Here is a 56,090-nt window from a genome sequence, read left to right on the forward strand (position 1 = left end):
AATCGGTGACGCTGACCGTCAAGGTGGCCGCGAACAGCAATAGCAGCAACCACAGTGCGCGGTAGCGGGCCAGCTGGAACACCTTGGCCGCCATGTAGTGGCCCTCCCACGGCGCCGAACCCGCCTGCTTGGCGACGTCCTCACTGTCGGCGGCCTCGATAACCTCTACGGCGTCATCGATGGTGAGCAGTCCGACCAGCCGGTCCTCGCTGTCGACGACCGGCAGGTTGATGACATTGGTTTCGCGCATCAGCCGCGCCGCCTTCTCGGCGGAGTCGGTCGCGCGCACGAATGTCGGCTCGGTGACGACCAGATCCGACACCATGGTCTCGGGACGGCTCAGCACCAGCTCACGCAGTTCGACAATCCCGGTGAGTCGGCGACCGGCGTCGACCACGGGCAGCGTGTAGACCGTTTCGGCATTGATGCCCTTGATCCGAACCGTCTGCAGTGCGTCGGGCACGCTCAGATTGCGCGGCAGCGCAACGACTTCCGGCGTCATATACAGCCCGACCGAACCCTCCGGATAGCCGAGCAACGAAGCGGTCATCCGGCGTTCGCGCGCGCTCAGTCCGGCCAGCACCTTCTTGGCGACCTTGGCCGGCGCCTCGCGCAGCATCCTGGCGCGGTCGTCGGGATCCATCGCCTCGACCAGATCGCGGAAGCTCTGATCGCGCAGCCCCTCCAGAATCTGTTGCTGGTCAACGGGTTCGAGCTCCTCGAAGACGGCGAGCGCCAAATCCTTGTCGAGGAGACGGAAGGCGACGCCCGCCTGGATGGCGTCCATGCGCGCGAGTTCGTCCGCTATGACATGCGGCTGCTGGTTGTCGAGCCAGTCGAGTGCGGCGTCGACACGATGGGTGTCCACGATGTCCTGCAGGGATGCGGACAGCGTCGGACGTGCTTCGATGAGATCGGTCTGCGACATGGGAGGTCCTCAGCACACGGCGAGTAGGCGAGTGAATCGAAAAACGAAGTCACACCGCGGGCACCAACCCCGGGACCGACAACTACCGGACGGTTTTACGAAGGGGCGGCGCCGCGCGGCCTTCGACTGGGAGGTTCGCTGCGCATTGCAACCCCACCTCCTCAACGCCGCCACAGGCCGTCACCACTGCGGATTTCTCGAATGCGCCGCCCGGATCGGGCGACCGCACAGCTTCCGGTTGAAGGATACATGCGGTGACCCGGGTGTTCACACTCGAATCGCGTGAAGACCGACGATATCTGGCTCGAATATGACCGGACCCACATCCGGTGTCAGGATGTCAAGGTGGCGCCGACGGCGATCTCGACATCGGGCCAGGTCGGCGTGTGCTCCACCCATTCTGGTACCGGCCCCTCCTGCACACCGAACAGATACAGATGCGGTACGAGATCGCGCAGGGCCTGATGCACCTCCAGGCGGTCGTCGATCATGTGCGTGATCCGCAATTCTGCGCAGTGCTTCGCCTTATCCGCCCTTGCCCGGCAGAACCGCACATTGCCCTTCGGCACGCCCGTCCGGTCGTAGAACTCGTGGTGGTCGAGCCACTGCAGGGTGCGCTCCTGAACCCGGGGCCCGCATTTCGAGATGACCCATGCCTGGCCGTCGAACCGACGCACCAACCGCGCCAATACCTCGAACGCGTCGGCACTCGGCGGTGATGCCAGCGCCTGCTCGATTCCCCCCGATAGAAATACGGTGTCCGCAGCGCCCGTCGCGAAGGCCGCACCCTGAATGACCCGGCCGAAGTCGATGCCGAGTCGCTGTTGTTTTCCTTTGTTCATCGACTTTCAGCATGACCCGGACCGCACCGCGCCGCCAGCGCAGCTTCCGGCCAGCAGGAGATTCGACGCAGACCGAGCCGAACTCTGCACCAATCATGGGAGGCCCGCGAAGATCGTTGCGGCTAGGTTCGATGAAAACATACGAAGGAGAGATCTGTGCGCTTCGGCATCTTCATTCCACAGGGGTGGCGGCTGGATTTGGTCGATATCGACCCGGCGGCGCAGTGGGGGGTGATGCGCGATCTCGCCCAGCGCGCGGATGCCGGAGATACCTGGGAATCGCTATGGGTGTACGACCACTTCCACACGGTGCCGGTGCCGACCGAGGAGGCGACGCACGAGGCGTGGACGCTGATGGCGGCGTTCGCGGCCACCACATCACGCATTCGGCTGGGGCAGATGTGTACCGCGATCAGCTACCGCAATCCGGCATATCTGGCCAAAGTCGCCGCGACCACAGATCTGATCTCCGGCGGCCGGGTCGAGATGGGTATCGGCGGCGGCTGGTACGAACATGAGTGGCGCGCTTACGGTTACGGGTTTCCGTCGGCGGGTGAGCGGCTCGGGCGGCTCGACGAGGGCGTGCAGATCTTCCGCCAAGCCTGGACCGAGGGCAAGGCCACACTGGACGGTAAGTACTACCAGGTCGACGGTGCGATCGTGCGGCCACTTCCATTGCAGGAGGGCGGCATTCCGATCTGGGTCGCGGGCGGTGGTGAGAAGAAGACGCTGCGAATCGCGGCAAAGTACGCCCAGTACACCAACTTCAGTGGCGCACCCGAGGAATTCACCCACAAGTCCGAGATCCTGCGCGCGCACTGCGCCGAGGTGGGGACCGATTTCGATGCCATCGTGCGCTCCTCGAACTTCAACGCGGTCATTGGATCCACCGAAGCCGAAGTAGAGCAACGCCTTTCGGCCCTGCAGGCCCGCTTGGCCACGGTGATCAGCGACGACCAGGCCAAATCCTTCGTCGACGGCATGCTCCGCACCTCCCCCGCCGTCGGCACCCCGGAACAGCTCACCGAGCGCCTGTCCGCCGTCCGTGACCTCGGCCTCGGCTACGCCATCTTCAACTTCCCCGAAGCCGCCTACGACACCAGCGGAATCGACCTCTTCGAACGCGAAATAGCCCCAGCCCTGCGGTAACTGCTCGAGGTCCGCAGGCGGCCGCGCCTGCGGACCTCGGACTTCCCACCACTGGGACCGCTGACACAATGATCGGCGATCAGCTCACGACACGATGACTCGGGAGATATCTGTGGTGCATGGCAATCCGGGCCGCTACGCAGACGCGCCGACGCCGCCTCCGGCTGTGCGGTCGCGGTTCGAACACGACCCGAACGGGTTACCGCGCTCTGTCGAACCGGTACGCAAACCCGAAGCGACAAAATACGATTCGATGTCGCTGAACGCCGGTCGGCCGTGCCCCGACGGCACCATCGAAGAGCCGAGATGGCCGATGCTCATCGCCTTCGCCATCGATCTGCTGCTGCACGCGGCCATCGGCGGCGCTGTCTGGCTCACGATCACCAAATACTCCCCAGACCCCGAGCAGGCCATCCCCCTGGCCGTAACCGCTGCCGTCGCAACATCTTTCGTGCACCGCACATTCATCCAGCGCATAACCGGCACAACCCTCGGCAAGGCCTTCTTCGGCCTACGCCTGCGCTACCCCGACAAAACCTTCCCCACCCTCTGGCAATTGATCAAACTCTGGTGCGTAGGCACCTTCACCGTCGTAGTAACTCCCCTCCAACTCTTCGGCTGAACCTTACGATGACCGGGCGCAAACAGGCCTGCGGCAACGGAATCCGTTGCCGCAGAGCCGCAAATCACAGCATGCAGGAGACGCAGCCCTCGACTTCGGTGCCCTCCAAAGCCATTTGGCGCAGGCGGATGTAGTAGAGGGTTTTGATGCCCTTGCGCCAGGCGTAGATCTGGGCGCGGTTGAGGTCGCGGGTGGTGGTGGTGTCCTTGAAGAAGAGGGTCAGCGACAGGCCCTGGTCCACGTGCTGGGTGGCGGCGGCGTAGGTGTCGATGATCTTCTCGTAGCCGATTTCGTAGGCGTCGTCGTAGTACTCGAGGTTGTCGTTGTCGAGGTAGGGCGCCGGGTAGTAGACGCGGCCGATCTTGCCTTCCTTGCGGATTTCGATCTTCGACGCCACCGGATGGATCGAGCTGGTGGAGTGGTTGATGTAGGAGATCGAGCCGGTCGGCGGGACGGCCTGCAGGTTCTGATTGTAGATGCCGTGCTCCATGACCGAGGCCTTCAGCTCACGCCAATCGTCCGGGGTCGGAATGTGCACGCCCGCATCGGCGAACAGCTGCGCGACCCGTTCGGTCTTCGGCTCCCACACCTGATCGGTGTACTTGTCGAAGTACTCACCGGAGGCGTACTTGGATTCGGGGAAGCCGCCGAAGTATGCGCCGCGCTCCTTCGCGATCAGGTTCGAGGCCCGAATCGCGTGGTACACCACGGTATAGAAGTAGATATTGGTGAAGTCGATACCCTCTTCGGACCCGTAGTGCACCCGCTCACGGGCCAAATACCCGTGCAGGTTCATCTGGCCGAGGCCGATCGCGTGAGATTCGTTGTTGCCCTGTTCGATCGAGGGCACCGAGTAGATATGCGTCTGATCCGATACCGCGGTCAGCGCCCGGATCGCCACCTCGATGGTGCGGGCGAAGTCCGGTGAATCCATCGTCTTGGCGATGTTCAACGAGCCGAGATTGCACGAAATGTCCTTGCCCACCTTGGCATAGGAAAGATCGTCGTTGAACAGCGACGGCGTCGATACCTGCAGGATCTCCGAGCACAGATTCGAGTGCGTGATCTTGCCCGCGATCGGATTGGCCCGGTTCACCGTGTCCTCGAACATGATGTACGGGTAGCCGGATTCGAACTGCAGCTCGGCAATGGTCTGGAAGAACTCGCGCGCCTTGATCTTCGACTTGCGGATGCGCTTGTCGTCGACCATCTCGTAGTACTTCTCGGTGACATTGATATCGGCGAACGGCACTCCGTAGATGCGCTCCACGTCGTACGGCGAGAAGAGGTACATATCCTCGTTCTTCTTCGCCAGTTCGAAGGTGATGTCCGGGATCACCACACCCAGGGACAGTGTCTTGATGCGGATCTTCTCGTCCGCGTTCTCCCGCTTGGTATCCAGGAACCGGTAGATGTCCGGGTGGTGCGCGTGCAGATACACCGCGCCCGCACCCTGCCGCGCACCGAGCTGGTTGGCGTAGGAGAACGAATCCTCGAGCAGCTTCATGATCGGGATGACACCCGAGCTCTGGTTCTCGATCTTCTTGATCGGCGCACCGTGCTCACGAATATTGGTGAGCAGCAGGGCGACTCCGCCACCGCGCTTGGACAGCTGCAGTGCCGAGTTGATGGAGCGCCCGATCGACTCCATGTTGTCCTCGATGCGCAGCAGGAAGCAAGACACCGGTTCGCCGCGCTGCTTCTTACCCGAGTTGAGGAAGGTCGGGGTGGCGGGCTGAAAGCGCCCGTCGATGATTTCGTCGACCAGCTTGCCCGCGAGCACCTCGTCACCGGCCGCCAGCGTCAGCGCCACCATGCAAACCCGGTCCTCGAACCGCTCCAGGTAGCGCTTACCGTCGAAGGTCTTGAGCGTGTAGGAGGTGTAGTACTTGAATGCGCCGAGGAAGGTCGGGAACCGGAACTTCTTGGCGTAGGCCTGTTTGAACAGCGTCTTGATGAACGCGCGGCTGTACTGCTCGAGAACCTCTGCCTCGTAATAGTTCTCGTCGACCAGGTAGTCCAGCTTCTCGTCCAGATTGTGGAAGAAGACGGTGTTCTGGTTGACGTGCTGCAGGAAGTACTGGTGCGCGGCCTCACGGTCCTTGTCGAACTGGATCTTGCCGTCGGCGCCGTATAGGTTCAGCATCGCGTTGAGGGCGTGGTAGTCCATGACCTCGCCCGCCTCGGCGGTACGGACCGGGGGCTGCTCTAAGCGAGCTGTTTTGCCGGTCGGTGCTGTTGTTGCTGTTGCCAAAACAATCCCAATCCCTCTCGGACGCGCTCGACGTCCTCAGCGGTTCCCATCAGTTCGAAGCGATACAGGTAGGGCACCCCGCACTTACGCGAGATCACCTCGCCCGCATAGCAATAGGTATCGCCGAAGTTCGTGTTGCCCGCCGCGACGACGCCGCGCAGCAGCGCACGGTTGTGCGGATCGTTGAGGAACTTGGCGACCTGCCGCGGCACGAAATCCTTATCGGATCTATTTCCCCCCAGTACGTGCCGACCGCCCCCGTAGGTGGGCACGATCAGCACGAATGGTTCGTCTACGCGCAGCGAGTCAGCGGTGTGCAGTGGTATGCGAGTCGCCGGGAGTCCCAGCTTCTCGACGAAGCGGTGCGTATTCTCCGAGGCGCTGGAGAAGTAGACCAGCGCTGTCCCTGTAGACATGGCTACCTCCTCCCCCTTCCATCGGATACACCGGAAAGCAGGATGCGATCAGGCCGCCACAGTCGCGAGCGACTTGATGCGGTCGGGCCGGAAGCCGGACCAGTGGTCCTCACCGGCGACGACGATCGGAGCCTGCAGGTAACCCAGCGCCATGACGTAGTCACGCGCCTCGTCGTTCTCGGAGATGTCGATGACTTCGTAGTCCACCCCGGCCTTGTCGAGCGCCTTGTAGGTGGCATTGCACTGGACGCAAGCGGGCTTGGTGTACACGGTGATGGTCATTGATGTCCCTCTCTCCTATGCCTGATCCACAGCCTGTGATCCGTATGCAGTGCTTCTGATCCGACTACGCTGCGCAAACTCCTGGATCCGTACCTGAAATCCCTGCTCAGCCGCTCGCGGCCGAAGCTGATCTCATCCCGTCTTCCAGTACCGAAGACACTACACCTAGTGGCCGACAGAGTCATAAAACACGACATGTTGCGAGTCACAAAGATGAAATTCCCAAGCGGTAAGTACCTGGACGCTCGATTCGCAACCCGACACAACAGTGGCGCAGATCACAATTTTGTACCGTAGCGCCCTTCCAGCAAACTTCTTTCGGCGAACGAAAAAAGGGCCGCCCCCGCACTCCACGGATGGAGCCGGGGCGACCCTGCCTGCAGGACTCGACGCTCAGGCGGACACCAGTTCGCCAGTCGCCTGAACCAGTTCGTGCACAGTCGCGCCGAGCTGCGTCAGCGCCTCGGCGTCGTCGCGCGGATGCGACTCGGCGAACCGCTCACCGAATCCGGCGAAGTGCAGGTGAGCATTCTCGACAACCCGGGCGCCCGCGACGCCGAGCGCCTTGACCACATCGCCGTGCGCCCACTTGGCCGCATTCGGGCTGATCGAACCACTGACCACCGCGACCGGCCGATCCTTGAGCGCGCCTGCGCCATACGGACGCGAGGCCCAGTCGATGGCGTTCTTCAGTACGGCGGGGATGCTGCCGTTGTATTCGGGCGTCATCAGGAGCAGGCCGTCGGATACGGCGACCGCGTCACGCAGCGCCTGCGCGGCGGCGGGTACGGAGCCGGGCACGTCGAGATCCTCGTTATAGAACGGGATATCGCCGAGGCCTTCGTAGATGGTGATCTCGACACCCTCCGGCGCGGTCCGCACCGCAGCCTCGGCGAGCCTGCGGTTGATCGATGCGACCCGAAGGCTGCCGACAAGAGTAAGGATCCGAGTCTGGGTCATGGCGTCTCCTGGTGTACTGAACGTGGTGTCCGAACTTCTGCCTACACTAACCGGACCATGGTCCGATTCCATTCCCGGGAGAACCGCGAGAGGCCTGTGAGCTACAGCACATCCATGCCGGACGGAATGATGCCCGAGCGACCGCTGCTCGGCGTCGGTGCGCCCCTGCCCGGAAATCACGAACGCGCCGATGCCGCGCGCAACCGCCAGCTACTCCTGGACGCGGCGCAGGAGATCGTGCGCGAACAAGGTGTGGACAGCCTGACGATGGACGCGCTCGCCAAGCGGGCTGGCGTCGGCAAGGGCACCGTCTTCCGACGGTTCGGCAGCAGGTCGGGGCTGCTGCGCGCGCTCTTGGACCACGCCGAGCGAAAGTTCCAGGAAGAGTTCATGTTCGGACCGCCGCCGATGGGGCCCGGCGCACCGGCGGTGGAGCGACTGGTCGCCTTCGGCCGGGCCCGGCTACTCGATATCGAGGTCGCGGGCGAACTGCATCGCGCTGCGGAAATCGGTGAGGCGGGCGACCGCTTCACCGGGCCGCCCTACGGACTGCTGCGCGCGCACGTGACGATGCTGCTGCGGCAGGCGCGGATCGACGGCGATGTCGTACTGGTCGCCGATGGTCTGCTCGGCCTGCTCGGCGCCGCATTGGTGATGCATCAGATGCATGTCCTCGGATACGACCGATGTCAGATCGGCGACAACTGGGAGGCGTTCGTTCGGCGGGTTGTCATCTCGGCGCGGCCAGTAGAGTGATGCGTCATGGGGAACCTGCGTGAACAGATCATCGCCGAGTTGGGCGTCCAATCGAATATCGAACCGAAGCTCGAAGTGCGGCGCCGGGTCGATTTCCTCAAGGACTATCTGAGCGCAAGTCCCGCACGAGGTTTCGTACTCGGCATCAGCGGTGGTCAGGACAGCGCGCTGACCGGACGACTGTGCCAGCTCGCCGTCGAGGAACTGCGTGCCGATGGCACTGATGCCGCCTTCGTCGCGGTGCGACTGCCCTACGGTGTGCAGGCCGACGAGGCCGATGCCCGGGTCGCGCTGCGGTTCATCCAGCCCGACCGCTCGGTGGTGGTCAATATCCGCCCCGGTGCCAATGCCGTTGCCGCCGAGGTGGCCTCGGCGCTGCAGACCGATAAGCTGCGCGATTTCGTGCGCGGCAATATCAAGGCCCGCGAACGCATGGTGACCCAGTACGCCATCGCCGGTCAGGAAAATATGCTCGTCGTCGGCACCGATCACGCGGCCGAGGCGGTCACCGGCTTCTTCACCAAATTCGGCGACGGCGGCGTCGACATCACGCCGCTGACCGGCCTCACCAAGCGCCAGGGCGCGGCGCTGCTGCAGGAACTCGGCGCACCGTCGAGCATCTGGTCCAAGGTGCCGACCGCTGATCTCGAGGACGATCGCCCGGCCCTGCCCGACGAGGAGGCGCTCGGCCTGCGCTACAGCGAGATCGATGACTATCTGGAGGGCCAGGACGTCACGCCGGAGGTCGCCCAGAAGCTCGAGACGATCTTCCTGAACACTCGCCACAAGCGCACCGTCCCGGTCACGCCGCTCGACACCTGGTGGCGCTGAGCCTCTTACTGGCAAAACTCCCGGCCTACTTCTGGTCCGCTTCCTCGATCAGCCTGCGGTGCAGTTCCTTGGTCATCTCGTGAATGGACTTCGTCAGCTCGAGATCGCTCTTGAGCTGCAACTCCTGTTCGGTGAAGTCGTGATCGGCCTTGATCTGCTGGAATTGCGCCTGCCGGTTCTGGCCGATCATCACGAAGGTCGACAGGAAGATCGCCTCCAGCGAGACCACCAATGTGAGGGTCGGCCACGGGCTCTGCTCCAACCACAACATCCAGACCGCGAACAACACCGCGTGGATGTACACGAACTGCATCGACCCGGCGAATCTGGTGATCTGATCGGCGAGCCGCAGCTGCAAGCTGGCCGCTCGCATCTCCCGCTGTTTCCGGACCGCAGGATGCAGCGACAACTTCGGCGGCTTGATCATAGGGTCGGCCTCCTCCAGTGGAGCAACGAAATGCGTTGGCGCGCCGATGCTAGCCCGCCCCACAGAGCCCACCGACCGTAGTCGAACGGTCGCGCTGAGAGCTTCCGCGAGCCACCACATGATTACCGTCGACAATCCGGCGCAGGACCAGCGCCGACGGTAGTCGAATGATGGTTGAGGGGGCGGTTGGGAGCAGCCGTATGAATACCGTCGGCGGCAATGGTTGTGTGCGGGATGCGCTGAGGAGTGGGGGTCAGCCGCCGGCGAAGGGGGGTAGGACGTCGACGCGCGGGGTCAGTGCGGCTGAGGGATCGCGGGTGAGTTCGTCGCCGACGAGGTAGGCACAGACGGCGAGCATCTTGTCGAGGTCGGGCCCGTAGCACTCGGCGAGGGTGGTGCGCAGGTCGGCGACGGTGGCGTCGTCCGGAAAGTCCAGGGTTTCCCGGTCCTTGCCGACGACATCGGCAATCGCGGCGAAGTAGCGGATCTCAACCACCGATGGCTCCCATCGTGCGTTCCGGCGGGACGAAATCCTCGGCATCGATCCCGTGTCCCGCCCATTTGTTCCACATGGCGCCGCGCCAGATGGTCGCGATCTCCTCGTCGTCTGCGCCCGTCCGCAGTGCTCGGCGCACATCGAATTCCTGATCGCTGAACAGACACGACCGCAGCATGCCGTCGGCGGTGAGCCTGGTCCGATCGCAGGTGTCGCAGAATTTGCGGGTCACCGTCGCGATGATGCCGACCGTCGCCGGACCGCCGTCGACGAGCCATTTCTCCGCCGGGGCGGCGGGATCCGACCGGCCGACCTCGGTCAGCGTGAACCGGGTACCGAGCACGTCGAGCAATTCGGCCGCGGTCACCATATTGGCGCGGGCCCATTCGTGATCGGCGTCCAGCGGCATCTCCTCGATGAACCGCAGTTCACAGCCCTCGTCCAGACACCAGCGCAGCAGATCCGGCGCACCGGCGAGGGTGTCGCCCATCAGTACGGCATTGACCTTCATCGGCGCCAGTCCGGCGTCCTTGGCCGCGCGGATGCCCGCGAAGACCGATTCGAGCCGATCACGGCGGGTCAAGCGGGCGAAGCCGAGCCGATCCACGGTATCCAGCGAGACATTCACCCGGCTCAGCCCGGCGGCCGCGAGACCGCGGGCCCGATGGGCGAGTCCGACACCATTGGTCGTCATGGACAGCGGTACCCCGGGCACCCGCTCGTGACAGCCCGCGACGATCCGCTCGAGATCGCGGCGTAGCAGCGGCTCACCGCCGGTGAACCTGACCTCACGCACCCCCAGTTCCCGCACCGCGAGCGTGACGAGTCGCACAATCTCCTCGACCGTCAGCAGTTCGTCCTGCGGAATCGCGGGCAGGCCCTCCTCGGGCATGCAGTAGGTACATCGCAGCGAACACTTCTCGGTGATCGATACGCGCAGATCGCGTGCGGTGCGCCCGAATCGATCAACCAGGTACGGCGTGTCGGGCCGTCCATCGAGTGAGGGCAGCCTGGACCGCACGGCGGGAATCCCCATCTCGACCAGCGTCACCAGTCCATTATGACCGGTCCGCACGCTGTGCCCATGGGCGGACCGCACCATCTCGAGCTCACAAACCCCGAGTTGAGCAGGTGAGCGTTCGTGCGATACGACAAGAGAACTCGCTACCGCTGGGCGATTAGGCTGGCCGTATGACCTCGCGTGCCGACACCTCCGGTGGCCACCGGCCCAGCCCGCCTGCCACCGCCCGGTCCGTCGACGCCTATCGGGACATCATCGAGGCGCTGCTGCGCCCGCTGGCCGCCCGCGCGGTCGAATCCGTCGCGGTACCGTCGGCGCTGGGCCGACAGCTGGCCGACGATATCCACGCGCCGGTCGACCTGCCGGTGTTCCGCAACTCGGCGATGGACGGCTACGCGGTGCGTGCCGAATCGGTGGTGGTCACTCCGGTGACGCTGCCGCTGGTCGGTGTGGTCGCTGCGGGGGCGGCCGGACAGACGCCGTTGCCGCCCGGCGCCGCGATGAAGGTGATGACCGGTGCGCCGATTCCGCCCGGCGCCGATTGTGTGGTGCCGGTGGAGGATGTGCACAGCGATAACGCGACGGTGACCGTCGAGCGGGGCCGCACCGCGGGTGAGTTCGTGCGCGAACCGGGCACCGATGTGCGCACCGGCGAGCTGCTGGCTCGCGCGGGCACCAGGCTGGCACCCCGCCACATTGCCGCGCTGGCAGCGGTCGGACTGCCGAATGTGCCGGTATTCCAACCTATTCGGGCGGCAGTCATCACCACCGGTGACGAATTGGTTGCCGCCGGAACACCATTGCGCCCCGGCCAGATCTACAACTCCAACGGCATCGCGCTCGCGGCCGCGCTCAGCGCCAACGGCGTCAGCGTCGTGTCGGTGGAGCACAGCACCGACGATCCGGCGAAGTTCCGCGCATTGCTTTCTACCGCAACGAAATTCGCCGATATCGTCTTCACCTCCGGCGGGGTGTCCAAGGGCGACTTCGAGGTGGTCAAGGATGTATTGCAACCGCTGGGTGGTGAATTCGGCTCCATCGCGGTGCAACCCGGTGGGCCGCAAGGGCTTACCGTCGTCAACGGCGTGCCGGTGCTGAGCTTTCCCGGGAATCCGGTGAGCACCATGGTGTCGTTCGAGGTGTTCGCGCGGCCGATGCTGCGCCATATCGCGGGCCTGCCCGAGGTGGAGATCTACGAAGTACCGCTGCGCAATGCGGTGCGCTCCCCCGAGGGACGACGCCAATTCCTGCGCGGTCAACTGGTACGCGACGACGCCGCGGCGCCCGGATTGCATCGCAGGCCGACGGCCGTCGAGGTCGCCTCCGGACCCGGTTCGCATCTCATCGCGGCCATGGCGTGGGCGGATGTATTGATCGATGTGCCCGCCGAGGTCACCTCGCTGCCGGTCGGCGCACCTGTGCGAGTGTGGTCGCTATGAGTGAGTTGTCCCATGTCGACCGGGAAGGTCGCGCCCGCATGGTCGATGTGAGCGCGAAGTCCGACACCACTCGGATCGCGGTCGCGGCCGGTGAGCTGCGGACCACCGCCGAAGTGGTCGCGCTGGTGCGGGCCGACGATATGCCGAAGGCCGATGTGCTCTCGACCGCGCGAATCGCCGGTATCGCGGGTGCGAAGAAAACCTCCGAACTCATTCCGCTGTGCCATCAGCTGGCCTTGTCCTCGGTGAAGGTCGAATTCGGCTTCACCGAAGACACCATCACAATCGAGGCGAGCGCGAAAACCAAGGGCCCCACCGGCGTCGAGATGGAAGCGCTGACCGCGGTGGCGGTGGCCGGGCTCACCCTGCACGACATGGTCAAGGCGGTCGACCCGGCCGCGACGCTCAACGGCGTCCGGCTGCTCACCAAAGAGGGTGGCAAACACGGACATTGGGAGCGGCCCGCAGAGCAGGCCCCCGTGGACCTCCCCACACTGGCCGACGAACCCGAGCCCACGGAAGACATTTCGCCGGAACAGATCTCGGAATCCGATCAGCGCTCCGCCGTCGTCCTGGTCGCCTCCACCAGAGCCGCATGCGGCACCCGGGTCGACACCACAGGCCCCGTACTCGCGGAATGGCTTGGCGGACTCGGCTTCTCGGTGCGCGGCCCGCTGATCTACGCCGACGCCGAAATCGACATCGGCTTGGCCGACGCCCTGAGGTTCGAGCCGTCGCTGGTGATCAGCACCGGCGGCACCGGCGCCTCCCCCACCGATGCGACGCCCGAGGCGACGCTGGCCGTCCTGGATCGCGAATTACCCGGTGTCGCAGAGGCGATTCGGCAACGCGGCACCGCGAAATTCCCACTGGCCGCGCTCAGTCGCGGCGTGGCCGGACTGGCGGGCCGATCGGTGGTGGTGAATCTGCCCGGCTCCCACGGCGGCGTCAAAGACGGTATGGCGGTACTCGAGCCGCTGCTGGATCATCTGCTCGCGCAAGTAGCCGGAGGCGGCAACCATGACAACAAGTGAATTCGCGGCCGTACACCTGGCCGGTATCAGCGATCAGCCACTGGATCCGGCGGCGGTCGAGGCGGCGGTGACCGGACCGGAGCACGGCGCCGTAGTGGTTTTCACCGGCAAGGTACGCAATCACGATGGCGGACAAGCAGTTTCCGCTCTGGAATATTCGGCGCATCCGGAAGCCGAACGGTTCCTGCGAAATTGCTGTGCGGAACTCGCCGATCGGTCCGGACTCCCGGTCGCGGCCATTCACCGAATCGGTCAGTTGACCGTCGGCGATCTCGCGATCGTCGTCGCGGTCGCCGCCCCGCACCGCGCCGAAGCATTCACCGCCTGTGCGGAATTGGTGGATCGGATCAAACACGAGGTGCCGATCTGGAAGCGCCAGCTCTTCGCCGACGGACTGTCGGAATGGGTGAACGCCTGCGGGTAAAGCCCCATTGCCTGTGAATAACCGCGACGCGAGCGCCTGCTGTTGTTACCCGAAACAACACTGTGACGCGAATTCAGTGACGATTCAATAGGCGCGGGATAGCGTTCTCCCGCACGAGGTACGTCGATCCGCGGTAGTAGGGGGCGCATTGGGAACCGATCAGGTACTGCTGCACAGATTCGTCATCTCGCAGCTCACGGATGCCGGGCTGGATCGCGATCGGCTGATCCGCGAAACCGGCCTACCCGAATGGACCATGGTCGGCGAGGACGTACACCTGCCCAGTCACACCTTCTCGCGACTCTGGGAACTGGGCGAACACGGGCTCCGCGATCCGAATGTCGCGTTGCACGTGGCCAGCCGCTACAAACTCAACAGTTTCGGCCTCTACGACTACCTATTCGCCACCGCGCCGACACTAGGGGCGGGCCTGGCGACCTGCGGTCCCTATGTCTCCGCGGTGACCACCAATCATCGCTTCGAACTGGTCGCCGAGAACGAGCACGAGGTCACGCTCTACCTCGACATGATCAATGGCGAGGGCCGCGGCCGCGACCTCACCCAGGTGTGGGGCCTGGCGGCGGTGCTCAGCAGGGCACGGCGTGTGGTCCGGATCCCGCTAGTCCCGTTGCGGGTGGCATTGCGGCAGCAGGCACCCGCAAAATTCGACACCTTTGTCGAGGTATTCGGCACTCCCGCCATCGAATTCGGCGCACCGGTCGATGCGATGACCTTCCGCGCCAGCGATATGAATCTGCCGCTGGCCAGCAGCGATCCGGTACTGGCTGCCGTGCTGCAGCCGCTCGCCGATGCCCTGCCGCCACCGCCACCTCTGGCGACCGCATGGCCGGATCGAGTAGCGACCGCGCTGGCCGAGGCATTGACCGATGGTGCGGTATCGCTGGATCGGGTGGCCCGCCGACTCGCCACCAGCCCGCGGACGCTACAGCGGCGGTTGATGGAGGCGGGCACCACCTGGCGGATGGAATTGGAGCGGGCGCGCAATGCCCGGCTCGCGCAGGCGAGCGCCGAAGGCGCGGTGCTGAGCCGCACACACCAAGCCGAACTGCTCGGATATTCGGATGTGGGTTCGATGCGGCGGGCAACCCGCCGTCGATCCATGACCCAGCTCATGTACCGATCGGAACTACCGGCCTGATCCGCCGCATCCCCTACCGTCACGCCGGGCCCGTCAGACCTTCAGGAAGGTCGCCGCGATGCGCCAGAAGGTCGCATCCTCGATAACGCGAAAATCCCAGCTGTCGGCAATATCTCGGGAGGCGGCGACGATGGCGGGCACGTCGAAATCGTCACGCGTCGCGGTGCCCTTGGCCTCCAGCGCGGCGACCACGTACGCGGTAGCACTCTCCCAGGTCTCTGACACGGAACTCTCCAATCGGTCGTAGAGACAAATACGGTCGATCACGGTTCTTGGTCGAACCGACACCGCGCGCGCCACGTTCGCTCCGTTGCGCACATGCCGCGCGCGGCGGGGCAATGTGTCAGTTCTATGTCCGTGCGATCGCCGCGCCAAGTACCGAACGCGCCAGCTTCGAGCAGAACGCGCCAACTTTTCCCGGCGTCAGTGCGGGGTGTAGCGCCAGATGCCGAGCATGGCCTGCTGGTCCAGCGGTTCGGCGGCGGTGTGCACGGTATCGTGCAGCCGCGCCAGTGCCGTGTCGGCGGGCAGACCCGCACCGATCAGCACCAATCGGGTCGTGCGCGATTCGCCGCGCGACCAGGAGTCCGGTTCGAAGACGATGTGACGACCGACCATGTGCAGCACGAACTTGCGGCGTTCGGCGGCGACCCCGAAGGCGGCGAAACCCTTGGCACGGAACAGGCCGGGCGGCGGATCCTCGAGGAATTCGACCAGGCGGCGCGGATCCAATTCCCGGTCGCTGGTGAAGGACACGCTGGTGTAGTCGTCGTGTAGATGCCGGTGCAGCCCGTAGCGACTGCTTGCAGGTCGCTCGAAAAGATCAGCATGGTCATGGTGGTCGTGGTCGTAGAGGAGTTCGTCGAAGCTCAATTGTTCGGCGACCCGCGGGATTTCCCGCAGTGGCTCGTCGAAGAGCAGGCCGGGGTCGATGCGGCCACGGGTGGTCGCGTATACCGGCACCTGCCCGATCAGCCCGGTGATCTCCTGCCGCAACCCGTCCAGCCGATCCCGCGGCACCCGATCGGCCTTGTTGAGCACCACCAGATCCGCCAGCCGCAGATGGGTGGCGAGTTCGGGATGACGCTCGCGACTGTCCGGGAACTGCTCGGCATCGACCACCTCGACCAGACCGCCATAGCGGATGCGCGGATTCTCGCTGCCGACCACCATCCGAATCAGATTGCGCGGTTCGGCCAGTCCACTGGCCTCGACCACGATCACGTCGATCTTGGCACGCGGCTGCGCGAGTTTGGTGAACAAGTCGTCGAGTTCGCCGACGTCCACCGCACAGCAGACGCACCCGTTGCCGAGCGACACCATCGCATCGACCTGCCCGGCCACCAGCATGGAATCAATATTGATGGCCCCGAAGTCGTTGACCACCACCCCGATCCGCGTGCCCCGGTTATTGCGCAGCAGATGATTGAGCAGCGTCGTCTTCCCGGACCCCAAGAACCCGGCGACGATCAAGACAGGAATCCGCTCGGCCACCCGGCTGAGTCTATTGGCAGCGCCTGCGGCGTTGGGTGTTCGCGGCCCCCGGGTGTCTCGCGTCCGATCCTTTCGAGCGACCTGCGAGGAGTCGCTAGCGGTGCCGTCGAGACTCGCGCCTACGGCGCATACGCTTCGACGACTCGGCTGAGTTCGATGGCCGCGCCTTCGGCGCGGACGCGAGACGGGCCGCGAACGTCGCTCGTAAGGCTCGCGCCGTGGTATTGCCGAACGCGGGCCACTCGCGACTACGTCCACAGTCAGGGGACCGTGTTACTTGGTCGGGCCGAGCAGGGTGCTGGCCAAGGTGTAGGCGAAGTTGATCAGCTCCGAGGTGACCGCGGTGTTGTCCATACCGAGGGACCTCGCCAGCGGGAGCATCATCTGGATGATCGTGCCGACCAAGGCGGGCAGGGCACCCGTCGTGCTCGGCGCGGTCTGGCCCGGCGACAACTGGGATCCGGGGGTTTGCCCCAAACCGGGCGACTGCGGGCTATTCGGCAAGAGTCCGTAACCCTGCGACTGCGGCGTGTTGGGCGACAGCCCGTAGCCCTGTGGTGAACCCGCCTGCGGAGCACTGGGCGACTGCGCCGATCCCGGTGTCTGCGAATCGGGTGAGCTCGGCACCTGTGCGTAGCCAGGTGCCTGTGCGTACCCCTGCGGCGGATTCGGTGACGCGGGTGCGGTCGGCGCCGTCCCCGCGGAATTCGGCACTGCCGCGGGCTCAGGAACGGCCTGCGGCTGCGGGATAGCCGAAGCCTGCGCTCCACCAGGGACCTGCTGTGCACCGGGAGCCTGCGGAACCGACTCTGCCTGTGGAGTATTCGATAGCGGAGCCGAGGCAGGCCGATCGGTCGACCCGGGCTGCGCCGGAACCGTCCCCAGTGCCGCCGTCGCCTGCTGTGGTGCGCCGAGCAGGAAGCCCACCAGGCCGGTCGTTATGGCCAGGGCGTGTTTGACCTGCCCCTCCGGACTCTCCAGCAGTGCCGCGTCCTCGCCGTTGGCGCCGTTGCCCATCTCGATGAAAACATCGGGCACGGTAGTCATCGCCGGACCAGCCACATCCGCGCGGGTCTGCAGACCGTCCTGTGCGCCCGCATAATTCGCTGCCGGGAATCCGGCCTCTAGATACGCGTCACGCACCGCCTTCGTCGCCGCCAGCCCGGCCCCGGACTGGACCTGGTCGGCCTTCGGATCCGGGATCGGCAGCTGCGGCACGATCAGATGGAAGCCGCGGTCCTGCGCCGGTGCCCCATCGGCGTGGATGCTCACCGCGACATCGGAGCCGGAGGCGTTGGCGGCCTGCGCGCGTTCGTCGACGCAGCCGCCCCAGCCGGAGTCGTCCTGGCGGCTGAGCACCACCTTGGCGCCCAGATCCTGCAGGGCGGCCCGGACCAGGTCGGCCACCTTCCAGTTGATGGTGTGCTCCGGCACGCCGTTGACCGTGGTCATGCCGGTGGTCTGGCAGTCCTTGGTGCCGCCGCGACCGTCGCTCACTTGCTTCGCCAAGTTCTCGGCGTGGTTGGGCCCCTGATGACCCGGGTCGAGGAATATCGTTTTGCCTGCGAGTTTCGTGGACATATCCGGCGATGCCGGATCGGCGATCGCGGCCGGGGTCAGCCCCGACAGCGTCACCACCACGGCGGCCGTGACGGCGCCGCAGATTCCGGTACTGATGATGCTTGGCTTCATGTGCGGTGTCGGTGCCCCGGGACGGGGCACCCCTCCCTTCCCACTAGTAACACCAAACCCAGTGGTTCACTCTGGCAACGCCAGCATCAGCAAAGCAAGCTACGTTATCGAAATGTTATCGATATGCTCGAGCATATTACCGCTGATCAGACGACCAAAACGCGGCTCACACCGCCGTGAAACGGGGATTGCCAACCGGATGCGGGCTCAGGCCCCGATCGGCAAGCTACGCAACGACCGCAGCGCATAGTGCACCCGGGTCTTGACCGTGCCGACCGGGACGCCGAAGTCATCGGCCACCTCTTGATAGGCCCGATCCCGCAGGATCACCTCCACCACCGCCGCGCGCTGCGATTCGGGCAGCCTGGCGAGTAGATCGGCGACGAGCAGACCGTCGACGAGACGCTCGGCGAAGTCCGGATTCGCGAAGCGGACATCGCTGAGCTCGGTAATCTCGTCCCAATTGGTATCCGCAGGCCGTGCCGCGCGGGCGCGGGCGATATCGATCATGACGTTGCGTTCGATGGCGAGCAGCCAGGTGCGCACCGTGCCCTTGCGCTCGTCGAACCCTGCGCACGAGCGCCAGGCTCGCAGCAGCGTCTCCTGCACGGCGTGTTCAGCGAGGCCCGAATCGCCGAGTCCGCGCATGGCGCGCCAATGTAGTAGCGCCCGGTCCGCGGCAAGCACGGCGGCGAGCCCATCGTCGTTACAAAGCCCAGCACATGCCACCCCGCAAGTCGACCGCCTGCCCGCGACATCGACCACCGGACAAATACCACTCATACAACAGATATCGCGAGAATCCTTGCGAGTGGAATCACGGCCGACCGCAATCTGGCGATTCCACCGAAATCGACCGTCGAGTCTGGTAGACCTTGGCCCCGGAGATACGGGGATCTCCGCAGGTCAGCCGCCAGTGGCGGCCAGAGCACAATTCGAGGAGACAGCAGTATGCGTGCAAGCACGCTCGTGATCGCGGGGGCGATGGCGTCCACCGTGACACTGCTGGGCACCGGGACCGCGGCCGCCCAGCCCCGCAACACCATCACCGAGGATGGCGTCTACCTGGTCGGCGTCGATATCTTCCCCGGTACCTGGGAGGGCCAAGGCACCCCCGACCCGGCGGTCGGCTGCGACTGGCGGCGGCTGCGCAAGGTCGAAGGCGATAACACCGATCAGCACTACATCATCAATAACGACTTCACCAGGAACCGTCCGGTCCGCGCCGAGATCGCGCCGACCGATGTCGCCTTCAAGACGGTGAACTGCGGCGCCTGGCACATGTTGCCACCGAGCACGGGCTCATTCGGCGGCTGAGTCGAACCCACGGGATATTGACTCGCGTTCAGTAACCGCTATGGTTCGCAACCATGACCCGGAGCAAAATCCTGATCACCGGCGCGAGCGCCGGACTCGGTGCGGCCATGGCGCGGAATTTCGCCGCCAAGGGCCGTGACCTGGCTCTATGCTCCCGACGCCTGGACGCGCTCGAGGCCCTGCGCGACGAACTCACCGCCGCGCACTCGGGCATTACCGTCGCGGTCCGCGCGCTCGACGTCGATGACCATGCGGCCGTCCCACGGGTTTTCGCGGAGCTGCGCGATGAACTCGGTGGAGTGGATCGGGTGATCGTCAATGCCGGCATCGGCAAGGGTGCGCGGATCGGCACCGGCCGTGCGGATGCCAATATCGCCACGGCCACCACCAATTTCGTCAGCGCCCTCGCCCAGACCGAGGCGGCGCTGGAGATCTTTCGTGCCCAGGAGTCGGGGCACCTTGTGCTGGTGTCGTCGATGAGCGCGGTGCGCGGCTTGCCGGGTAAGAAGGCCGCATATTCCGCGAGCAAGGCCGGACTGGCCGCCCTCGGTGAGGCGCTGACGGTCGAATTCGCCAACTCGCCGATCGCGGTGACCACTCTGCTTCCCGGATTCATCGCCACCGATATGGCGGCGAAGGCCGGTGATGCACGCATGGTCACGCCATTGGCGAAGGGCGTCGCGGCGATGGTGCGGGCGATCGAGCACGAGAAGATTCGCGCCTGCGTTCCCGGTTGGCCGTGGCGGCTCATCGATGTGGTGCTGCCGCATCTGCCCGGCGCGGTTGTCACTCGGATGAGCTGAGCCGCTTCGGCATTGACGGCCTGAACCCGCCAGAAGTCGGCGGCTGGGATTGCTGGACTGGAGCGCATGTCCACAGCTCTCGCGCCCTGCCCCAGCACCGTCGCCCGGCCGCCGCTGATCCGGTGGCTCGCCGTCGTCGCGGTGATGCTCGGCATCTTCTCGATCGTGACCACCGAGATTCTGCCGATCGGCCTGCTGACCTCGATCGGAGCCGATTTCACGATCTCGGACGGCATGGCGGGGCTGATGATGACCCTGCCCGGTCTGCTGGCCGCGATCGCCGCGCCCCTGGTGACCGTCGCTGCCGCGCGGATCGATCGCCGACTGTTGCTGTGCGGCTGCACGTTATTGCTGGTGATCGCCAATGCGGTGGCCGCGCTCGCACCGGAGTTCTGGGTGGTGCTGGCCTCTCGCGTGCTGATCGGGATCACCATCGGCGGCTACTGGTCGATCGCGGCCGGACTGGCCGGCCGGTTGGTGCCGCCGGAGTCGGTGCACCGGGCGACGGCGGTGATCTTCTCCTCCGTTCCGCTCGGCTCGGTGCTCGGCGTGCCCGCGGGCACCTTTGTCGGCAACGTCGCGGGCTGGCGGGCCGCGGTCGTGGTCTTGGGCTTGATGTCCGCGGTGGTGCTGGTGCTGCTCGCGGTCGCACTGCCCGCGCTGCCCGCCGAGCAGGCCCTTCGCCTGACCACGCTGCGCATCGGTCTGCGCGGTGCGGGCATCCGAATCGCTTTGCTGGCAACGTTTTTCGTGGTGATCGCACAGTTCGGCACCTACACCTACGTCACGCCGTTCCTGGAGCAGGTCACCGGGGTGAGTGCGGGCACGATCACGGTGCTGCTGCTGATCTACGGTGTGGCGGGCATTGCCGGGAACTTCCTCGGCGGCACCCTGCTCGGCCGTCCCCGTCTCGCGCTCGGCTTCGCGGCGAGTGCGATGGCGGCCGCGATGCTGCTGCTGCCGTCGCTGGGGCGCTGGGAGTTCGGTGCGATCGCGCTGCTCATCGTGTGGGGTATCGGATACGGCGGTGTGCCGGTGGTGCTGCAGACCTGGTTCGCCGCTGCGCTGCCCGATGCGCCCGAGGTGGCATCGGTGCTGTTCACCGCGTCGTTCCAGGCGACCTTCTGTGTAGGTGCGCTGGCCGGCGGGGTGATCGTGGATCGGACGTCGCCCGGGACGGTGCTGCTGTGCGGCGGTGCGACCATACTGCTCGTATTGCTCATTACCTCCGGGGTAATCGACGCGCGCCGGGTGCATCGGGCAGGCTGACTTCATGATCGATGAGGTGGGCACCAAGCTCTTTCACCAGTCCATGCCGTTCACCGAGCGCCTCGGAGTCGAGGTGCTCGAACACGGCACCGAATTGGTGCGCAGTCGGATCGCCTGGGACGAATCGCTGTGCACGCTGGGCGGAGTGCTGCACGGCGGGGTGCTGATGTCGCTCGCCGATGGGACCGCCGCGGTGTGTGCGTTCCTGAATCTGCCCGAGGGCAAGCAGGGCACGACGACGGTCGAATCCAAGACGAATTTCCTGCGGGCCGTGCGTTCCGGCTATGCGACCGCGACAGCGCGACCGCTACACGCGGGACGGTCGTTCATCGTGGTGGAGACCGAAATCCGTGACGACTCGGACAAACTGGTCGCCAAAGTGACCCAGACCCAAGCCGTCCTCTGATCCTCACTTCACCAATGTGAACTGCATGACATCGATGTGCCCGCTGCGGAAGTACCGGGCACATCCGGTGAGGTATTTCAAATATCTGGCGTAGACCTCCTCCGAGGCGATCCGCACCGCCTCGTTGTGATGGTCCGCCAGCGCGTGCGCCCACTGATCCAGCGTGCGTGCGTAATGCAGGCGCAGCGGCTGCATCCGCTCGGTGCCGAATCCGGCCTGCCCAGCCAGGCGGGTGACCTCGGCGGGCTGGGGCAGCTGCCCGCCGGGGAAGATCTCGCGCCTGATGAAGATGTGGAAAAGCGCGGCCTCCCTGGTCACCGGAATATTCATGCGGCGTAGGTCGTTGAGCGAATGGCCGATGATCGTATGCAGTAGCATCCGGCCATCGGGCGGGAGCATGCGGTAACAGCGCTCGAAAAATGCCGGGTATCGCTCGCGGCGGAAATGTTCGAACGCACCGATGCTGACGATCCGATCCACACCCCCGTCGAACTCCTCCCAGCCCTGCAGCCGAATCTCGACGCCCGCCACACCGCGCCGATCGATCTCCGAGCGGACGTGCTCGTACTGATTGCGGCTCAAGGTGAGACCGACGACCTTCACGCCATAACGCTCGACCGCACGGAACATCGTTGCGCCCCAACCGCATCCGATATCGAGCAAGGTCATCCCGGGCCGCAGATCCAGTTTGCCGAGCGCGAGATCGATCTTGGCGAGTTGGGCTTGTTCGAGGGTCATATCGTCGCGCTCGAAGTAGGCGCAACTGTAGGTCATCGAGGGGTCGAGGAATAGTCGGTAGAAGTCGTCGGAGACGTCGTAGTGCGATTGGACTTGCTGGTAGAACGGTTCGAGTTCGGCCATTGCAGCCCCTGCCTTCGGTCGGTCCTGGCTGGATATGGACTGATACGAGACACACCGTCGAGCCGTTCGCATGAACGGCTACCGATACGAAAACGTGGCCTGCTGCGTTCGCCGTGGCCGAGTTGTGACCATTGCGCGACAGCCGCTGGACGAGGTATCCTCGGCCAAGTCCTTGTGGATGTTGGTATCCCGGCCGATCAGAGCCGAACTCCCGCAAGATTTCTCAACTTCCCGACCACGATGGTGGTCCACCTCGTTCCCGGAGCCCACAGGGACATTCACCGCAGCGAGCCGAATCGCCGCTGCCTCACACGGCCGTTCGCCGTACCCATGCAAAGGAAAACCCATGAACGACAACACATTTCCCGTACCAGAAGACGGGGACGCGGCGGCCGAGACCGCTCAGCACCCCGTACGATCCGTCAGCGGCATCCTCGATGTCGCCGACAACCGCGCCGCCGCCCTCCGGGTCGACGGCTACCTTCCCGGCCCGCGTGACGTGCACGTGCCGCCCCGGCTCATCCGCGAATTCGGTTTGCGCCATGGCGATTTCATTGTCGGCACCGCCGAACCAGCACGCAGCGGCAAGCTCGACCCGATGGTCCGCATCGAATCGGTCAACGGGCAGGATCCCAAGCGCGCGCGGCCCAGCTTCGCGGACCTCGTCCCGATCTACCCCAACCAGCGGTTGCGCCTGGAGACCGAACCGCATGCCATGACGACGCGGGTCACCGACCTGGTCATGCCCATCGGCAAGGGGCAGCGCGCACTCATCGTCGCACCGCCCAAGGCGGGCAAAACCTCTGTGCTGCAAGCGATCGCGCACGGTATCGCGAAGAACCACCCGGAGTGCGAACTGATGCTCGTACTGGTCGGCGAGCGTCCCGAGGAGGTTACCGATCTGGCCAGGTCGGTACCCGCCGACGTCGCCGCCGCCACCTTCGACCAAACTCCGCGCGAGCAGATCGCATTGGCCGAACTCGCCATCGAACATGCCAAGCGCCTAGCCGAAATGGGCAGGGATGTCGTCGTACTGCTCGACTCGCTGACCCGCCTCGCCCGTGCGTACAACAACGCCGCCCCGTCCTCCGGGCGGGTGCTCTCCGGTGGCGTCGATGCCGCCGCGCTCTCGCCGCCGAAGAAGTTCCTTGGCGCCGCACGCAATTTCGAGAACGGCGGCTCGCTCACCATTATCGCCACCGCCCTGGTGGAGACCGGTTCGCTGGCCGACACCGTGATCTTCGAGGAGTACAAGGGCACCGGCAATGCCGAGCTGAAACTGGATCGCGCGACCGCGAGCCGCCGGGTCTTCCCTGCCGTCGATATCGCGCAGTCCAGCACTCGCAAGGACGAATTGCTGCTCACCCCGGACGAATTGGCGGCCACCCAGCTGTTGCGCCGCACCCTCGCCGCGGTGGACGGTCAGCAGTCCACCGACCTGCTGCTGGAGGGCCTGCGCCAGGCTCCGACCAATGCGGAATTCCTGGCTCAACTCGGCGCCAAGCGGCACTGATCCGCTTGACACGTCTCCATTAAGGCTCCTTTAAGGCCCTGTCAAGCTCTCCGAGGAATATTTGTTACAGCCCGATCGGGCCTGTCTTCGGAGGGGGAGACAGGGCCGGTCGGGCTCTCGTCGTATTCGGTTCGGGCTCAGCCTAATTCGGAGGCGAACAGCTCGGCGGTGCGCCGCCACGAATCCGCAGCGGCGGCTTCGTCGTACGGCTCCCGGTCGGGGAAGAAGAAGGCGTGCTTCGTGCCCGGGTAGACCACCGATTCGTGCCGCACACCGGCCTGATTCAAGGCCGCCTCGACTTGTTCGCGCTGTTCGGCATCGATGACGTGATCGAGTTCGGCGAAGAACAGCAGCAGCCGCACATCGCCCTTGGCAATGGTTTCGGTCGCGGCGAGCAGCGGCTCCGGCCTGCTCAGCGCGGTGCCCGCCGTGGTCAGCCAGCCGGGGTAGAAAATGGCCGCGGCATCCAGGTCCAATCGGGTGGCTGCGAAGTAGGCCAGATGGCCGCCGAGGCTGAAGCCGAGCACACCGGTCTTATCGGTGGCAGCGCCGTACTCGCGGGCATAGGCAATTGCGGCCCGGAAGTCGGCCTCGACACCGTCTCGGGTGAGCTCACCGAGCAGACCGAAGGCACGCGTCCGGTTCTCATCGGTCTCGGCCAGACCCGCAGCCGTCTCCGGACCCGAGCGGTGATAGACGTTCACCACGAAGGCAACATAGCCGAGCTCCGCGACCCGATCGACAATCCGCCGTGCATCCTCGGTGAGTCCCCACAACTCGGCGCCGACCAAGACGGCCGGAAATGCGCTGTCACCCTCCGGGCGAGCCAGATAGCCGGTGAGCGATGAGCCGTCCACATCGAGGTCGAACTGCCGAGAAACGATCTTGTAGGTCATGGGATACAGCCTATGACCGTGCGTGGTCCGCGGCACCCCTCCATTGGGCACCAGCCTCGATACAGCACAGTGCCCGGCACACCGAATCGGTGTGCCGGGCACTGGTTTCGCGGATCAGCCGAGCAGTACGAGCGCCGCCGCGCCGAGGAAGATGCCCTGCACGATGGTGCGTAGCGGTAGCGGCATGGTCTTGATGCCGATATCCGCCCGTGCCGCACGGATATTCGCGGGGAACATCACGATCAGCAGCAGGATCAGGCCCGCAGCAGCCAGTTTGGCGATGGGCGGGATCAAAAGCCCTACTGCGCCACCGATTTCGAGCAAGCCGGTGAAGGTCACCCAGCCCGCCGGATTGGGCAGCCGCGGCGGCACCATGGCGATCAGTGCGCCGCGCTTCGGCTCGACGAAGTGCGCGCTCGAGGTGAGGGCGAACATCGCGGCCAGCCCGAGTGCGGCGGCGTGCGGCCAGGAGTCGAGCCAACCGAGGTTGCCGAGCCAGCCGATGAACCGAGCGAGTCCGGCGATGACGATGAGTACAACCAGCGGTGCCATCAGAGTCTCCTGTGGGTCGAGCACCAAATCTTGACAGTGGCTAGATTAGGTCTGAGCGGGAAACTTGTCAATGGCTAGATTTTGGGCGAACATCGAGACATGGCGAAGAGCGGCTATCACCACGGCGATCTGCGGGCCACCATCCTGGCCGCGGCCGCCGATCAGATCGCGACCGACGGTGTCGACGCGGTATCCCTGCGCGGGCTGGCCCGCCGGGCCGATGTCTCGCACGCGGCCCCCGCGCACCACTTCGGTGATCGCGCGGGACTATTGACCGCACTTGCTATCGAAGGTTTCGGCCTGCTCGCCGAGCAGTTGGCCGCAGCCGGACCGGAACTCCGCGAGGTCGCGGTCGCCTACACGCGCTTCGCCCGCGAACATCCCGGCCATTTCGATGTGATGTTCCGGCGCGAACTCCTGCACGCCGACGACGAGCGCCTGGTCGCCGCCCGCACCGCGGCGGGTGCGGCGCTGCGCTCCGGGGTCTCGGTCATGCAGCCCGACAACACCGTTGAGCAGCAACAAGCCACCCGCCTCGCCGCCTGGTCGCTGGTCCACGGCTTCGCGGCCCTGTGGCGCGAAGGGGCACTACAGGATTCGACACTCGGTGACAGCTCTGATCCGGAAACCCTGGCCCGCCGGATGATCGCCACCGTCCACTTCGAATGACTACGGCCCGTTCGCCTTGGGCCGTAAATTCTCTGGCATGGATATCCACGCCTACCCCACCGAGGCGAGCACCCCCGTGGATCTCGCCGAGGCACAACGCCTCGCCGACCACTACCTGTCCACCGATGACGGCATCAGCAACCTGCTCACCGAATTCGACGCGGGGTTCACCGTCGTCGCCATCTTCCCGCCCGCACCGGGTATCGACCCACACAAACCCCCACTACCCCCGACCATCGGCGGTTCGGTCTGCGTCATCGACAAACCCACCGGCGCCATCTCCTACTGGCCCACCTACCCCACCCCCGTGATCGCCGAACAGTACACGCAGGCAATGCAATCCGGCCGCCTGATCATCGAGGATGGTTGGCCGGAAGACGACGACGCCCCTGAAGACGACTGAGGTGTACCCCGAGCCGGGTCAGGTACTGCACTTCTCCGACGACCCGACGATCGAGCGGTTTGTCCCGCGCATCGCGGCGACCGCTGGGATGCGGTGACCGGAAGCTTTCTCGGCTTCAGTGGGATTCGGACGGGGGCGTGCCCGCGGACTAGGCGAGGTGGGTGGTGATGGTGGTGCGGTCGGCTTCGGTGGCTGGAAGTTGCAGCACCAGAAGGAGATCCGGGTTTTCGACTAGGCGGAGTTGGAACAGCTCGAGGTTCATGGGGCCCGCTTCGGGGTGGTCGATGCCGATGGTGGCGGCGCGGAAGTCCTGGACCGGGTATTCCGACCACCACGTGCGGAATTCGGGGCTGGCTTCGGTCAGGGCGGCGACGATGGCGGTGAGGCGGGGGTCGTCGGGGCGGCGGCCGACGAGGGCGCGGAATTGGCTCAGGACTGCGCGGGCCGCTGATTCCCAGTTGCGCATGGCGGCGCGGTTCCCTTTGTGGGTGAACATCATCCAGAGCATGTTGCGGCGATCCGGGTCGAGTTCGGCGGGGTCGACGCGCAGGCGGGTGTAGGCCTGGTTCCATACCACGAAATCGAAGTGGCCGTCGTGGATTACCGCAGGACTGGGCATCATCGAATCGACCAGACGCTGTAGGCGGGACATGGCCTCGCCGGGCTGGGCCGCGGCGACCGGATCGGCGAGACCGGCCAGGCGGCGCAGGTGGCGGTGTTGTCCGGCATCGAGGCGCAATGCCCTGGCCAGCGCGTCGACCACCTGCGGGCTCGCCGCGATCTTGCGGCCCTGCTCGAGCCAGGTGTACCAGGTCAGGCTCACCCCGGCGAGTTCGGCGACTTCTTCACGACGCAGGCCGGGCGTGCGCCGTCGGCCCGGTTCCAGATCCGGCAGCAGCCCGACATCGGTCGGCCGCAGCCGGGAGCGTTGCGCACGCAGGAATGCGGCAAGTTCGGCGCGGTGGCTATCTGTCATCACATGCCCTCTGTGGGTAGCAGTATCGGTAACAGGACCGCGCCGCCGCCCGTCTCTAGCGTCGAGTGCAACAGGAGATCGAGAAACGATCACCCAGCACAAGGAGTTTGGCATGACAGGCAGCAAGGGACCGGTTCTCGTGATCGGCGCGACCGGACAGCAGGGCCGGGCGACCACGGCACAACTGCTCGAACGCGGTTGGGAAGTCCACGCATTCGTGCGTGATCTGACCTCGCCCGCAGCCAGCGCATTGCGCGAAAGCGGTGCGAACCTCATCGAAGGCGATCTGGACGACACCGCGTCGGTGCGAGCGGCCATGGACGGCACCTACGGCATCTTCCTGATGCTGACCATGATGACCGGCGTGCACATCACCGCCGAGGGCATTGCGGCCGAACAACGGCGGGGCAAGGCGGTGGCCGAGATCGCCGCCGAGTCCGGCATCGAGCATTTGGTATACAGCTCGCTCAAGGGTGCGGGCGAGAATTCAGGTGTCGAGTACTACGCGGCAAAGGAAGCGATCGAAGCACACATCAAAGCACTCGACCTTCCGGCCACCGTATTGCGTCCGGTCTTCTTCATGGAAAATTTCAACGCGTTCAACCGTCCGGTGCTCGACGCGGACGGGCTCGTACTGAATCTCGCTGTGCGTGCGGATATTCCGGTATCACTGATCTCGGTACACGATATCGGCGCCTTCGCCGCCATCGCCTTCGACCGGCCGACGGACTTCCTCGGCCGCACTGTCCCCATTGCAGGCGACCGGCTGACTCCACCCCAGATCGCCGAAACCTTCGGCCGAACAGCGGGATTACCCGCGCGCAGTTTCCAGGTGCCGATCGAACAGGTCCGCGCATTCGACGAGCAGGTGGGCAAGATGTTCGGCTATTTCAACGAGCGGCCGGACGAGCCGCTCGATCTCGCGGCGTTGCGGTCGGAGCACCCGGAGCTGATGGATCTGGCGACCTGGCTGCGGGCGACGAACTGGAAGCCGTGAAAATGGCTGCGCGCGTGGCGATATCGAGCACACCGCACAGCCAAGTGCACGCAGGCAATGCAATCCGGCCGCCTCGTCATCGAGGACACCTGGCCGGAAGATGACGGTGCCGAAGGCCAGGGCAGGTGGGCGCTGATGGCGGTTGCCCGAACTTCGGCGAGGTGGCGTCAAAGTTTCGTTGCGAGGCAACGGATCACGGTTCCCACCGTCCGATGAGCGGCCGCGCGCGACACTGGTCGGGCACACACCGGCCGGGTCTCGCATGACCGATCTCACCCTGGGAGACACAATGAACGAGTCCGTCATTCAGCTGCCGACCGCTGGCGAGCCAATGTTCGAGACGTTCGAGCGAATCCGCCGGCGCGGTCCGGTCGTTCCGATCGAATTGGCTGGCAACGTCGCGGCCTGGGTCGCGGTGAGCTACCAGGCGGTCGGTGAGATCCTCGCCGGTGACGGCACATTGTTCAGCAAGAATGCGCGAAACTGCCCGGCGCTGCACGACGGTACGATTCCGGCGGATTGGCCGATGCGAGCCTTCACCGACATCGATCACATGCTCAACCTCGACGGCGCCGAACATCGGAGGCTGCGAAAGACGATCGGCCAGGCGTTCACCCCGGGCCGGGTCGCCACCCTCGAACCTCGGATCCGGCGAATCATCACCGAACTCATCGATGACATTCCCGATCCCACCGCCGAGGTCGACCTCGTCGCCAACGTCACCATGCCGTTCCCCGTGCGGGTCATCTGCGAACTGTTCGGGGTACCGACATCCGATCAACGGCAATTCCGCGGCTGGGCGACCACGATCATGTCGCATCTGAGCACCGGCGAGGAGATTCAGGCCGCGATGGGTGCCATGATCGGCTACCTCACCGAGTTGCTGAACAGTAAGCGCCGACGTCCCGGCGACGATCTGACCTCTGCCCTGCTGCAGGCCAATGCCGACAACGGTTTGACCGACAAGGAGCTCGTCGACATGTTGTGGCTGGTCATCATGGCCGGACATGAGACCTCGGTGCATCTGCTCGGCAATGCGGTGGTCACACTGTGTACCCACTCCGAGCAGCTGGCCAAGGCTCGGGCCGAGGACCGGTGGGAGGATGTCGTCGAAGAAATGCTGCGTTTCCGCTCCCCGGTGGGCAACATGTTCAACCGGTATGCGCTACAGGACGTCACGATCGACGGCATCGATATTCCCGCCGGGGCCATTGTGGGATGGTACGGCGGCGTCGGGCGGGATCCGAGTCATTACCCGAGCGCGGATAACTTCGACATAGACCACGATCACCGAGACCAGCTGGCGTTCGGCCGGGGGCCGCATTTCTGTCTCGGTGCGCCGTTGGCCAGACTGGAGGGCCGTACGGCATTGTCCGCCCTGTTCAACCGGTTCCCGCGCTTGCGCCTGGCCTGCGACCCCGCCGCCATTCCCTATAGCCCGCAATTCATCACCTGCGGGCCGCTCGCCCTACCGGTGGTTCTCGACCCCCGCGGGTAGCGCCGGGAGTCGCCGGTGGCACCGATGCGGTTTCAGCGAGGTGCCACGACCTGGAAGCCGTGAAATCGGCTGCGCGCCTATGGGTCTACGAGATGTCGGCAAGGTCGAGAACGGAACTGGGGTAGGTGATGCCATCAGGAATGGGGGCATCGGGCTGATGCATCAGAAGATCGCACTTGCGCCGGGCGATGACCCACGATCCGTTCTGCTGAATCAATCGGTCACGGTATAGCGTTCGTGAGCGATTGATGAGTTTCGGTCGATCGTGCATCGTCCACTCGACGAACCCGTAACAGGTCGCCCAGATACCGTCGGCGTCCACACCCACGACGTGATTGGTCATGGCGTGCTGGATCCACGTGCAGTCGTCGTGAAAGGGCACGAAGAACTCCAACCAGTGCTCGATCCCCGCGAACGGCATGCCCGGGTACTCCGCGACAACGTCGGGGGTGAACAACGCCCGAAAGAGATCCCAGTCGCGCGTGTCGATCGCACGCGCATATCCGTTCTGCAATCGCATCGCTTCGATCGCGATGTCGGCCAGCTCGCTGCTCGTCATCTCAGTCTCTCCTGGTGCTCCGCTTGTTCCGGCGAGCAATACCGTATACCCATTTCGACACTCTGGAGACTATTTAGCAGTTTGCAGACTTCGGCAAAGCCAGTGAACGCTACACGCCCCGATACCGACGGGATTCGCCCTCACGCCGGAGGTTCGAGTAGTCGCCCGAACAAGATCAGGTGGAATCCATGGCGGCATCGCCCGAGAAGCCTCCGCCACCAGTTCCACCTGATCTTGTTCCCTATCCGGCCCATATCATTACACTCTTATTGACGAGATTGCGGGGCGAGGTAAGGGCGTTCGGATGGAAGCCTCGGGTAGCTGCCGGTGTCGCAGAGGTCGACGGTGACGGCGTCGACGTAATGCTGTGTCGGGTGCTCGCGTACGAAGATCAGCGCTGCGGTGAGGCAGGCGGCGAAGTCGAATCGGGCGCCATGCAGGAATACACTCAGATGCACATCGGGCCCTCCTGGGTGCGGAGATATGTTCTCGCTCATGCGTTTTCGTTGTCGGCGACGTTGATCGGCACGGTATCGATTGCGTCATCTTCGTCGCCGTGGTCGTAGTCGGCGCACCAACCGTCTTCATCTACCTCGGTGATCCCAAGAACCCGACCGGCCCGGCGCTGGTGTTCACTCCTGGCGAGTGGGATGCCTTCACCGCTGGCGTCAATGATGGCGAGTTCGATCGGCCATAGGTTATGTCTCACGCCTCTGCCCGCACCACTCGCCTACGAACGGCAGCAACTTGCCAATCCATTTAGGCTGCAAGGCAAATCATTGCCAAGTGTAGAGGGTGAGACACGATGACGAACCTCGTCTTGGTGCTGGCGGTCCTGGACATTGCGTTGATGACGATATTGATCATCGTCTACCGCATCCCTCGCCTATCGCGCAGCTTGCAGACCATGCCTGTGGTGCAACGCTATTGGCGTCCGAACTGGCCAGAGCTCAGAGGAATGATCCCGCTGCTGCTCCTGGTCCTGGTGGGTGTGTTGTGGGGGCTCATAAGCCTGCTGTGATCTCGTCGCCGGTCCAGTATCAACGGCGCCTAGCATCGAAAGCGCCGTGGTCGGCGTGCGGGATGTTCCGCGGCTGCGCTCGCTTGTTCAGGTGCGCCCTAGCCGAGTCCCCGGTAGCAGGCCTTCTTGCCGTCTGCGTGAGTGAAATCCGCTGCGCGCGTGGCGATATCGAGGACACCGTGCAGCCACGGCGTGTATGAGTCGGCTGCCGCCGCGATGTCTTCGAGCAGGTCGACAGGGTCGGCCCAGATGCATTCGGAGACCTCGGCCGGGTCGGGGTGCGGCAGATCGTTGGATATGACGCCGACCAGCACGTGGTCCCATTCGTGCTCCACCTGATTGCCGCGCGGGTCGGCGGCCCGATAGCGGTAGATACCCGCCTCGGTCAACTCCGTGACCGTCAGGTTCAGCTCTTCCTGAAGCCGGATCGACGCCGCGGCGAGCACGTTCTGGCCGGGTGCGGGGTGGCCGCAGCAGGAATTCGAAAGTCGTTGTGGAAAGCGGGTTTTGACTGCGGCTCGACGTTGCAGCAGGATCCGCCCGGACGGGTCGTACAGCAGTACCGAGAAAGCACGGTGCAATTGACCGGGCGCGCGGTGTGCCTCGGCCACAGAACGTGCTCCGATTGCGCGGCCGTGCTCATCGACCAGTTCGACGAGCAGAGTCTCACGATCGGTGCGAATCTCGGTGGTCATAATGATCGTGGCTCCATGGTCTTTCGTGATTCGATCACCGTTGGCAGAAAACCGCGGCCGCGGGTACGACGGCTGCCCAGGCGACGAGCGCGACCATGTATACGAACAGTTTCGCCTGCGATCGGACGAGCGGCATGGCGTCCTCCAGCGGCTTGCCCCAGGTGCCGAATTGGGTCCGGGCCAGATAGCCGATAACGATCAACACCAGAACGGCGTACACGATCAGTGTCCAGGTGAATCCCACCATCGCGACGACGGAACCGGCGACGAGTGCGGCGCCGACGGTGACCCGCGTCATGGACTCGAACAGCGAGGCGCGCAGACCCAGCGCCACCACCGATGTTCTGAATCCATGCTCGGTGTCTTCCGGAATATCCTCGGCAGTGTTGGCGACGAAGACCCCGGTGGTCGTCAGGCCGAGACCGAGAATTGCGATGAGAGCATGGATTTCGATCAGTCGGTCGTACAGCCGGAGCACGACGATGCCGGGAAAGACCATGGTCATGATGTATGTCCAGGGGATCTGCCAGAATCCGGCGGCCTTGAAATGCCATGGCGGCAGCGAATATTCGAGGAGTAGCAGGGTTCCGACCGGGATGATCAGCAACAGGTCGTAATGCCCGGTCGCCACGGCGAGGTACACGGCCGCGACGCCGATGCCCGCGGTGGTGAGGTAGATCTGCCAGGCAACGAATCGCACGCCGAGATCTCGAACCATGCGGGAGAACTTGGATTTGTATTCGACGTCCACCCAGCGATCGGCCAGGCAATTGGCGACGTGCAACAGTTGAATTGCGGCGGCCAGCATTACCGCGGCCACGATCATCGGCGCCGACCAGATCTCGGCTCCGGTGTGCGCGCTGAACAGGACATCGGCCACCATGACCGCACCGGACATCGGCGCGATTTCGGGGCGGGTCAGCCACAGCGCATAGTTGATCTTCGTGCGCAGCGGCAGCGGACGCCCCTCCTCGCCGGGGCCCGCGGTGAAGATGCTGCGTAATTGTGCACGCAACGAGGCTTCCCCGCCGCTGACTGTGGTGGACATCAGGTCTGCTCCTGCTGCGCATGTCGACGTGCTCGGGCAATACTGCGGCGAAAGAACGGCCGGGACAGGTCCTCCGGGAGATTGGCCCATCGCATGAAGAAGGTGGTCAGCGGATCCACCGTGATGTGATGGCGGCCGCGCTCCAGGCCGCGCACCGCCGCTTCGCCGACCTTCTCGGCGGGCATCGGCTTGATCGAACCGGTAATGGCTTTGGTCTCGGCCGGTTTGCGCAGGTTCTCCCTGGCCAGTCCAGGAGTGTCGGTGTCGGCCGGGTACAGCACGGACACCGTCACTCCGGCCGGCTCGACTTCGTAGCGCAGGCACAGCCCGAGCTGGCGGACGCTCGCCTTGGTCGGCCCGTAGCTCGAATATCCGGGGATGCCGAGGAAGGCCGCCGTCGAACTGGTCAGCAGGACACGCCCTTCGCCACGTTCGACCATGCCGGGCAGTACACACCGAATGGCATTGACCGAGCCGAGATAGTTCGCATCGCTCTGGATGCCGAATTCATCGCTGTCGATATCGAGGAACAGTCCCGGCAGGGTGAGCCCCGCGCAGCAGGCGATCACCGCGCAGGCTCCGTTGCGTTCCTCCAGTTCCTTCATGGCGACCGCGAGCCCTGTGCGGTCGGTGACATCGGCGGTGCGCCAGTCGGCCCCGATCCGCTCGGCGGTGGCGCGCAGCGGCGCCTCCCGCCGAGCGACGACCGAGACGCGCGCGCCGCGCATGGCGAACGCAGCGGCCACGGCAGCTCCGATGCCATCAGAGCCGCCGGTGACGATTACATGCTTATCCGTCCAGCGCACAGTCATTTTCAGTTCCCGCCGGGTACGGCGAGCTCACCGAGACGGTCTCGCCAGGCGTGATAACTGGTGGCAGTGTCGTCCTCCGGTATGCCGGCGAACGCCTTATCGATCAAGGCCGCGGCCTCGTCGATGGTGCGGCCGGTATAGGTGCGCACCGCGACCTCGGTATGCGGGGTGGCGCTGTCGGCCTGCTGCCGGATCTTCGCGACCATGGTCGATCCCGCCGCCAACTGCTGGTGGAACTGCGGCACCAGGGATCGGATCGCTTCCAGGTCGGCGACTTCCACACCACCGGCGAAGGTAGTCGCGATGCCGATGCCGTTCCACAGGTCGGCATGCCTGCTCGGGTCGAACTCCGCGATCCGCGACGCGACACCGTCGACCGAGCCTCCGCCGATGAACCAGAGTGCGCGCCCGATGCCCTGATCAGCAGCACGTTTCAACGGTGCGGTATCCCCCATCCAGGACGGGTACCGCTCGTCGACGTGCTGGCGGTCGATGTATTTCTCGGTTCGGAAGAAGGCGTTGTAGAAGCCGTATCCGTCGATCGCGAGCCAGCGGTACACCGGATGCTTCGGAAAGACCTTCTTCCAAATCGGTTTCGGAATCTTGCCCATCGCAAGACCGACGCCGACGTACATCGTCAGGTCGTGCTTGGCCGCCGGTCCGGTGAACAGGTCCGCGGCGCGATGACTGAACGGGGTAATCGAATCGACGGCGGCCAGACCCGTTGCGGCGCCCTCGAACGCGAAGCCCTGGTACTGCTCGGGCAGCTGCTGGATCTGCTCGATCAGCTCCGCGTTGTTCTTACTACATACGGCGATGTGGATGCTGGTGGACAGGTGGGTGGCGACCCGCTCCAGTTCGGCGGCGGTCGCCGGACTCGGCGTCGCAAAGCCGGGCCGTTTCAGTGGTTCCTGCTCGATATTGGTGCCGAGCAGGGTGGAGCGAAGTGGTCCGATCAGTGATGGCATATGACCTCGATTCTGTTGCGGTGGTGTTGGTTCCGGGTTGTCAGGACCGAGCCGGTTCTTTCTCCGGGGCAACAGCCGCCGGTTCATCCGGCTCCGGTTCCGCCTCCTGGACGTCCACCACCACGACGGTCGCACGCTTGCCCAGCCACTCCCGAATATTCCGGCTCCACCAGAACATTCCGCGACTCGCGCAGACGATCACCAGCGCGAAGAACAAGCCGAACGAGACGTGCAGGGCCATCAGCACGCCGTACAGCAGACCGACCGAGGCGCCGAAGATGATCTGATCGCGCTTGGCGAACGGTGTCGTCGCCGGGTCGGTGATCATGTAGTTGGTGTAGAGCACGAAGGCGATACCGGTCATCGGCAGCAGCGCGGCGATGATCGAGATGTTGCTGTCCAGTAGGCCGCGCACCACGGCCTGCAGTACGTATGCACCCAGCCAGGCCATGATCAGCGGTGTCTTCTTGGTCAGCTTGGCGTTGAGCATGGTGCCGGCGCCGAGCAGACCGAGCACGATCAGCGCGTCGGCCGGACCCGAGACGTTCTCGACGAAGTGATACGGACCGACCACGGCGATCGTCGGGAAGACCAGCAGCGCGACCACGATCCCGAAGTTCGACGGGTTCATGAAGTGCTTGACCTTGCCGTTGACCTTGGCCCGCAGTACCCATTTCGTGCCGACCGCGACCGTGATGCCGAACATGATCGGCAGGAATTGGTCTGCCGCGTACATCAGGAAGTTGAAGGCCACACCGGTGATATGCGCGGGCAGCAGGAACACGATCAGCCCGCGAAGTCCGTTGCCCCGGTAGCCCGCCGGGCGGCGATAGGCCCATGCCGCCAGCGTTTCCAGGATCATCTCTACCGCATACGCGGTGCCCGCACTGAGGATCGGCCACAGCCACGGCTGCTCGAATCCGAGCCACAGGAAGCCCAGAATATTGAAGAAGGTCAGCGAGGCCGCGAAGTTGCGCAGTGCGAGATAGCGCGGATCACGTCCTTCGATATTGACGCCCAACCACTTTCGCCGCCAGGCCTGCGCCGGTGTCGGCTCGGGCTCGGGCGCGGAGTCGTTGGTACTTTCGACGACGGCTGTTCCGTTCGAATGTGTGCCGTTTCCTTGAACACTCACTGGTGCACCTCCCGGGCATCGGAGTCGAGAACGAGGGTGTGTTGCCCCGGTTGCAGCTGCAGCTGCTGGGTGTGCACGGCGCCACGGTTATCGCGCCACGCGAGTTGTACCGACAGCGCGGTAGCGGAATCGATATCGCCGAGTCCGACGTGGATATCGGTGGACCGCTTACCCGCGTGCCCACTGCCGCCATCGACCTGTGCCACATGGGTTTTGCCGTCCGGCATCGTCACGGTGACTTCGGCACCGAGGGCCGGAGACCCGAGCACCGGCTTGCCTGCGACCGTTGTCTGTCCGGCGGCAGCGGTGGTTGGTGGGGTCAACAATCGCAGGCCGAGGTACTGCCCGGGATGCGGTGCGTCGTTGCGGTAGAAGACCGGCGCTTCCCACTGCCTGGCGACCGCGAAGCCGAGGTTGCCGGTTCCGGTCGAGTCACCGACCGCGATGCCGCGGGTGGGTGTCGCCGCGAAGGTGTCCAGGGCGGGCGAGATATTGGTGAACTCACCGCTGTCGTCCTGGGCGAAGAAACCGATCCGGTTATTGCCCGCCAGGTCGGATTCCTCGGTGAACTTCGGCCAGGCCCACGGGTACTTGCTGAAGTCGTCGTTCATCGTGGCCATTTCCTGCACCTGCGGCCAGCGCGTGCTCGAACCCTTGAACATGCCGTTGGTCTGCACGATCTGCGGGCGGCCGCTGTTGTCGAAGTCGGCGACCTTGGTATCCCAGCACCAGCCGTCCCAGGCGATGCCCTTCTCCACGGCCCGGTTCTTAAACGGGGCAATACCCGACTCCAGTTGCGCTGCAGCTTGTTTCGGATCAGCCGCGGTGTTGTAGAAGGCGAGGTTGGCTTCGACGATGCCCCACCGCTGCGCGATATTGCTGACGAACAGATCGGGCATGCCGTCACCGTCGAGATCGGCGAAGTCCGCGCCCATGCCCTTGAACGAATCATGGCCGAGCACAAAGGACTTCGGATCCGTCGGGCCGCGCTCACCTTCGGCAAGGCCGAAGCTGATGTGTCCCGGTGTCGACTTGTTCACGAACAGGCGATCCGGGCCCATATCGTTGGCGACATACAGCTCGGGTAGTTGGTCGCCGGTGAGGTCCTGGGTCGCCGATGCCAGCGTCCAGCCGTTCGCCTTCCCCTCCGGGAGCGCATCGACCACCTCGCGGTACATCGCGGTCGGCTCGGCGCCGCCGGTGCTCTGCTGGAAGGTGAGGATGCGGTCGGTCCCGGCATTGGTCGCTTTGGAGAACGATTCATTCAGGGTCAGGCTGTGCTGACCGTCCGGACCGATGAAATCGCTGTCCGGGAAATAGTTTCCGAGGTAGATGTCCGGGTTGCCGTCACCGTCGAAGTCGGCGACGGAGGCGGCCAGGGTGAACCAGCGCGCGCCCTGATAGCTGCCGTCTTTGGTCGCCGGTGGCTCCACCATTTCCACCGGCCGGAATGCCTTGTTGTCCAGATGCTTGGCGCCCGCGCGCGGCAGGTACAGGATCGGGGTGCGTCCGCCGTAGTACACCATCAGACCGATGCGGCCCGAGTGGTCGAAATCGCCTGGGACACAGCCGGTCGGGGCCATCCGGTCGTCGGTCGGCAACGGGCCCGGGTCCAGTACGAACGGTGCGTAGCGGCTGGTGTCGCTGTCCGGCGTCGGTGTCACGATCACCGTGTCGGATCGGGAATCGACCAGGCACAGATCATCGGCGCGGCCGTTGCCGTCGATATCGTTGATCGCCGCCGCGGAGTTGACCGAGGACATCCAGGCGACGACGTGCTCGTACCGTGGCTCGATATGCCGGATCTTGTGCTCGGGCAAGCCGGGTGGCAGCGCGATCGGCATCTCGGTGAAATGGAACCGGCTCGCCAGCGGACTGTTCGGATCGGTCTCGACCGGGGCTATCATGGCCGAGTGGGCCGGTACGAACAGCACCGCCATCAGCGTCAGTGATGCCAACGGCACCAACGCTTTTCGCAACAGAGAAGAACTGACCGGCAATTTCACGAGTGGTGACTCTCTTCCGTGGTGAGACCGTCGAACACCGACCGCAGGGTGTCCAACGCATGGTCGAGCTGCGCCTCGGTATGACGGCAGTTGATGAAGAACCGCAAGCGCGCCTCGCCCTCGGGGACCACCGGATGCCCGATGGCATTGGCCATCACATTGCGCTCCAGCAGTTCCATCGAGGCGCGCACCGCGGGTTCGTTCGCGCCGGTGATGATCGGGGTGATCGGTGTGGCCTGGCCGTTGCCGATGTCGAAGCCGAGTTCGCGGGCCCGGCGGTGGAAGTACTCGGCGTTGTGCCGCAGTGCCGCGACGCGTTGCGGCTCGTCGTGCAGCACAGCCAGACCCTCCAGTGCCGCCGCCGCCGCGGACGGCGCGGGTGAGGCCGTGTACATGCTCAGACCAGCGGCGGAGTATTTGAATCCTTCGACGAGCTCGCGATTGGCCGCCAGGTATCCGCCGACGCTGCCGAGCGCCTTCGACAGCGTGCCCATCCAGACATCGACGGCATCGCCGGGCAGATCGAACAGCTCACGCGCGCCGAGCCCGCGCTCGCCGAGGACACCGAACGAATGCGCCTCGTCGATCATGATCGAGCAGTCGTATTTCCTTGCCACCTCGATGATTTCGGGCAGCCGGACCACATCGCCGTCCATGCTGTACACACCCTCGATCAGCACGAGGGCCCGATCGAAGCTGCGCCGCGACATCGCCAGAATCGCGTCCAGCGATTCGGGATCGTTGTGCCGGAAGGTGACTCGTTTGCAGCCCGCCCATTCGGTGCCGGAGACGATGCTGTTGTGGATCAGCGAGTCGCAGACCGCGATATCGCGCTTCCCGAGCAGGAAGGCGACCGCCGCAGCATTGGTGAGGAAGCCGCTGGCCGTCACGATGGCGGCCTCGGTGTCGTAGATTCGCGCGAGCTCGCGTTCCAACTCGCCGTAGAGCGGTAACTCTCCCGCGACCATCCGAACCGCGGCCGCGGACGTCCCGTACCGGCCGATCGCGGCAATGGCGGCGGCATGCACGCGCGGCTCGGCGGCCAGATCCAGATAGCCGAAACTGCTGAAGTTCAGCATGTCCCGGTCCGCGAAGCTGGTCACCGCCCCGCTGATGCCGTCGTGCGGCAGATAGTAGGGATTGAGCACACCGGCCTCGCGCGTCCAGGCATCGAAGGCGGTGAATTTCTCGTTGGCCTCGAGCACACCCGGATGATCGCGGAAGGAGGTCTGCAGGCTCGGGCCGCGAGCGGTCCGCACATCGGCCGCACCGCGTTCGGGTCCCGGCGCCGTCGCGGTGCCGGCACGATTGGTACCGGCACCATTGCCCGCATCGTGCTTGGCCATCAGGGCACGGGCGAGCGCACGGGGATCGATGCTCTCAGTTGTCATGCAGTAGTCCTCACGCTGCTGTCATTGGCGGTACTTGCTTCTTCGTGCGCGATCTGAGCGGCGATCTTGACGCCGAGGCCCGCCAGCGAGAGTCCGGCCCCGATCGAGAGGACCGACATCTTGACGCCGAGGCTTTTCACGACGCGTGCACCGAATTCCATGGCCATCAGCGAATCCAGCCCCAGCTCCATGGTCGGAGTCGCCAGATCCACGGTGTCCGCGTCGACGCCGAGTACGACCGCGAGTTGTTCGGCGAGCAGGCAGGCGACCACCTCGCCGCGGAATTCCGGGTCCAGCGCGAGGATTTCGGCGCGCAGTGCGCTCGTGCCCGCCGCGCCGCCGCCCGCGGCGGTGACCAGTTCGACGAAACGCGGCGCGCGCGCCGACGAGCGGTGCGCGAGTGCCCACTGCGCCCAGTCGATGTCGAGCAGGGCGAGCTGGGTGATGTCGAAACGCAGACATTCCCGCAGCAACAAGGTCGCGAAATCCATATCCAGCGAGCCGTATCCGGTCATCTCGGCATAGCGGGACACCGCGCGGGAGTCGGCCATACCGCCGTCGCCGCGCATGAATCCCCAATCCACCGACAATGCGGGCTTGCCCTGTGCGCGCCGCGCCCAGGCGAGTGCGTCGAGCGCGGAATTGGCTGACGCATAACCCAATTGGGGTGAGAGCCCGGCGATGCCGCTGGCCGAGGAGTACAGCACGAACAGCTCGAGCTCGACGCCCGCGGCAGTGGTGGCCCGATCGAGATTGGTCGCGCCGATCACCTTCGGATCGAAGATTTCGCGCAGCGATTCGGCAGTGACCTCGGGAATCTCGGTGTTGTTGACCACGCCCGCGGCATGGATGACACCGCGCAACGGCGCACCGCCGGCCTGGATGCGCGCGACGAGATCGGCGACCGCGTCGTAGTCGGCGACATCGACGCGCTCCTCGCGCACGTCGACACCCTCGTTCGCGAACCGCGCCAACTGTTCTCGCGCCGCATCGGTGGACGCGCCACTGCGACCGACGAGCACCAGGTGACGGACTCCGGCACGCACCAATTGACGTGCGGTGGCCAGACCGAAGGCCCCGAAGCCGCCGGTCACCAGATAGCTTGCGGCGGAATCGAATTCGAATTCGCCCGGGATGTGGCGTACCGCCGGATGTGCTTCGCGCAGATCGAGCACGACCCGGCCGATCTGGGCGGAGCGCGCCACCGTTTCGAATGCCGAGGTCAGCTGGTCGAGTGCGAACGGTGTGTTCGGCAATGCGGTGTACTCGCCGTGGAACATCGCGTCCACCACGCGCCGGGCCGCCCGCCGGACCTGCGCGGGTCGCCGGGCCAGGATGCGGTCGATGTCGACGGCGAAGAATGCCAGATTCCGGTCGAAGGGACGCAGGTCGATGGTGCCCGAGCCGTAGATGTCGGCCTTGCCGATATCCACGATGCGGCCGAATTCGCCCGCGACCCGGAAGTTCTGCTGCAGGATCTCGCCGGGCGCGGAACTGTAGACGACATCGACGCCCGCACCGTCGGTCAAGCGCAGCACCTCGTCGACGAAGCCGATCGACCGGGAACCGAGCACCTCGTGTGCGCCGAGCGCCCGCACCTGGGCGCGCCGCTCCTCGGTACCGGCGGTGGCGATCACTCGCGCCCCCATTCGCAGTGCGACCTGAACGGCGGCCATGCCCATACCGCCCGCCGCGCCGTGGATCAGCACGGTTTCGCCCGGCTGCACCCGCGCCAGTTCGCCGAGCCCGATTTCGGCGGTGAACAGCGGCATTACCGAGGTGCAGTGCAGCGGATCGAAGGTACCGGGCGGGAAGATATCCATCCGGGTGGTCGCGCCGGTGTCCGGCCGGATCGTCACGTAGCGCTGCACGATTCCCGGTGCCACGACCGAAATCTCGTCTCCCGGTGCGATATCGGTGATATTGCTGCCGACCCGCGTCACGACGCCATAACCGTCCATGCCGATCTCGGTGCCGAAAAATGTTCCGTCCAGCTCTTTTTCGGTGAGCACACCCAGCACCTTGAGCGTGTCCTTGTAGTTCAGGCCGACCGCCTGCATTCGGATCTCGACCTCGTCCGGTCCCGGCGCGACCCGATCGCAAGTGCGCAGTGCGAGTTCCGGCAGCAGTCGCGAGCGTGGGATATCGAGCCGGAAGGACTGTTCGGGATCGGTGAGCGGCCGTGGCACATCCCATCCGGCCAGCCGGTCGGTGAGGGTCTGTCGCCAACGGATCGTCCAGCGCGCGCTCGCACGCAGCGCCACCTCGTCGATGGTGGTGTCGGTGTAGATCTGCTCGAGGATGTCAGCCGCCGCGGAGGCAGGTTCGGTATCCACCAGCCGCCACTGTCCGGCCGGAAGTTCGTTGAGCAGTTCCCTGCGCGCACCGGTCAGTACCGAATGCTCGAGCCGGGCGAACCGGTCGATCGGCAGGCACAACGCATGTTCGGTGACCACGACGGCGTGGACCACAAGGGGCAGCCCATCGGACAGCAGGGCCTTGATCGCCTGGGCGACCTGTGCGAGCCCGTACACATTGCGCATGCCGTCGAGTTCGGACCCGGCGACGGCAACGACCCGCAAGCGCTCGACCTCGGGCCGGGAATGCGCGGTACGCAGCAGGTCGAGCAACTGTTCGCTGTCGGCCGCCGAGGCATGCTCGCCCACCGTCACCACCTCGGCCCGGATCCGCACATTGGCGATTTCCTTGGCCCGCTGGGAGATTTCCGCGCCGAGGTTGACGACGAGCAGGAACTCCTCGTCACCGGGCAGGTCTTGCATCGCCGGTTCCGCGGAGTCCGTCACGATCTCCCACACCGGCTCGTAGAACAGCCCGTCGAGTTGCTCGGAGAGCGCCGACTGCGGTGTGAGAGCGCGGAACTGCACCCCCGACATGGTCAGTGCGACGTCGCCGCTCGCGGACGCGATGCGGATATCGGCGCGCAGCGGGTTACCGGGTACGCGGGTGAGGACCACGACCGGATCGACCGGAATCGGTCCGGTCCAACGGATCCCGGCAATCCCGGCAGGCACGACCACCTCGGCATCGGTTCCGGAATTCGGCTGTGTCGCAGCTGTTCTCGCGTACAGCGCGGCGAAGCACTGTAGGGCCGAGTCGACTATCGCCGGGTGGGCGAGATGCCGCTGCCCGATCGTTGCAGACGAATCGAGGTGTGCGACAACGCTATCCGCGCCGACCCAGACCTGGTTCAGCAGCCGGAAGGCCGGGCCGTAGTGGAGTCCGTGCTCGGCCATGCTCTCATAGAGCTCCGCGACCGCGACCTCCACCGAGTCCGCGGGCGGCGCGATGGCGACGGTCGTTGCGTCGGTGTCCGCCTCGATGAGACGGCCGTGGGCATTGAGTGTCCACCCCCCACCATCTGCGGGCCGGGACTGGATGGTGAACCGGTGGGTGCTCTCTTCCACGCCGATCCGCACTACCGGCACATCGTGCTCGTCGACGACCAGCGGACTGATGAATTCGACGGATTCGAGCCCGAACGAATCCCGGCCGGTGCGTAGCGCGATGGCGCTCATGGCGGCGTCCAGGTAGGCCGCCCCCGGCAGCACCACGGCACCGGCCACGACGTGATCGTGCAGCCATGGCAGATTCGAAACCGACAGTTGGACTTCCCATTCCGTGGCCACTGCGGCAGTGCGATCACCGAGCATTGCATATCCGTTCGGGGTGCCGATCCGATCCAGCTCCGTTTCCGGCTCCTGGGTCCACACGAACCGGCGCTGCCACGGATAGTGCGGCAGGTCGACATGCCCGGCATCCGGATCGATCGCACTGGGCAAGCGGTCACCGTCCAGTGCGCCCGCCCGGTACAACTCGCCGATCGCGGTCAGGATGTTCTCGCCGTCGTCGCCGCCGCGCGTAAGCGTGCTGATGGCGGCACCGGTAATGCCTTGCTGCACCAGGATTTCCCGAATACTGCCACTCAATACCGGGTGCGGGCCGACTTCCAGGAAGACCCGATGTCCGGCATCGAGCAGTTCACCGATCGCGTCCGCGAACCGGACCTGATCGCGGACATTGCGAGCCCAGTACTCCGGACCCCAATCCTGTTGCGTCGCTTGCGTACCGGTGACCGTCGAATAGGCGGGAACGGTGGTATCCCCCGGTGCGATCGTCGCCAGCGCGATGCGCAGATCATCGAGGATCGGGTCCATCAGATGACTGTGGTAGGGGACTTCGACACGCAGCGCCTTGGCGAAAACACCGTCGGCGGTGAGACATTCGCCGAGGTCCGCCAGTACCTGACTGTCCCCGGCCAAGGTGACCGCCGACGGGCTGTTCACCGCGGCAACGCACACGCCGTCGAGGTCCGACAGCAGTTCGCGCGCCTCGGCCTCGGTCAGCCCGACCGCCAGCATGCCACCGGTCCCCGCCGTGGTGGCCTGCAAGCGGGACCGGTGATAACTGACCGTGACGGCCTCGGTCAGCGACAGCGCACCGGATACGTACGCCGCGGTCACCTCGCCGACGCTGTGTCCCACCGTGACGGCGGGTCGAATGCCGAACTCGGCGAGTTCCGCCGTCAGCGCGGCCTGGAGCAGGAAGTTGGCTGGTTGCGCGATCTCGGTGCGCGCGATCCGGGAGTCCGCCTCGTCGCGGCCCATCTCCTCGAGGATCGACCAGCCAGCGAGTTCGGTGAATTCCCTATCGATTTCGCGCGCCAGTTCGGCTGCCGGCCCTTCGCCCGCGAGCAGGCCGCGGCCCATAGCCCACCACTGCGGCCCCATACCGCTGAAGACGAATACCGGGTCGGTGTGGCCCTCCGCGATGGCACGAGCGGGCGGTTGACCGCCGCCGGCGGCGAATTCCGCCAGCTGGGAACGCAATTCGCCGGAATCGCGGTAGCGGAAAGCGGTTCGCAACGGGTGATGCGCGCGGCGCACCCAGGCTGCCTCGGTCAGGGTGTCGAGCGGTTCGGTGTCGGCCGCAGCCAACAGCCCTGCGGCGAGCGTGCGCAGCGCCGATTCGCTGCGCGCCGACAGCGGCAAGATCGGCAGCCGCACTGCGGTTGTGCCAGAACGGGTTTCGACTGCGGCAGGCGCAGGGCCGATGAGCGCATGCGCGTTGGTGCCGCCGTAGCCGAAGCTGTTGACCGCCACCAGCGGCCGGACCAGCGGTTCGGCCGCCATCGGCACCCGCAGCCGCAACTCGTCGAACGGAATCTCGGGATTGAGCTGGTCCAGCCGGGCCTGCGGCGCGATCGTCCGATGGTGAACCGTCAACGCCGCCTTGATGACTCCGGCCACGCCCGCCGCCGCCTCGGTGTGACCGATATTGTTCTTGACCGACCCGACCGGCAGCGGCTCGGTCCGGCCGTCGATCGCGCCGTACACCTTGCCGAGGGCCGTCATCTCCGCCGGATCGCCGACCGGTGTCCCGGTGCCGTGCGCCTCGACGTAGCCGATCTCATGCGGTGCGATGCCCGCGCTGGTGTGCACGCGTCGGGCAAGTTCTTCCTGTGCAACGGGATTCGGGACCGGAATGGCCAAGGTGCGGCCGTCCTGATTCACGCCGCTGCCGCGGACCACCGCATAGATGCGGTCACCGTCGCGTACCGCGGCCTCGAGCGGCTTGAGGATCACCACACCCGCACCCTCGCCGCGGCCGTAGCCGTCGGCGGCCGCGTCGAACGATTTGCAGCGACCGTCCACGGACAGGAATCGGCCCTTGCACATGGAGATGAAGGTTTCCGGCTGCAGCATGGCATTGGCGCCGCCGACGATGGCGGAGCTGCATTCGCCGAGCGCCAGTGATCGGACGGCCTGATGCAGTGCCACCAGCGATGACGAGCAGGCGGTGTCGATGGTCATGGTCGGGCCGTGCAGGTCGAGCAGGAAGGCGATGCGCGCCGAGAGCAGGGTGTGCGACGAGCTCGTCGGGGTGTGGCTGTTGATCGCGGAGCGGATCACGTTGCGGCCCACCGCGTTGTCGTTCATGAAACCGCCGACGAAGACGCCGATATCGCGTCCCGCGACCCGTCCGGCCATTCCGCTATCGTCTAGCGCCTCCCACGCGACCTCGAGCAGCAACCGCTGCTGCGGGTCCATGATCGAGGCCTCGCGCTGGGAGATGCCGAAGAAGTCGGCGTCGAACTCCCACAGCGACTGGGTCAGGAATCCGCCACTGCGGGTGTACATCCGGCCGGGCGCGTCCGGATCCGGATCGTAGAACTTGTCGAGGCTCCAGCGATCCGGCGGCACCTCGACGATGCCGTCGCCCTTGCGGATCAGGAAATCCCAAAAGGCGCCCGGTCCGTCGATTCCACCCGGAAATCGACAGCCGATACCGACGATTGCTGCATCGGACATTGCGCAGTCCTCGATTTCTACCCTGAGCATTGAACGGTAGGCAGCATACTTTCGATATTCGATCGGCAGCGCAAAATGGCTGAAACCTGTTGCAAACAGCGCCGATCGGGGTCCACATAGTGAAATTACAGTGTTATCCGGAAAGGCCATGACATTGTTATCGCCTGGGCTGACACTGTTATACGTCGGCGCACCTCACAGCAGACTCGAAGAATAACAATGTAATGGGTTCGAATAACAATGTAATGCGAACCCATGACATTGTTATCCAAGTACGGTGTCGGCCATGAACTCTGGTGAATTCGCCCTCGACCCGGCCGCCGAGCCCATCGAGGACACCGACTGGCTGCGCGAGTTCGTCGAGCGCTACATCGCCGGTTGGAACACCGGCGACGGCGACGCGGTGGCGGCCTGCGTCACCGAGGACACCCGCTGGCTGGACCCGTCCGAGGGCGAACCGATCATCGGCCGAGCCGGGGTCGCGAAGTTCGTCCACGACACCAAGCGGGCATTCCCAGATGTCGATTACACCACCGTCTTCGAGCCGGTCGTCACCTCGGACGCGCTGGCGGCGATCGTGCCGTGGCGGATGACGGGCACCCACCTCGGCATGATCGATCCGCCCGGATTCGCCGGCACCAACAAGAAATTCGACCTGTTCGTCGTCGACATCTGGCAGTTCCGCTCCGGACTCATCTGGCGCAGCAAGGCCACCTGGGATCTGAACGAACTACTGCTGCAACTCGAATTGCTGCCCAAGCGCAACGGATTCGCCGAGCGAGCCATGGCCCGCGCCCAGCGCCTCGCGGTCAAACTCCGTGGCTGATCACGTGTGCGGGCCGGTCAGCGCGGTGACCTGTTCGAGGGCACGCGCCACCGACTGCTCGATCGTCGCGCGTTCGGCACCCATACCGATCAGGATGTTCACGATCGAAGGCAACAGCACCTCCGACACCCCCTGGTCGCCGTACAGGCCGGCCATATCCAACTGGATGAACCCGTACAGCCCGGTCCAGAACTGCGCCGCGGCCGAGCGTTCATTCGTGCTGTGCAACAGATTCGCCGCCAGCGCTCGCCGGGTCGCGCGCACCACGAAATCGAAGCTCTCCGCGAAGTTCTCGAAGTCGGAATCGCTGCCATCGGCCAGCACATTGCCGCGGTGCACCTTCACCTCGGCCTTCGGCGACTCGGTGGCGAACATCAGCCGGAACAGTTCGGGTTTGCGCACCGCCTCATCCCGAAAGATGAAGCCGAGCACCAGGATTTCGGCGATCGGATCGTCGCTGACCTCGCATTCGGCCAGCCGCGCGACCAATTGCGCGAAACCTTCGGAGCCGACCGCCTGGATCAAGCCCGGCATACCGCTGAAGTTGGAGTAGATCGCCATGGTCGAGACCCCGCATATCCGCGCCACGCGACGCACGGTCAACGAGGCGAGTCCTTCCGTCGAGATGAGTTGAACTGTGGCCGTTATCAGGCGATCGCGCATCGAGCCGGTTAGTGCGGGCTCCAACGCAGTTGCAGTGTCGATCATTACCTCACCTAGCAGTGCTCGTCCTTGCTATGCCGCCGCGACGCCCAACTCCTCGGCGGTGATCTCTTCCAATGGCTTGCGCCGGGTTTCGACGATGAACCCGACCGCCACCACCGCCGCGATCGCGATCGGCGCCGCGCTGATCAGTGCGGTCACCGTGATCGATGGCGCGGCCACGGCGAGCACCACCAGCGCGATGACCAGCACACCGCCCGCCTTGGTCATGGCCGCAGCGACACCGCTGCCGCGAGACCTGATCCGGGTCGGGTAGACCTCCGCGCCATAGGCGACGATGACCGCGACGACCGAGCTCGAACCCCAGATCGGCACCACGAGAAGGGCATACAGCAGCGTGGTGTTGTCGGCGATGTGGTCGCCGAGGATTACGAAACCGCCGAGCGCGATGGCGAGCAGCGTGCTGAGCGTGATCAGCGTCCATTTGGTCGAGCGGTGGTAGCAGTAGGCGACCAGGAAGTTCAGCGGAAAACCGATCAGCGCGGAGTCACGCAGGATCTTGTCGGCGGTGACGCCGGTGAATCCGAGGCTGCGCAGATTCGTCGGCAGCCAAAGCTGGAAGCCGTAGGTGACCAGTCCGACCCCGAGTCCCAAAAGCGCCAGCACGATGGTCATTCCGGCGAAGGGACGGCGCAGCAGCTGACCGAACCCGCCCTGCAGATCATCCTCGGCAGCGGTTTGCGGCTGCTCGACCTCGATGACCTCGGCATTGTATGTGCGCAGCACCTCTTCGGCCTCGCGGTGCCTGCCGATGGCCATCAGGAACCGCGGCGACTCCGGGATCCAGCGGACCAGCAGCACCAGCAACAGTCCGGTGGGCAAGCCGATCAGCCACATGCTGCGCCAGCCGTAGGTCTCGCCGATCGTCGAGGACAGCCAGCTGGTGATGACGTAGGCCCCCGCGATATCGCCGCCGATCAGCACCAGCAGCCAACCGCGGTGGCGCGCCGGGATGGTCTCCGAGAGCAGCGTGAAGGCGATCGGTAGCATCCCGCCCGCGCTCAGGCCCATGATGAAGCACATCGCGACATTCAGCTCGAAGCTCGGCATGGCGCCGCAGATCGCGGTTCCCACGAAGAAGATTCCGGCCAGCAGGATCGCCGCCTTGCGGCCGATGCGGTCACCGAGCCAACCCCACAGGAACGACCCCAGCACCGTGCCGGTGATACCGGACAGCGGCAGCAGCGCCACCGGTAGCGCGTCCAGATGCGGGCTCGCCGGGGTGCGCAGGTGGTACTCGGCGCCGACACCCGGAACGACGAAGGCCAGGGTCGTCGGCTTCATCACGTCGATGGTGATCGCGGCGGCCATGATCAGCAGCAGCACCACGTGCACGCGATTGAGCGGCGCGTCGTCGAGTGCCCGCACCCGCAGCCCGGCAACCGTGTCGTGCACCGCGCGCTGCGGGAACAGGCCGTAAGTGGTGACGCCCAAACCGATCACGATCAGGATCATCCCCGTGATCATGGCGCCGTCCATGGGCATGCCCGCCAACCGATAGCCCATGTCGCGGGCCATGAGATACATCGGAAGGTGCAGGGCGGTGCCGAGCACCGTCAACACCAGACCGAACCAGAAAGCTCCCGTACGTCGACGGTTGACCGGCCCCTCCGGTCGAGGCGCGATATCGACGGCGTTCACATGCATCACCGGACCCTCATCAGCCCCCGCACACCAGTTACCGATCGGTATTACACACGAGTTCCGTGCCGGTGTGGGGTTTTTAATCTGTTCGGTATCAACAAGTTCGGGGCGCGGCGGACTTACCTATGAGAATGGTTACGACCACGGCCGGCTGGGTAACCTGCTGCGCCGATATCGTAAGCCGATTCCCACTGATGGGAATATGATCGATTTGTCTATTATTCGACGCGCAAGTGCCTGATGGATTCGCCACCCTTCGTGTGATGCAGGCGGCCGAAGCGACTGTCGAGGAGGTTGGCCATGGCGTCGGCGGCGCCGGTATAAGCCTCTTCGACCGTAGCCGCACGGTGGGTTACGGCGACCGGAGGCTGGCCGGATATCCGGGCCTCCAGTACGCATTGCTTATCGTCCGGACCGCCTTTATCGGCGTTCAGATCGGTCAGATGAACTTCCAGTCGGGTGAGCTGCTCACCGAAGCGGTCGAGCGTCGAGGAGAGCGTCGATTCCACGCGCTCGGCCAGCGATGCGCCGCCGTGGATATTGCTGCCGGTGTTGACCTGAATCTGCACGAGCGTCTCCAATCCGATAGGTGTCTGCCCACGGTTACCGACTCGCGGAGCGCGAACTCAGCAATCCGTCGGCAATGCCGACACTACTCGCACGGTTGTGCGCTCAGCAGATTCCCAGGTTCAGACCGTCTGTGCCGCGACCGGTGGCGTAAGTTGCTGCGCATCGGGAACAACAGTGCCGCGCAACGAGGTTCCCGCGGTCTCGCGCAGGAACGACCAGGCGACGAGTCCGATCAGGCTGGCGCCCACCATATATGCGGCCGGGAACAGCGACCAGCCGGTCGATTCGATCGCGGCCTCGTTGACGAGCGGTGCGGTGCCGCCGAATGCGGCGGTGGAGATGTTGTAGCCGAGGGCGAAACCCGCATAGCGCACATGCGTCGGGAAGATGGCCGGAAAGGTCGAGCTGATCGTCGCCAGCTGGGGGACGTACAGCAGGCCGAGCACGATGAATCCGGTGATGGCCCAACCGGTTCCCTGCCCCATCAGCCAGTACATGGGCAGCGCGAGTATCGCGAGTCCGACCAGCGAGACCAGCCAGAGCGGGCGGCGGCCCACCCGGTCGGACAGCCTGCCGAAGAACGGCAGCACGATCATCATCACCAACTGCCCGATCAGCATCATCGCGGTGGTGGTCGATTCGCCGACGCCGATGGTGTTCTGCAGGTAGGTCGGTTGATAGGTGAGCAGGGTGTAATTCACCACGTTCAGGGCGACCACCAGGCCGATCAGCGTCAGGGTTTCGCGGTGGTAGGTGGTCAGCACCTCCCACACGCCGCCCGGCGGATGCGGTTTGTCGGCCACCTCGGCGAACACGGGCGACTCGTTCAGATGCGAGCGCAGGTACCAGCCGATCAGGCCGAGCGGCACCGCGAACAGGAAGGGCACGCGCCACCCCCAGTCGTGCATCGCATCCGAACCGAAGATGAGCTGACACAGCAGCACGACCGATGAGCCGCCGACGAACCCGCCGAGGGTGCCGAATTCCAGGAAGCTGCCGAGGAATCCGCGCTTGCGATCGTCGGCGCATTCGGCCAGATATGTTGCGGCACCGCCATATTCGCCACCGGTCGAGAAGCCCTGCACGACGCGTAGGGCGATGAGCAGAACCGGTGCGAACCAACCGATCTGGGCATGGGTCGGAATCAGGCCGATGCATCCGGTAGCAGCGGCCATCAACAGAATCGTGGTGGCCAGCACCACTTTTCGGCCGAGTCGGTCGCCGAGCGGTCCCCAGACCATGCCGCCGAGCGGGCGCAGCAGGAAGGAGATGGCGAAGCCGAGCATGGTACCGAGGGTGCCGAGTTCGCCCGGGAAGAACGCGTCGGTGAGGTAGGTGGCGGTCGCGGCGTAGACGCCGTAGTCGAACCATTCGGTGGCATTGCCCATCGCGGAGGCGGCGACCGATCGGCGTAGCGTTTTCTTCTCCGATTCGCGATCCGTCACCTGCGCCTCCTCAACCGCCCCGGTCACGGGCCTCGATTCGTTCGACCGGCCCGATCCGGTTTTTCCGAGTGCAGGCACGGAATTAACCGGTACCCAGGTTCCAAACCGGGCAAACAAGGGGCGGGCCCACCGAGCCGGTGACGGGCCCGCCGCCACCTGCGAAATCTCGCGCAAATGTGAGCATGGTCACACGTGTGTTCTTGAACTACGAATGCCGTTCGTTATCAGCCGTCGTTCATTGCCCAGGTTTGCGATCTCACGGCGCGAGCATGGTCGCGACACTGCTCGTGACATCCTTCGCCAACGCGGCATTCACCGGCGCATGGTGGCTCAGCAGTCGGTACCACATGGCGCCGAAGACGAAATCGACGACGAGATCCAGCGGGACGGCCGGGGTCAGTTTTCGGGCGTCGACACCACGCTGGAGCAGTGCGCGCAGTGTCGCTCGTCGCGGGCCGATCACGGTGTCCTGCAATCGTTTGGACAGGGCTGGATCGCGCTGCGCGTCCGCCATCAGACCGACCAGCGCCTGACCCGTCACTTTCTGCGTGAGGTCGAAAGTGGCCGTCAGCAGGCGCTCGACGGCGACGAGCACATCCACCGATTCGTCCGACACCCGCAGTGCCGCATGCTCTTCGGCCAAACCGATCAACGCCTCGATCAGAATCGATGCCTTATCCGGCCACCAGCGGTAGACCGTCTGCCGCCCGACGCCCGCCCCGTCCGCGATGGCCTTGATGGTCAGGTCTTGGTAGCCATCCCGCTCGCAGAGCTCGAGCGCCGTGTGCAGGATCGCGCGCCTGGCGTCCTCGCTGCGGGGTCGACCACGGGTTCCTGTCATGCGGGTCACTTTACAAGACACCATGCCTCGAATATATTAACGAGGCACGGTGGTTCGAAAATCATCGTGTTTCGAACTTCAGGAGGATCTTGTGAACAACAAAGTCGTCATCGTTGGTGGAACCTCTGGAATCGGCCTGGCGACCGCTCGCCGACTCGCCGCCAACGGCGCGGAGGTCGTCATCGCCGGACGCAACGAAGAACGACTCGCCGCCGCACTGGCCGAGCTCGGCCCGCAGGTCACCGGCAAGGTCGTGGATGCGCGCGCCGAAAATGAACTGGCACAACTATTTTCAGAGGTCGGACCGGTCGACCATGTGGTGGTCACCGTGACCGGACCGTCCGGCACCACCCCGTTCCGCGAACTCGGCCTCGACCATCTGCAGGCCCACGTCTCCGGCAAACTGCTGCCGCACGTCGCCACCATTCAGGCGGCGCTGCCCCATCTCGCGCAGGACGGGTCGATCACGCTGGTCTCCGCCGCATCCGCGGGCGGCGCCATGCCGACAACCGCCGCGCTGGCCGCCGTCAATGCCGGTGTCGAAGCCATCGTTCCCGTGCTCGCGGTCGAACTCGCACCCGTGCGTGTGAACGCCGTATCCCCTGGTGTGATCGACACCGAATGGTGGAGCTTCCTCCCCGAGGACGCCCGCGCCGAGGTGTTCGCCGGAATCGCGGCGCAGACCCCGGTCGGCCGGATCGGCAGCGCGGACGATATCGCCAAGGCCATCGAATTCCTCACCGACAACACCTTCACCACCGGCGTGGTGGTACGCGTGGACGGCGGCGCTCGCCTCGGCTCCCCCAAATAACCCACCTCGCCCGGCTTTTTGTCACAAGCCGTGACCAAAAGCCGGGTGTGGTGGCTCAGTACGCGATGAACAGAATTTCGTCCCGGGAATAGTCGTGCCCCGGGTGGTTCTCGGCCAGATGCGCCTTGGTCTTCGCGACCAGGTCGTCCTCATCCGTCCCGACGATCTGTTCGCCGCAGGGGCAGTTCAGATTTCGCTTCATCAGCGGTCCTTCCTTCTCCCCCGTCAGTCTAAGCAGACGCCACCGGACCAAGCGGATCTGGTGGGCTTCACCGCACTCCGTAACGCGTTGTGCCGGCGCGCCGACCCCGGCGACCGAGGACACCCGACCCGCTGCGCCACGCCTGATTCGTCCGTCGCTCCCGCGTCGATCGGCGGCGGCAAATGCCGACGAAACGGCGCAGCGGGGCCTGGACATAATCCGGCAGTCCCGAACTCCGCATTGCGCTCGAAAGAGCGCAGAATGAGAGCAGGAGGTCATGATGCAACTGCTAAAGGGCCTGCTCGGCGTGGTGTTGGGGCTCGTGACAGCCGTGCTCGGCACGGTAGTCGGGATCCTCGCGGCCGTGGTCTGGCTCGTCGGCGCGGTGCTGTGCGTGACGCTGATCCTCATTCCGCTGGGGCTCCCTGTCATGCGGCTCGGCCGCCGCCTGTTCACGCTCGCCGGTCAGCTGATGCACCTTCCCTGAAGGTCGTCCTGGGCTCTTCGACGTCAGGACGCGCCGCCGACTTTCCGCGTGCGGCGACGAGCATCGGCGTGCCATCGAATCAGCGACCTGTCATGCGTCTGCGGCGTCGGCCGATGCTTCGGGGCGGCGGGGAACCAGCCACGTAGGGGTTGCACGACCGATCCGCAAAAGGCGTCAATTGCCGAGGTGACGCTGGCGATGAAGCTCGCCGCGGTGCCCGATCGGCGGCTGCCCAGGGGGAATGCTTGCTCCTGTGCCGTGACGGCGGTGGCGAAGTGTCGAAGAAGTAGGCGTAGCGCCGCACTGGGTCCGGCGCTACGCGTGCTCAGTTTCCTTGATCCGGCTGTGGATACGAACCGGGTGCGCTGCCGTCACTTCGGCTGAATACCGGGCGGAAATCAGCACCACCGGTGTCGGTTTGGACGGACTGTTCGGTTGTCAGGGCGTCGTGACTGAACAGCCCGGGCGATCGCCCATCTTCCGTACTCAACTCACGAGCCTCCCTCTGATCGGCGACGTATGGCGAATCCTGGCTTGCTGCGCAGCGGTCCGCCCGAATCAACCGTACCTTTACAACGGTGTGACGTACGCGCCGGAGATGCCACCGTCCACCAGGAACTGCGATGCGGTGATGAACGAGGAGTCGTCACTGGCCAGAAATGCGACGGCCGCGGCGATTTCCTCCGGCTCGGCGAAGCGTCCGACGGGGATGTGCACCAGGCGGCGCGCGGCGCGTTCGGGGTCCTTCGCGAACAGCTCCTGCAGCAATGGCGTGTTCACCGGTCCTGGACACAGCGCGTTGACCCGAATCCCATTGCGCGCGAACTGCACTCCGAGTTCACGGCTCATCGCGAGCACACCGCCCTTGGATGCGGTGTAGGAGATCTGCGAGGTCGCCGCACCCATGACCGCGACGAACGACGCGGTATTGATCACCGAGCCCTTACCCCGCTCCAACATGTGGTTGATGGCGTACTTGCTGCACAGATACACCGAGGTCAGATTGACCTCCTGTACCCGACGCCAGGCGTCGATGCCGGTGGTCAGAATGGAATCGTCGTCCGGCGGTGAGATTCCGGCATTGTTGAAGGCGATATCGAGTCCGCCATAGGTGTCGACGGCGGTCTGGAACATGGCCTCGACCTGAGCCTCGTCGGTGACGTCCACCTTCATGAACAGGCCGCCCACTTCGCCGGCCGCAGCCTCTCCCGCGGCGGCATCGATATCGGCGACGACGACCTTGGCACCCTCCGCCGCGAATCGGCGAACGGTGGCGAGGCCGATACCGCTCCCACCGCCGGTGACGACGGCGACTCGATCCTGTAAGCGCTGCAACACATCTCCTTAATCAGGTGGCGATGAAGACGTTCTTGGTCTCGGTAAAGGCAAGTGCCGCATCGGGTCCGAGTTCGCGCCCGAGCCCGGACTGTTTGAATCCGCCGAACGGCGTCCAATACCGCACCGAGGAATGCGAATTCACCGACAGATTCCCGGCTTCCACACCGCGAGACACCCGCAGCGCCCGGCCCACGTCATTGGTCCAGATGGAGCCGGACAGACCGTATTCGGTGTCATTGGCAATGCGAACGGCGTCGGCCTCGTCCTCGAACGGAACCACGGCGACCACCGGCCCGAATATTTCCTCGGTGAGCACCCGATCCGATGGCGCGTCGGGCAGCACAACCGTTGGCGGATACCAGAATCCGGGTCCGTCGGGCTGTGTACCGGTGAATGCAACCTTGGTCGACGGCTCGACGAACGAGGCCACCTGAGCGCGATGCGCGGCCGAAATCAGCGGCCCCATTTCGGTGGACTCCGCCGCGGGATCACCCACCCGAACCCCACGCACCGCCGGTTCCAGCAATTCCAGGAATCGGTCGAACACACTGCGCTGCACAAGAATTCGCGACCGCGCACAGCAATCCTGCCCGGCGTTGTCGAAAACACCATAGGGCGCGGTCGCCGCCGCACGCTCCAGATCGGCATCGGCGAAAACGATATTCGCGCTCTTACCGCCCAATTCGAGCGTCACCCGCTTCACCTGGCGCGCACATCCGGCCATGATCTCCTTGCCCACCTCGGTGGACCCGGTGAATACCACCTTCCGCACGGCGGGATGGGTCACGAACCGCTGCCCCACCACCGACCCCTTGCCGGGCAGCACCTGGAAAACCCCTTCCGGCACACCGGC

General features: G+C 65.0%; 56 protein-coding genes and 2 pseudogenes (2 of these 58 only partly in view). 22 read left to right on the forward strand and 36 right to left on the reverse strand.

What is annotated here, in order from left to right:
• Positions 1-928 carry the 5' portion of a magnesium transporter gene (gene mgtE, locus OIE68_RS22560; protein ID WP_327101324.1) on the reverse strand. It extends 437 nt beyond the left edge of the window, so the window shows 928 of its 1,365 coding nt (coding positions 1-928); its start codon is at positions 926-928; its stop codon lies beyond the left edge, outside the window.
• A gap of 332 nt (positions 929-1,260) precedes the next feature.
• Positions 1,261-1,770 (reverse strand): hypothetical protein, encoded by a 510-nt coding sequence (locus OIE68_RS22565; protein WP_327101325.1) that lies wholly within the window; start codon positions 1,768-1,770, stop codon positions 1,261-1,263.
• 156 nt (positions 1,771-1,926) lie between these two features.
• Here OIE68_RS22565 and OIE68_RS22570 point away from each other — a divergent pair, with 156 nt between their 5' ends.
• The gene (locus OIE68_RS22570; protein ID WP_327101326.1) at positions 1,927-2,919 is read left to right on the forward strand and encodes an LLM class F420-dependent oxidoreductase; all 993 of its coding nucleotides are present in this window, start codon (positions 1,927-1,929) and stop codon (positions 2,917-2,919) included.
• Positions 2,920-3,172: 253 nt separating this feature from the next.
• Complete coding sequence (locus tag OIE68_RS22575) at positions 3,173-3,541, forward strand: RDD family protein (RefSeq protein WP_327101327.1); 369 nt, start codon at positions 3,173-3,175, stop codon at positions 3,539-3,541.
• Positions 3,542-3,605: 64 nt separating this feature from the next.
• Here OIE68_RS22575 and nrdE read toward each other — a convergent pair whose 3' ends face one another.
• The 4 genes from nrdE to OIE68_RS22595 all read right to left on the reverse strand — a co-directional run bounded on the left by nrdE (position 3,606) and on the right by OIE68_RS22595 (position 7,453).
• On the reverse strand, positions 3,606-5,711 hold the full coding sequence (gene nrdE, locus OIE68_RS22580) for a class 1b ribonucleoside-diphosphate reductase subunit alpha (RefSeq protein WP_327101328.1): 2,106 nt from the start codon (positions 5,709-5,711) through the stop codon (positions 3,606-3,608).
• A gap of 38 nt (positions 5,712-5,749) precedes the next feature.
• Positions 5,750-6,211, reverse strand: coding sequence for a class Ib ribonucleoside-diphosphate reductase assembly flavoprotein NrdI (gene nrdI / locus OIE68_RS22585; RefSeq protein WP_327101329.1), 462 nt, complete (start codon positions 6,209-6,211; stop codon positions 5,750-5,752).
• A gap of 48 nt (positions 6,212-6,259) precedes the next feature.
• The gene (gene nrdH / locus OIE68_RS22590; RefSeq protein WP_327101330.1) at positions 6,260-6,493 is read right to left on the reverse strand and encodes a glutaredoxin-like protein NrdH; all 234 of its coding nucleotides are present in this window, start codon (positions 6,491-6,493) and stop codon (positions 6,260-6,262) included.
• Positions 6,494-6,886: 393 nt separating this feature from the next.
• The gene (locus tag OIE68_RS22595; protein ID WP_327101331.1) at positions 6,887-7,453 is read right to left on the reverse strand and encodes an NAD(P)H-dependent oxidoreductase; all 567 of its coding nucleotides are present in this window, start codon (positions 7,451-7,453) and stop codon (positions 6,887-6,889) included.
• A 129-nt stretch (positions 7,454-7,582) separates the two neighbouring features.
• Here OIE68_RS22595 and OIE68_RS22600 point away from each other — a divergent pair, with 129 nt between their 5' ends.
• Positions 7,583-8,209, forward strand: coding sequence for a TetR/AcrR family transcriptional regulator (locus tag OIE68_RS22600; protein WP_040693974.1), 627 nt, complete (start codon positions 7,583-7,585; stop codon positions 8,207-8,209).
• Positions 8,210-8,215: 6 nt separating this feature from the next.
• The gene (gene nadE, locus OIE68_RS22605) at positions 8,216-9,040 is read left to right on the forward strand and encodes an ammonia-dependent NAD(+) synthetase (protein ID WP_327101332.1); all 825 of its coding nucleotides are present in this window, start codon (positions 8,216-8,218) and stop codon (positions 9,038-9,040) included.
• Between the two features lie 25 nt (positions 9,041-9,065).
• Here nadE and OIE68_RS22610 read toward each other — a convergent pair whose 3' ends face one another.
• The 3 genes from OIE68_RS22610 to moaA all read right to left on the reverse strand — a co-directional run bounded on the left by OIE68_RS22610 (position 9,066) and on the right by moaA (position 10,999).
• The gene (locus OIE68_RS22610) at positions 9,066-9,467 is read right to left on the reverse strand and encodes a DUF1003 domain-containing protein (protein ID WP_327101333.1); all 402 of its coding nucleotides are present in this window, start codon (positions 9,465-9,467) and stop codon (positions 9,066-9,068) included.
• A gap of 253 nt (positions 9,468-9,720) precedes the next feature.
• Entirely contained in the window at positions 9,721-9,963 is a 243-nt protein-coding gene (locus tag OIE68_RS22615; protein ID WP_327101334.1) for a MoaD/ThiS family protein, read from the reverse strand.
• Positions 9,956-10,999: a GTP 3',8-cyclase MoaA gene (moaA, locus tag OIE68_RS22620; protein WP_419150785.1), complete on the reverse strand. Its 1,044-nt coding sequence runs from the start codon at positions 10,997-10,999 to the stop codon at positions 9,956-9,958. Before moaA ends, OIE68_RS22615 begins: the two co-directional genes overlap by 8 nt.
• 155 nt (positions 11,000-11,154) lie before the next feature.
• Between moaA and glp the strand changes: the two genes are divergently transcribed.
• The 4 genes from glp (at position 11,155) to OIE68_RS22640 (ending at position 15,040) form a co-directional block, all read left to right on the forward strand.
• Positions 11,155-12,423, forward strand: coding sequence for a gephyrin-like molybdotransferase Glp (gene glp, locus OIE68_RS22625; RefSeq protein ID WP_327101336.1), 1,269 nt, complete (start codon positions 11,155-11,157; stop codon positions 12,421-12,423).
• On the forward strand, positions 12,420-13,457 hold the full coding sequence (moaCB, locus tag OIE68_RS22630) for a bifunctional molybdenum cofactor biosynthesis protein MoaC/MoaB (RefSeq protein ID WP_327101337.1): 1,038 nt from the start codon (positions 12,420-12,422) through the stop codon (positions 13,455-13,457). Before glp ends, moaCB begins: the two co-directional genes overlap by 4 nt.
• A complete protein-coding gene (locus OIE68_RS22635) occupies positions 13,444-13,881 on the forward strand; it encodes a molybdenum cofactor biosynthesis protein MoaE (protein WP_327101338.1) in 438 nt (145 codons plus the stop codon). Before moaCB ends, OIE68_RS22635 begins: the two co-directional genes overlap by 14 nt.
• Before the next feature lie 148 nt (positions 13,882-14,029).
• Positions 14,030-15,040 (forward strand): AraC family transcriptional regulator, encoded by a 1,011-nt coding sequence (locus tag OIE68_RS22640; RefSeq protein ID WP_327101339.1) that lies wholly within the window; start codon positions 14,030-14,032, stop codon positions 15,038-15,040.
• A gap of 33 nt (positions 15,041-15,073) precedes the next feature.
• On the opposite strand, the gene OIE68_RS22645 is transcribed toward OIE68_RS22640, so the two are convergent.
• From OIE68_RS22645 to OIE68_RS22660, 4 genes are all read right to left on the reverse strand, one after another.
• A complete protein-coding gene (locus OIE68_RS22645) occupies positions 15,074-15,265 on the reverse strand; it encodes a hypothetical protein (RefSeq protein ID WP_040693978.1) in 192 nt (63 codons plus the stop codon).
• Positions 15,266-15,463: 198 nt separating this feature from the next.
• Positions 15,464-16,534 carry a CobW family GTP-binding protein gene (locus tag OIE68_RS22650; protein ID WP_327101340.1) on the reverse strand — a complete coding sequence of 357 codons (1,071 nt, stop codon included), beginning with the start codon at positions 16,532-16,534 and terminating at the stop codon, positions 15,464-15,466.
• A 273-nt stretch (positions 16,535-16,807) separates the two neighbouring features.
• Entirely contained in the window at positions 16,808-18,226 is a 1,419-nt protein-coding gene (locus tag OIE68_RS47125) for an N-acetylmuramoyl-L-alanine amidase (protein ID WP_419150733.1), read from the reverse strand.
• Positions 18,227-18,433: 207 nt separating this feature from the next.
• Positions 18,434-19,009, reverse strand: coding sequence for a sigma-70 family RNA polymerase sigma factor (locus OIE68_RS22660; protein ID WP_327101341.1), 576 nt, complete (start codon positions 19,007-19,009; stop codon positions 18,434-18,436).
• 168 nt (positions 19,010-19,177) lie between these two features.
• Between OIE68_RS22660 and OIE68_RS22665 the strand changes: the two genes are divergently transcribed.
• The 4 genes from OIE68_RS22665 to OIE68_RS22680 all read left to right on the forward strand — a co-directional run bounded on the left by OIE68_RS22665 (position 19,178) and on the right by OIE68_RS22680 (position 22,021).
• Positions 19,178-19,543: a hypothetical protein gene (locus tag OIE68_RS22665; RefSeq protein WP_327101342.1), complete on the forward strand. Its 366-nt coding sequence runs from the start codon at positions 19,178-19,180 to the stop codon at positions 19,541-19,543.
• Positions 19,544-19,596: 53 nt separating this feature from the next.
• Positions 19,597-20,346: an SDR family oxidoreductase gene (locus tag OIE68_RS22670; RefSeq protein WP_327101343.1), complete on the forward strand. Its 750-nt coding sequence runs from the start codon at positions 19,597-19,599 to the stop codon at positions 20,344-20,346.
• Positions 20,347-20,412: 66 nt separating this feature from the next.
• Positions 20,413-21,615, forward strand: coding sequence for an MFS transporter (locus OIE68_RS22675; protein WP_327101344.1), 1,203 nt, complete (start codon positions 20,413-20,415; stop codon positions 21,613-21,615).
• Positions 21,616-21,619: 4 nt separating this feature from the next.
• A complete protein-coding gene (locus OIE68_RS22680) occupies positions 21,620-22,021 on the forward strand; it encodes a PaaI family thioesterase (protein ID WP_327101345.1) in 402 nt (133 codons plus the stop codon).
• A gap of 3 nt (positions 22,022-22,024) precedes the next feature.
• On the opposite strand, the gene OIE68_RS22685 is transcribed toward OIE68_RS22680, so the two are convergent.
• Positions 22,025-22,882: a cyclopropane mycolic acid synthase family methyltransferase gene (locus OIE68_RS22685; RefSeq protein ID WP_327101346.1), complete on the reverse strand. Its 858-nt coding sequence runs from the start codon at positions 22,880-22,882 to the stop codon at positions 22,025-22,027.
• 412 nt (positions 22,883-23,294) lie between these two features.
• Between OIE68_RS22685 and OIE68_RS22690 the strand changes: the two are divergent.
• Positions 23,295-24,395: pseudogene (locus OIE68_RS22690) on the forward strand (transcription termination factor Rho, short form); the annotation flags it as partial.
• 137 nt (positions 24,396-24,532) lie between these two features.
• Here OIE68_RS22690 and OIE68_RS22695 read toward each other — a convergent pair.
• Positions 24,533-25,291: a dienelactone hydrolase family protein gene (locus tag OIE68_RS22695; RefSeq protein WP_327101347.1), complete on the reverse strand. Its 759-nt coding sequence runs from the start codon at positions 25,289-25,291 to the stop codon at positions 24,533-24,535.
• Positions 25,292-25,405: 114 nt separating this feature from the next.
• Positions 25,406-25,843: a DoxX family protein gene (locus OIE68_RS22700; protein WP_327101348.1), complete on the reverse strand. Its 438-nt coding sequence runs from the start codon at positions 25,841-25,843 to the stop codon at positions 25,406-25,408.
• A gap of 99 nt (positions 25,844-25,942) precedes the next feature.
• On the opposite strand from OIE68_RS22700, the gene OIE68_RS22705 reads away from it, so the two are divergent.
• Together OIE68_RS22705 and OIE68_RS22710 are read left to right on the forward strand one after the other, a co-directional pair.
• Positions 25,943-26,512, forward strand: a complete 570-nt coding sequence (locus OIE68_RS22705; RefSeq protein WP_327101349.1) for a TetR/AcrR family transcriptional regulator — start codon at positions 25,943-25,945, stop codon at positions 26,510-26,512.
• Between the two features lie 37 nt (positions 26,513-26,549).
• Entirely contained in the window at positions 26,550-26,915 is a 366-nt protein-coding gene (locus tag OIE68_RS22710) for a hypothetical protein (protein WP_327101350.1), read from the forward strand.
• A 148-nt stretch (positions 26,916-27,063) separates the two neighbouring features.
• Here OIE68_RS22710 and OIE68_RS22715 read toward each other — a convergent pair whose 3' ends face one another.
• Positions 27,064-27,891 carry a helix-turn-helix transcriptional regulator gene (locus OIE68_RS22715; RefSeq protein WP_327101351.1) on the reverse strand — a complete coding sequence of 276 codons (828 nt, stop codon included), beginning with the start codon at positions 27,889-27,891 and terminating at the stop codon, positions 27,064-27,066.
• Positions 27,892-28,003: 112 nt separating this feature from the next.
• Here OIE68_RS22715 and OIE68_RS22720 point away from each other — a divergent pair, with 112 nt between their 5' ends.
• A complete protein-coding gene (locus tag OIE68_RS22720; RefSeq protein WP_327101352.1) occupies positions 28,004-28,888 on the forward strand; it encodes an NmrA/HSCARG family protein in 885 nt (294 codons plus the stop codon).
• Positions 28,889-29,177: 289 nt separating this feature from the next.
• Positions 29,178-30,386 carry a cytochrome P450 gene (locus OIE68_RS22725; protein ID WP_327101353.1) on the forward strand — a complete coding sequence of 403 codons (1,209 nt, stop codon included), beginning with the start codon at positions 29,178-29,180 and terminating at the stop codon, positions 30,384-30,386.
• A gap of 85 nt (positions 30,387-30,471) precedes the next feature.
• Here the strand turns inward: OIE68_RS22725 and OIE68_RS22730 are convergent, their stop codons facing one another.
• Together OIE68_RS22730 and OIE68_RS22735 are read right to left on the reverse strand one after the other, a co-directional pair.
• Entirely contained in the window at positions 30,472-30,984 is a 513-nt protein-coding gene (locus tag OIE68_RS22730; protein ID WP_327101354.1) for a nuclear transport factor 2 family protein, read from the reverse strand.
• Positions 30,985-31,211: 227 nt separating this feature from the next.
• On the reverse strand, positions 31,212-31,403 hold the full coding sequence (locus OIE68_RS22735; protein ID WP_327101355.1) for a hypothetical protein: 192 nt from the start codon (positions 31,401-31,403) through the stop codon (positions 31,212-31,214).
• Between the two features lie 98 nt (positions 31,404-31,501).
• Here OIE68_RS22735 and OIE68_RS22740 point away from each other — a divergent pair, with 98 nt between their 5' ends.
• Positions 31,502-31,642 carry a DUF397 domain-containing protein gene (locus OIE68_RS22740; protein ID WP_419150734.1) on the forward strand — a complete coding sequence of 47 codons (141 nt, stop codon included), beginning with the start codon at positions 31,502-31,504 and terminating at the stop codon, positions 31,640-31,642.
• Between the two features lie 108 nt (positions 31,643-31,750).
• Complete coding sequence (locus tag OIE68_RS22745; protein ID WP_327101356.1) at positions 31,751-31,966, forward strand: hypothetical protein; 216 nt, start codon at positions 31,751-31,753, stop codon at positions 31,964-31,966.
• A gap of 98 nt (positions 31,967-32,064) precedes the next feature.
• Here OIE68_RS22745 and idi read toward each other — a convergent pair whose 3' ends face one another.
• From idi to OIE68_RS22785, 8 genes are read right to left on the reverse strand one after another with little or no spacing between them, the layout of a single operon-like run.
• Positions 32,065-32,661 (reverse strand): isopentenyl-diphosphate Delta-isomerase, encoded by a 597-nt coding sequence (gene idi / locus OIE68_RS22750; protein ID WP_327101357.1) that lies wholly within the window; start codon positions 32,659-32,661, stop codon positions 32,065-32,067.
• Positions 32,662-32,695: 34 nt separating this feature from the next.
• Complete coding sequence (locus OIE68_RS22755; RefSeq protein WP_327101358.1) at positions 32,696-33,709, reverse strand: UbiA family prenyltransferase; 1,014 nt, start codon at positions 33,707-33,709, stop codon at positions 32,696-32,698.
• Positions 33,709-34,521 carry an SDR family oxidoreductase gene (locus OIE68_RS22760; protein WP_327101359.1) on the reverse strand — a complete coding sequence of 271 codons (813 nt, stop codon included), beginning with the start codon at positions 34,519-34,521 and terminating at the stop codon, positions 33,709-33,711. The genes OIE68_RS22755 and OIE68_RS22760 overlap by 1 nt, the downstream gene beginning before the upstream one ends.
• A gap of 2 nt (positions 34,522-34,523) precedes the next feature.
• A complete protein-coding gene (locus OIE68_RS22765) occupies positions 34,524-35,489 on the reverse strand; it encodes a DUF1702 family protein (RefSeq protein WP_327101360.1) in 966 nt (321 codons plus the stop codon).
• 40 nt (positions 35,490-35,529) lie between these two features.
• Positions 35,530-36,624: an enediyne biosynthesis protein gene (locus OIE68_RS22770; RefSeq protein ID WP_327101361.1), complete on the reverse strand. Its 1,095-nt coding sequence runs from the start codon at positions 36,622-36,624 to the stop codon at positions 35,530-35,532.
• Entirely contained in the window at positions 36,621-38,582 is a 1,962-nt protein-coding gene (locus OIE68_RS22775; RefSeq protein ID WP_327101362.1) for a CRTAC1 family protein, read from the reverse strand. Before OIE68_RS22775 ends, OIE68_RS22770 begins: the two co-directional genes overlap by 4 nt.
• A 44-nt stretch (positions 38,583-38,626) precedes the next feature.
• Positions 38,627-40,021: an aminotransferase class I/II-fold pyridoxal phosphate-dependent enzyme gene (locus tag OIE68_RS22780; RefSeq protein WP_327101363.1), complete on the reverse strand. Its 1,395-nt coding sequence runs from the start codon at positions 40,019-40,021 to the stop codon at positions 38,627-38,629.
• Entirely contained in the window at positions 40,018-46,350 is a 6,333-nt protein-coding gene (locus OIE68_RS22785; protein ID WP_327101364.1) for a type I polyketide synthase, read from the reverse strand. Before OIE68_RS22785 ends, OIE68_RS22780 begins: the two co-directional genes overlap by 4 nt.
• A gap of 286 nt (positions 46,351-46,636) precedes the next feature.
• On the opposite strand from OIE68_RS22785, the gene OIE68_RS22790 reads away from it, so the two are divergent.
• Entirely contained in the window at positions 46,637-47,176 is a 540-nt protein-coding gene (locus OIE68_RS22790) for a nuclear transport factor 2 family protein (protein ID WP_327101365.1), read from the forward strand.
• Here the strand turns inward: OIE68_RS22790 and OIE68_RS22795 are convergent, their stop codons facing one another.
• The 5 genes from OIE68_RS22795 to OIE68_RS22815 form a co-directional block, all read right to left on the reverse strand.
• On the reverse strand, positions 47,177-47,884 hold the full coding sequence (locus OIE68_RS22795) for a TetR/AcrR family transcriptional regulator (RefSeq protein ID WP_327101366.1): 708 nt from the start codon (positions 47,882-47,884) through the stop codon (positions 47,177-47,179).
• A gap of 27 nt (positions 47,885-47,911) precedes the next feature.
• Positions 47,912-49,546 (reverse strand): MFS transporter, encoded by a 1,635-nt coding sequence (locus OIE68_RS22800; protein WP_327101762.1) that lies wholly within the window; start codon positions 49,544-49,546, stop codon positions 47,912-47,914.
• A 215-nt stretch (positions 49,547-49,761) separates the two neighbouring features.
• Positions 49,762-50,112 (reverse strand): HPF/RaiA family ribosome-associated protein, encoded by a 351-nt coding sequence (locus OIE68_RS22805; protein ID WP_327101367.1) that lies wholly within the window; start codon positions 50,110-50,112, stop codon positions 49,762-49,764.
• A 120-nt stretch (positions 50,113-50,232) separates the two neighbouring features.
• A complete protein-coding gene (locus OIE68_RS22810) occupies positions 50,233-51,501 on the reverse strand; it encodes an MFS transporter (RefSeq protein WP_419150786.1) in 1,269 nt (422 codons plus the stop codon).
• Between the two features lie 313 nt (positions 51,502-51,814).
• Positions 51,815-52,399 carry a TetR/AcrR family transcriptional regulator gene (locus OIE68_RS22815; RefSeq protein ID WP_327101369.1) on the reverse strand — a complete coding sequence of 195 codons (585 nt, stop codon included), beginning with the start codon at positions 52,397-52,399 and terminating at the stop codon, positions 51,815-51,817.
• A 91-nt stretch (positions 52,400-52,490) separates the two neighbouring features.
• Between OIE68_RS22815 and OIE68_RS22820 the strand changes: the two genes are divergently transcribed.
• Positions 52,491-53,210 carry an SDR family oxidoreductase gene (locus tag OIE68_RS22820; protein ID WP_327101370.1) on the forward strand — a complete coding sequence of 240 codons (720 nt, stop codon included), beginning with the start codon at positions 52,491-52,493 and terminating at the stop codon, positions 53,208-53,210.
• A gap of 55 nt (positions 53,211-53,265) precedes the next feature.
• Here OIE68_RS22820 and OIE68_RS22825 read toward each other — a convergent pair whose 3' ends face one another.
• Positions 53,266-53,412: a DUF1059 domain-containing protein gene (locus OIE68_RS22825; protein WP_327101371.1), complete on the reverse strand. Its 147-nt coding sequence runs from the start codon at positions 53,410-53,412 to the stop codon at positions 53,266-53,268.
• Between the two features lie 280 nt (positions 53,413-53,692).
• On the opposite strand from OIE68_RS22825, the gene OIE68_RS22830 reads away from it, so the two are divergent.
• Complete coding sequence (locus OIE68_RS22830; protein ID WP_327101763.1) at positions 53,693-53,899, forward strand: hypothetical protein; 207 nt, start codon at positions 53,693-53,695, stop codon at positions 53,897-53,899.
• Between the two features lie 23 nt (positions 53,900-53,922).
• Here OIE68_RS22830 and OIE68_RS47130 read toward each other — a convergent pair.
• The 3 genes and pseudogenes from OIE68_RS47130 to OIE68_RS22840 form a co-directional block, all read right to left on the reverse strand.
• A pseudogene (locus OIE68_RS47130) lies at positions 53,923-54,150 on the reverse strand (hypothetical protein); the annotation flags it as partial.
• A 319-nt stretch (positions 54,151-54,469) separates the two neighbouring features.
• Positions 54,470-55,234 (reverse strand): 3-oxoacyl-ACP reductase, encoded by a 765-nt coding sequence (locus OIE68_RS22835; protein WP_419150735.1) that lies wholly within the window; start codon positions 55,232-55,234, stop codon positions 54,470-54,472.
• Between the two features lie 13 nt (positions 55,235-55,247).
• Positions 55,248-56,090, reverse strand: the 3' portion of a protein-coding gene (locus OIE68_RS22840) for an aldehyde dehydrogenase family protein (RefSeq protein WP_327101373.1). Its footprint extends 516 nt past the window's final position; the window shows 843 of its 1,359 coding nt (coding positions 517-1,359); its start codon lies off the right edge, out of view; it ends in the stop codon at positions 55,248-55,250.

Origin of the sequence: Nocardia vinacea (genome assembly GCF_035920345.1) — a bacterium.
Lineage (GTDB): Bacteria > Actinomycetota > Actinomycetes > Mycobacteriales > Mycobacteriaceae > Nocardia > Nocardia vinacea_A.

What these genes read in the sequence shown, in the direction of transcription:
- glp (WP_327101336.1), top strand. Translation starts at nt 11,155, where the DNA reads ATGACCTCGCGTGCCGACACCTCCGGTGGCCACCGGCCCAGCCCGCCT.
- OIE68_RS22755 (WP_327101358.1), bottom strand. Translation starts at nt 33,709, where the DNA reads ATGTCCACCACAGTCAGCGGCGGGGAAGCCTCGTTGCGTGCACAATTA.
- nrdH (WP_327101330.1), bottom strand. Translation starts at nt 6,493, where the DNA reads ATGACCATCACCGTGTACACCAAGCCCGCTTGCGTCCAGTGCAATGCC.
- OIE68_RS22660 (WP_327101341.1), bottom strand. Translation starts at nt 19,009, where the DNA reads ATGAGTGGTATTTGTCCGGTGGTCGATGTCGCGGGCAGGCGGTCGACT.
- OIE68_RS22675 (WP_327101344.1), top strand. Translation starts at nt 20,413, where the DNA reads ATGTCCACAGCTCTCGCGCCCTGCCCCAGCACCGTCGCCCGGCCGCCG.
- OIE68_RS22790 (WP_327101365.1), top strand. Translation starts at nt 46,637, where the DNA reads ATGAACTCTGGTGAATTCGCCCTCGACCCGGCCGCCGAGCCCATCGAG.
- OIE68_RS22635 (WP_327101338.1), top strand. Translation starts at nt 13,444, where the DNA reads ATGACAACAAGTGAATTCGCGGCCGTACACCTGGCCGGTATCAGCGAT.
- OIE68_RS22725 (WP_327101353.1), top strand. Translation starts at nt 29,178, where the DNA reads ATGAACGAGTCCGTCATTCAGCTGCCGACCGCTGGCGAGCCAATGTTC.
- OIE68_RS22760 (WP_327101359.1), bottom strand. Translation starts at nt 34,521, where the DNA reads ATGACTGTGCGCTGGACGGATAAGCATGTAATCGTCACCGGCGGCTCT.
- OIE68_RS22780 (WP_327101363.1), bottom strand. Translation starts at nt 40,021, where the DNA reads ATGACAACTGAGAGCATCGATCCCCGTGCGCTCGCCCGTGCCCTGATG.
- OIE68_RS22720 (WP_327101352.1), top strand. Translation starts at nt 28,004, where the DNA reads ATGACAGGCAGCAAGGGACCGGTTCTCGTGATCGGCGCGACCGGACAG.
- OIE68_RS22800 (WP_327101762.1), bottom strand. Translation starts at nt 49,546, where the DNA reads ATGCATGTGAACGCCGTCGATATCGCGCCTCGACCGGAGGGGCCGGTC.
- OIE68_RS22610 (WP_327101333.1), bottom strand. Translation starts at nt 9,467, where the DNA reads ATGATCAAGCCGCCGAAGTTGTCGCTGCATCCTGCGGTCCGGAAACAG.
- moaCB (WP_327101337.1), top strand. Translation starts at nt 12,420, where the DNA reads ATGAGTGAGTTGTCCCATGTCGACCGGGAAGGTCGCGCCCGCATGGTC.
- OIE68_RS22785 (WP_327101364.1), bottom strand. Translation starts at nt 46,350, where the DNA reads ATGTCCGATGCAGCAATCGTCGGTATCGGCTGTCGATTTCCGGGTGGA.
- nadE (WP_327101332.1), top strand. Translation starts at nt 8,216, where the DNA reads ATGGGGAACCTGCGTGAACAGATCATCGCCGAGTTGGGCGTCCAATCG.
- OIE68_RS22685 (WP_327101346.1), bottom strand. Translation starts at nt 22,882, where the DNA reads ATGGCCGAACTCGAACCGTTCTACCAGCAAGTCCAATCGCACTACGAC.
- OIE68_RS22715 (WP_327101351.1), bottom strand. Translation starts at nt 27,891, where the DNA reads ATGACAGATAGCCACCGCGCCGAACTTGCCGCATTCCTGCGTGCGCAA.
- OIE68_RS22670 (WP_327101343.1), top strand. Translation starts at nt 19,597, where the DNA reads ATGACCCGGAGCAAAATCCTGATCACCGGCGCGAGCGCCGGACTCGGT.
- OIE68_RS22830 (WP_327101763.1), top strand. Translation starts at nt 53,693, where the DNA reads ATGCAACTGCTAAAGGGCCTGCTCGGCGTGGTGTTGGGGCTCGTGACA.
- OIE68_RS47125 (WP_419150733.1), bottom strand. Translation starts at nt 18,226, where the DNA reads ATGAAGCCAAGCATCATCAGTACCGGAATCTGCGGCGCCGTCACGGCC.
- moaA (WP_419150785.1), bottom strand. Translation starts at nt 10,999, where the DNA reads ATGGGGATTCCCGCCGTGCGGTCCAGGCTGCCCTCACTCGATGGACGG.
- idi (WP_327101357.1), bottom strand. Translation starts at nt 32,661, where the DNA reads ATGACCACCGAGATTCGCACCGATCGTGAGACTCTGCTCGTCGAACTG.
- OIE68_RS22680 (WP_327101345.1), top strand. Translation starts at nt 21,620, where the DNA reads ATGATCGATGAGGTGGGCACCAAGCTCTTTCACCAGTCCATGCCGTTC.
- OIE68_RS22765 (WP_327101360.1), bottom strand. Translation starts at nt 35,489, where the DNA reads ATGCCATCACTGATCGGACCACTTCGCTCCACCCTGCTCGGCACCAAT.
- OIE68_RS22810 (WP_419150786.1), bottom strand. Translation starts at nt 51,501, where the DNA reads ATGGGCAATGCCACCGAATGGTTCGACTACGGCGTCTACGCCGCGACC.
- nrdE (WP_327101328.1), bottom strand. Translation starts at nt 5,711, where the DNA reads ATGGACTACCACGCCCTCAACGCGATGCTGAACCTATACGGCGCCGAC.
- OIE68_RS22825 (WP_327101371.1), bottom strand. Translation starts at nt 53,412, where the DNA reads ATGAAGCGAAATCTGAACTGCCCCTGCGGCGAACAGATCGTCGGGACG.
- OIE68_RS22815 (WP_327101369.1), bottom strand. Translation starts at nt 52,399, where the DNA reads ATGACAGGAACCCGTGGTCGACCCCGCAGCGAGGACGCCAGGCGCGCG.
- OIE68_RS22710 (WP_327101350.1), top strand. Translation starts at nt 26,550, where the DNA reads ATGGATATCCACGCCTACCCCACCGAGGCGAGCACCCCCGTGGATCTC.
- OIE68_RS22595 (WP_327101331.1), bottom strand. Translation starts at nt 7,453, where the DNA reads ATGACCCAGACTCGGATCCTTACTCTTGTCGGCAGCCTTCGGGTCGCA.
- nrdI (WP_327101329.1), bottom strand. Translation starts at nt 6,211, where the DNA reads ATGTCTACAGGGACAGCGCTGGTCTACTTCTCCAGCGCCTCGGAGAAT.
- OIE68_RS22745 (WP_327101356.1), top strand. Translation starts at nt 31,751, where the DNA reads ATGACGAACCTCGTCTTGGTGCTGGCGGTCCTGGACATTGCGTTGATG.
- OIE68_RS22695 (WP_327101347.1), bottom strand. Translation starts at nt 25,291, where the DNA reads ATGACCTACAAGATCGTTTCTCGGCAGTTCGACCTCGATGTGGACGGC.
- OIE68_RS22575 (WP_327101327.1), top strand. Translation starts at nt 3,173, where the DNA reads ATGTCGCTGAACGCCGGTCGGCCGTGCCCCGACGGCACCATCGAAGAG.
- OIE68_RS22665 (WP_327101342.1), top strand. Translation starts at nt 19,178, where the DNA reads ATGCGTGCAAGCACGCTCGTGATCGCGGGGGCGATGGCGTCCACCGTG.
- OIE68_RS22705 (WP_327101349.1), top strand. Translation starts at nt 25,943, where the DNA reads ATGGCGAAGAGCGGCTATCACCACGGCGATCTGCGGGCCACCATCCTG.
- OIE68_RS22795 (WP_327101366.1), bottom strand. Translation starts at nt 47,884, where the DNA reads ATGATCGACACTGCAACTGCGTTGGAGCCCGCACTAACCGGCTCGATG.
- OIE68_RS22565 (WP_327101325.1), bottom strand. Translation starts at nt 1,770, where the DNA reads ATGAACAAAGGAAAACAACAGCGACTCGGCATCGACTTCGGCCGGGTC.
- OIE68_RS22600 (WP_040693974.1), top strand. Translation starts at nt 7,583, where the DNA reads ATGCCCGAGCGACCGCTGCTCGGCGTCGGTGCGCCCCTGCCCGGAAAT.
- OIE68_RS22700 (WP_327101348.1), bottom strand. Translation starts at nt 25,843, where the DNA reads ATGGCACCGCTGGTTGTACTCATCGTCATCGCCGGACTCGCTCGGTTC.